Annotated in this window: 51 protein-coding genes and 1 tRNA gene (1 of these 52 running past the window's edge); 32 read left to right on the top strand and 20 right to left on the bottom strand. The window is 67.6% G+C overall.

The genetic code is table 11. From position 1 onward, the window contains the following. Both QO033_RS02895 and QO033_RS02890 read right to left on the bottom strand, forming a co-directional pair. A protein-coding gene (locus QO033_RS02895) for a bifunctional metallophosphatase/5'-nucleotidase (RefSeq protein ID WP_284479427.1) crosses the window boundary here: on the bottom strand, nt 1–811 show its 5' end (the start). Its footprint begins 1,187 nt before the window's first position; 811 of the gene's 1,998 nt are visible here — the first part of the coding sequence; its start codon is at nt 809–811; its stop codon lies off the left edge, out of view. A 121-nt stretch (nt 812–932) separates the two neighbouring features. Further along, complete coding sequence (locus QO033_RS02890; protein ID WP_284479426.1) at nt 933–1,700, bottom strand: DeoR/GlpR family DNA-binding transcription regulator; 768 nt, start codon at nt 1,698–1,700, stop codon at nt 933–935. Nucleotides 1,701–1,896: 196 nt separating this feature from the next. Between QO033_RS02890 and QO033_RS02885 the strand changes: the two genes are divergently transcribed. The 7 genes from QO033_RS02885 to QO033_RS02855 all read left to right on the top strand — a co-directional run bounded on the left by QO033_RS02885 (nt 1,897) and on the right by QO033_RS02855 (nt 8,294). Beyond that, the gene (locus QO033_RS02885; protein ID WP_284479425.1) at nt 1,897–2,865 is read left to right on the top strand and encodes an ABC transporter substrate-binding protein; all 969 of its coding nucleotides are present in this window, start codon (nt 1,897–1,899) and stop codon (nt 2,863–2,865) included. Continuing rightward, nucleotides 2,862–4,571 carry an ABC transporter permease gene (locus QO033_RS02880; protein WP_284479424.1) on the top strand — a complete coding sequence of 570 codons (1,710 nt, stop codon included), beginning with the start codon at nt 2,862–2,864 and terminating at the stop codon, nt 4,569–4,571. Before QO033_RS02885 ends, QO033_RS02880 begins: the two co-directional genes overlap by 4 nt. Further along, nucleotides 4,559–5,617 (top strand): ABC transporter ATP-binding protein, encoded by a 1,059-nt coding sequence (locus tag QO033_RS02875; RefSeq protein ID WP_284479423.1) that lies wholly within the window; start codon nt 4,559–4,561, stop codon nt 5,615–5,617. Before QO033_RS02880 ends, QO033_RS02875 begins: the two co-directional genes overlap by 13 nt. Continuing rightward, nucleotides 5,610–6,680, top strand: coding sequence for an MBL fold metallo-hydrolase (locus QO033_RS02870; RefSeq protein WP_284479422.1), 1,071 nt, complete (start codon nt 5,610–5,612; stop codon nt 6,678–6,680). The genes QO033_RS02875 and QO033_RS02870 overlap by 8 nt, the downstream gene beginning before the upstream one ends. Then, on the top strand, nt 6,677–7,249 hold the full coding sequence (locus tag QO033_RS02865; RefSeq protein WP_284479421.1) for a histidine phosphatase family protein: 573 nt from the start codon (nt 6,677–6,679) through the stop codon (nt 7,247–7,249). Before QO033_RS02870 ends, QO033_RS02865 begins: the two co-directional genes overlap by 4 nt. Nucleotides 7,250–7,263: 14 nt before the next feature. After that, nucleotides 7,264–7,710 (top strand): phosphatase domain-containing protein, encoded by a 447-nt coding sequence (locus QO033_RS02860; protein WP_284479420.1) that lies wholly within the window; start codon nt 7,264–7,266, stop codon nt 7,708–7,710. A gap of 110 nt (nt 7,711–7,820) precedes the next feature. After that, the gene (locus QO033_RS02855; protein ID WP_284479419.1) at nt 7,821–8,294 is read left to right on the top strand and encodes a DUF3237 domain-containing protein; all 474 of its coding nucleotides are present in this window, start codon (nt 7,821–7,823) and stop codon (nt 8,292–8,294) included. A 101-nt stretch (nt 8,295–8,395) separates the two neighbouring features. On the opposite strand, the gene QO033_RS02850 is transcribed toward QO033_RS02855, so the two are convergent. Together QO033_RS02850 and QO033_RS02845 are read right to left on the bottom strand one after the other, a co-directional pair. Continuing rightward, on the bottom strand, nt 8,396–9,814 hold the full coding sequence (locus QO033_RS02850; RefSeq protein ID WP_284479418.1) for an amidase: 1,419 nt from the start codon (nt 9,812–9,814) through the stop codon (nt 8,396–8,398). Between the two features lie 386 nt (nt 9,815–10,200). Further along, on the bottom strand, nt 10,201–11,586 hold the full coding sequence (locus QO033_RS02845; protein ID WP_284479417.1) for an aminotransferase family protein: 1,386 nt from the start codon (nt 11,584–11,586) through the stop codon (nt 10,201–10,203). 483 nt (nt 11,587–12,069) lie between these two features. Here QO033_RS02845 and QO033_RS02840 point away from each other — a divergent pair, with 483 nt between their 5' ends. From QO033_RS02840 to QO033_RS02815, 6 genes are all read left to right on the top strand, one after another. Then, nucleotides 12,070–13,068, top strand: coding sequence for a taurine ABC transporter substrate-binding protein (locus tag QO033_RS02840; protein ID WP_284479416.1), 999 nt, complete (start codon nt 12,070–12,072; stop codon nt 13,066–13,068). Between the two features lie 118 nt (nt 13,069–13,186). Next, a complete protein-coding gene (locus QO033_RS02835; RefSeq protein ID WP_284479415.1) occupies nt 13,187–13,993 on the top strand; it encodes an ABC transporter ATP-binding protein in 807 nt (268 codons plus the stop codon). Then, entirely contained in the window at nt 13,990–15,258 is a 1,269-nt protein-coding gene (locus QO033_RS02830; RefSeq protein WP_284479414.1) for an ABC transporter permease, read from the top strand. Before QO033_RS02835 ends, QO033_RS02830 begins: the two co-directional genes overlap by 4 nt. Before the next feature lie 91 nt (nt 15,259–15,349). Next, nucleotides 15,350–16,105 (top strand): 5-oxoprolinase subunit B family protein, encoded by a 756-nt coding sequence (locus QO033_RS02825; RefSeq protein ID WP_284479413.1) that lies wholly within the window; start codon nt 15,350–15,352, stop codon nt 16,103–16,105. Further along, entirely contained in the window at nt 16,102–17,130 is a 1,029-nt protein-coding gene (locus QO033_RS02820; RefSeq protein WP_284479412.1) for a 5-oxoprolinase subunit C family protein, read from the top strand. Before QO033_RS02825 ends, QO033_RS02820 begins: the two co-directional genes overlap by 4 nt. Next, on the top strand, nt 17,127–17,900 hold the full coding sequence (locus tag QO033_RS02815; protein WP_284479411.1) for a LamB/YcsF family protein: 774 nt from the start codon (nt 17,127–17,129) through the stop codon (nt 17,898–17,900). Before QO033_RS02820 ends, QO033_RS02815 begins: the two co-directional genes overlap by 4 nt. A gap of 113 nt (nt 17,901–18,013) precedes the next feature. Here QO033_RS02815 and yidD read toward each other — a convergent pair whose 3' ends face one another. The 3 genes from yidD to rpmH are packed head-to-tail and all read right to left on the bottom strand — an operon-like array spanning nt 18,014 to nt 18,854. After that, entirely contained in the window at nt 18,014–18,256 is a 243-nt protein-coding gene (gene yidD, locus QO033_RS02810; protein WP_284479410.1) for a membrane protein insertion efficiency factor YidD, read from the bottom strand. A gap of 10 nt (nt 18,257–18,266) precedes the next feature. Then, the gene (gene rnpA / locus QO033_RS02805; RefSeq protein ID WP_284479409.1) at nt 18,267–18,695 is read right to left on the bottom strand and encodes a ribonuclease P protein component; all 429 of its coding nucleotides are present in this window, start codon (nt 18,693–18,695) and stop codon (nt 18,267–18,269) included. 24 nt (nt 18,696–18,719) lie between these two features. Beyond that, entirely contained in the window at nt 18,720–18,854 is a 135-nt protein-coding gene (gene rpmH, locus QO033_RS02800; protein ID WP_117151705.1) for a 50S ribosomal protein L34, read from the bottom strand. 325 nt (nt 18,855–19,179) lie between these two features. On the opposite strand from rpmH, the gene QO033_RS02795 reads away from it, so the two are divergent. The 4 genes from QO033_RS02795 to QO033_RS02780 all read left to right on the top strand — a co-directional run bounded on the left by QO033_RS02795 (nt 19,180) and on the right by QO033_RS02780 (nt 22,966). Further along, complete coding sequence (locus QO033_RS02795) at nt 19,180–19,944, top strand: TVP38/TMEM64 family protein (RefSeq protein ID WP_284479408.1); 765 nt, start codon at nt 19,180–19,182, stop codon at nt 19,942–19,944. Nucleotides 19,945–19,960: 16 nt separating this feature from the next. After that, nucleotides 19,961–21,376 (top strand): dihydrolipoyl dehydrogenase family protein, encoded by a 1,416-nt coding sequence (locus QO033_RS02790; protein WP_284479738.1) that lies wholly within the window; start codon nt 19,961–19,963, stop codon nt 21,374–21,376. A gap of 15 nt (nt 21,377–21,391) precedes the next feature. Next, entirely contained in the window at nt 21,392–22,789 is a 1,398-nt protein-coding gene (locus QO033_RS02785) for a sensor histidine kinase (protein ID WP_284479407.1), read from the top strand. 100 nt (nt 22,790–22,889) lie between these two features. Continuing rightward, nucleotides 22,890–22,966: transfer RNA gene (locus QO033_RS02780), tRNA-Arg, on the top strand. Between the two features lie 313 nt (nt 22,967–23,279). Here QO033_RS02780 and QO033_RS02775 read toward each other — a convergent pair. Genes QO033_RS02775 through hutG form a run of 3 tightly spaced genes read right to left on the bottom strand, consistent with a single transcriptional unit; the run spans nt 23,280 to nt 26,293 of the window. Then, a complete protein-coding gene (locus QO033_RS02775; RefSeq protein ID WP_284479406.1) occupies nt 23,280–24,029 on the bottom strand; it encodes an IclR family transcriptional regulator in 750 nt (249 codons plus the stop codon). A 9-nt stretch (nt 24,030–24,038) separates the two neighbouring features. Next, nucleotides 24,039–25,466 carry a formimidoylglutamate deiminase gene (locus tag QO033_RS02770; protein WP_284479405.1) on the bottom strand — a complete coding sequence of 476 codons (1,428 nt, stop codon included), beginning with the start codon at nt 25,464–25,466 and terminating at the stop codon, nt 24,039–24,041. Continuing rightward, on the bottom strand, nt 25,463–26,293 hold the full coding sequence (hutG, locus tag QO033_RS02765) for an N-formylglutamate deformylase (protein ID WP_284479404.1): 831 nt from the start codon (nt 26,291–26,293) through the stop codon (nt 25,463–25,465). Before hutG ends, QO033_RS02770 begins: the two co-directional genes overlap by 4 nt. Nucleotides 26,294–26,433: 140 nt before the next feature. Here hutG and QO033_RS02760 point away from each other — a divergent pair, with 140 nt between their 5' ends. The 10 genes from QO033_RS02760 (at nt 26,434) to QO033_RS02715 (ending at nt 39,573) form a co-directional block, all read left to right on the top strand. Beyond that, nucleotides 26,434–27,408: a TAXI family TRAP transporter solute-binding subunit gene (locus QO033_RS02760; RefSeq protein ID WP_284479403.1), complete on the top strand. Its 975-nt coding sequence runs from the start codon at nt 26,434–26,436 to the stop codon at nt 27,406–27,408. Then, a complete protein-coding gene (locus QO033_RS02755; protein WP_284479402.1) occupies nt 27,408–27,911 on the top strand; it encodes a DUF1850 domain-containing protein in 504 nt (167 codons plus the stop codon). Before QO033_RS02760 ends, QO033_RS02755 begins: the two co-directional genes overlap by 1 nt. Next, complete coding sequence (locus QO033_RS02750) at nt 27,908–30,142, top strand: TRAP transporter permease (protein WP_284479401.1); 2,235 nt, start codon at nt 27,908–27,910, stop codon at nt 30,140–30,142. The genes QO033_RS02755 and QO033_RS02750 overlap by 4 nt, the downstream gene beginning before the upstream one ends. 190 nt (nt 30,143–30,332) lie before the next feature. Further along, complete coding sequence (locus tag QO033_RS02745) at nt 30,333–32,144, top strand: sigma-54-dependent Fis family transcriptional regulator (RefSeq protein WP_284479400.1); 1,812 nt, start codon at nt 30,333–30,335, stop codon at nt 32,142–32,144. A 136-nt stretch (nt 32,145–32,280) separates the two neighbouring features. Further along, nucleotides 32,281–33,318 (top strand): zinc-dependent alcohol dehydrogenase family protein, encoded by a 1,038-nt coding sequence (locus tag QO033_RS02740; RefSeq protein WP_284479399.1) that lies wholly within the window; start codon nt 32,281–32,283, stop codon nt 33,316–33,318. A gap of 362 nt (nt 33,319–33,680) precedes the next feature. Continuing rightward, complete coding sequence (gene minC / locus QO033_RS02735; RefSeq protein WP_284479398.1) at nt 33,681–34,430, top strand: septum site-determining protein MinC; 750 nt, start codon at nt 33,681–33,683, stop codon at nt 34,428–34,430. Next, entirely contained in the window at nt 34,427–35,275 is an 849-nt protein-coding gene (gene minD / locus QO033_RS02730) for a septum site-determining protein MinD (protein WP_284479397.1), read from the top strand. The genes minC and minD overlap by 4 nt, the downstream gene beginning before the upstream one ends. Further along, entirely contained in the window at nt 35,272–35,550 is a 279-nt protein-coding gene (minE, locus tag QO033_RS02725; protein ID WP_284479396.1) for a cell division topological specificity factor MinE, read from the top strand. The genes minD and minE overlap by 4 nt, the downstream gene beginning before the upstream one ends. A gap of 152 nt (nt 35,551–35,702) precedes the next feature. Then, on the top strand, nt 35,703–38,039 hold the full coding sequence (locus tag QO033_RS02720; protein ID WP_284479395.1) for a molybdopterin-dependent oxidoreductase: 2,337 nt from the start codon (nt 35,703–35,705) through the stop codon (nt 38,037–38,039). Nucleotides 38,040–38,199: 160 nt separating this feature from the next. Then, entirely contained in the window at nt 38,200–39,573 is a 1,374-nt protein-coding gene (locus QO033_RS02715) for a C69 family dipeptidase (RefSeq protein ID WP_284479394.1), read from the top strand. Between the two features lie 3 nt (nt 39,574–39,576). Here QO033_RS02715 and QO033_RS02710 read toward each other — a convergent pair whose 3' ends face one another. From QO033_RS02710 to QO033_RS02695, 4 genes are read right to left on the bottom strand one after another with little or no spacing between them, the layout of a single operon-like run. Then, the gene (locus QO033_RS02710; protein WP_284479393.1) at nt 39,577–40,140 is read right to left on the bottom strand and encodes a PqiC family protein; all 564 of its coding nucleotides are present in this window, start codon (nt 40,138–40,140) and stop codon (nt 39,577–39,579) included. A gap of 3 nt (nt 40,141–40,143) precedes the next feature. After that, on the bottom strand, nt 40,144–42,300 hold the full coding sequence (locus QO033_RS02705; protein ID WP_321170040.1) for an MlaD family protein: 2,157 nt from the start codon (nt 42,298–42,300) through the stop codon (nt 40,144–40,146). A 1-nt stretch (nt 42,301) separates the two neighbouring features. Further along, a complete protein-coding gene (locus QO033_RS02700) occupies nt 42,302–42,925 on the bottom strand; it encodes a paraquat-inducible protein A (RefSeq protein WP_284479392.1) in 624 nt (207 codons plus the stop codon). Then, on the bottom strand, nt 42,892–43,542 hold the full coding sequence (locus tag QO033_RS02695; RefSeq protein ID WP_284479391.1) for a paraquat-inducible protein A: 651 nt from the start codon (nt 43,540–43,542) through the stop codon (nt 42,892–42,894). Before QO033_RS02695 ends, QO033_RS02700 begins: the two co-directional genes overlap by 34 nt. 194 nt (nt 43,543–43,736) lie before the next feature. Here QO033_RS02695 and QO033_RS02690 point away from each other — a divergent pair, with 194 nt between their 5' ends. Beyond that, a complete protein-coding gene (locus QO033_RS02690; protein WP_284479390.1) occupies nt 43,737–46,046 on the top strand; it encodes a DEAD/DEAH box helicase in 2,310 nt (769 codons plus the stop codon). A 95-nt stretch (nt 46,047–46,141) separates the two neighbouring features. Here the strand turns inward: QO033_RS02690 and cynS are convergent, their stop codons facing one another. The 5 genes from cynS to QO033_RS02665 are packed head-to-tail and all read right to left on the bottom strand — an operon-like array spanning nt 46,142 to nt 50,267. Next, nucleotides 46,142–46,585, bottom strand: a complete 444-nt coding sequence (gene cynS, locus QO033_RS02685) for a cyanase (protein WP_284479389.1) — start codon at nt 46,583–46,585, stop codon at nt 46,142–46,144. 49 nt (nt 46,586–46,634) lie between these two features. Further along, nucleotides 46,635–47,111 (bottom strand): nuclear transport factor 2 family protein, encoded by a 477-nt coding sequence (locus tag QO033_RS02680; RefSeq protein ID WP_284479388.1) that lies wholly within the window; start codon nt 47,109–47,111, stop codon nt 46,635–46,637. Beyond that, nucleotides 47,108–48,025, bottom strand: a complete 918-nt coding sequence (locus QO033_RS02675) for an ABC transporter ATP-binding protein (protein ID WP_284479387.1) — start codon at nt 48,023–48,025, stop codon at nt 47,108–47,110. Before QO033_RS02675 ends, QO033_RS02680 begins: the two co-directional genes overlap by 4 nt. Before the next feature lie 10 nt (nt 48,026–48,035). Continuing rightward, nucleotides 48,036–48,869 (bottom strand): nitrate ABC transporter permease, encoded by an 834-nt coding sequence (gene ntrB / locus QO033_RS02670; RefSeq protein WP_284479386.1) that lies wholly within the window; start codon nt 48,867–48,869, stop codon nt 48,036–48,038. 3 nt (nt 48,870–48,872) lie between these two features. Then, nucleotides 48,873–50,267, bottom strand: a complete 1,395-nt coding sequence (locus QO033_RS02665; protein WP_284479385.1) for a CmpA/NrtA family ABC transporter substrate-binding protein — start codon at nt 50,265–50,267, stop codon at nt 48,873–48,875. A gap of 204 nt (nt 50,268–50,471) precedes the next feature. Between QO033_RS02665 and QO033_RS02660 the strand changes: the two genes are divergently transcribed. The 4 genes from QO033_RS02660 to phbB all read left to right on the top strand — a co-directional run bounded on the left by QO033_RS02660 (nt 50,472) and on the right by phbB (nt 55,676). Then, complete coding sequence (locus tag QO033_RS02660; RefSeq protein ID WP_284479384.1) at nt 50,472–52,328, top strand: sigma 54-interacting transcriptional regulator; 1,857 nt, start codon at nt 50,472–50,474, stop codon at nt 52,326–52,328. 345 nt (nt 52,329–52,673) lie between these two features. Continuing rightward, nucleotides 52,674–54,080, top strand: coding sequence for a bifunctional enoyl-CoA hydratase/phosphate acetyltransferase (locus QO033_RS02655; RefSeq protein WP_284479383.1), 1,407 nt, complete (start codon nt 52,674–52,676; stop codon nt 54,078–54,080). A gap of 66 nt (nt 54,081–54,146) precedes the next feature. After that, nucleotides 54,147–54,920, top strand: a complete 774-nt coding sequence (gene fabI / locus QO033_RS02650; RefSeq protein WP_284479382.1) for an enoyl-ACP reductase FabI — start codon at nt 54,147–54,149, stop codon at nt 54,918–54,920. A gap of 33 nt (nt 54,921–54,953) precedes the next feature. Beyond that, nucleotides 54,954–55,676, top strand: coding sequence for an acetoacetyl-CoA reductase (phbB, locus tag QO033_RS02645; protein WP_284479381.1), 723 nt, complete (start codon nt 54,954–54,956; stop codon nt 55,674–55,676). Nucleotides 55,677–55,777: 101 nt separating this feature from the next. On the opposite strand, the gene QO033_RS02640 is transcribed toward phbB, so the two are convergent. Next, nucleotides 55,778–56,809 carry an LLM class flavin-dependent oxidoreductase gene (locus QO033_RS02640; protein ID WP_284479380.1) on the bottom strand — a complete coding sequence of 344 codons (1,032 nt, stop codon included), beginning with the start codon at nt 56,807–56,809 and terminating at the stop codon, nt 55,778–55,780. Between the last annotated feature and the right edge of the window lie 40 nt (nt 56,810–56,849).

Raw genomic sequence — 56,849 nt, 5'->3', positions numbered from 1 at the left:
CCGCCTTGTAGAGGTTGGCGGCGCTTTCCACCGGGCTGGCGACGGCGAGGGTCGGATCGCTTTCCATGCCGGTGCGGGTGTCGATGGCGGTGGTCAGGCCGATGAAGCCGATCCGGAGCCCCTTCACCTCGGCCACGGCGGCGGGGGTGTAATCGACGTCCCGCGCGATATGGGCGGAGCTGTGCACATTCGCCGAGAGGACCGGGAAGGCGGCGTCGCGGTCGAGACCGATCTTAAGCTGGGCGGCGCCGCGGTCGAATTCATGGTTGCCCAGAACGGCGAGATCGACGCCGGCGGCGGAGGCGGCGCGATAACCGGCATCGGCGACGAACTCCTCCGGGCTCCAGCCCAGCAGCTCGTCGAAGACCGAGCCGGTGTGATCGTCGCCGCCGGACAGGAACAGCACGATTTCATCGTCGGCGGCAGCAGCCTTGGCGGCGTTGACCTGCTGCACCATCTGCGCCAGCCGGTGGGTATCACCACGCTTGGGGTGCAGGTCGGTCATATGGTTGTGCATATCGTTGTAGTGCATCAGCCGCAGCACCCGCCGGGTGCCGTCGGGCAGGGCACGGGCCGGTTCCGCCGCGCCGTCTTCGGCCAGGATGGTGGTGATCGGCCCGGCGAGCGGATCGCCCTTCAGCAGATAGAGCTTCTCGATGCTGCCCCGCGGGTTCGGGGCGACCGATACCATGGCCAGCTGGCCGGGGCCGGGGTTGGCCCGGGCGCGGGACACGATGACCGGAGAGACGGCGGCGGCCGCTGCCAGGGCGGAGCTGCGGGCGAGGAAGCCGCGGCGGGTGAGACGGGACATGGAAACCTCCTGAGACGCGTTCATGGCGGAGGCTCTGGGTCCCTCGGGTAACGGCGGGGTGACGCTTCGGTGACGGGATGGTGAAACCTTGGCCGCAGCGGGGAAGGCGGCGGACCGGAGGTCAGACCGGGATCAGCCGGCAATCGGCGGCGGTGCAGGCGGCGCGGGTGGTCTCGGGCAGGCTGCCGGCATGAACCACCACGTCGTAGTCCCACAGATGCCCGTGCTTGAGCGGCGCGGGGCGGCCGATCTTGGTGCTGTCGAGGATCAGGATGCTGCGGTCGGCGCAGCCGGCGATGGCGCGGCGGGCGCGAATTTCCTCCGGGGTGAAATCCATCACCTCGCCGATTTCGGACAGGGCGCCGCAGCTGAAGATCGCCACGTCCAGCCGGAACTGGCCGAAGAAATCCTGACTGTCGGCGCCGATGATGTCGAGATCGCGCATCCGCACCTTGCCGCCGGCGAGATGCAGGGTCAGCCCCGGGGCGGCGCGCAGCGCCAGGACCGCGTGGATGTTGTTGGTGGCCACCATCAGATTGTCACGCCGCGTCAGGGCGCGGGCGACTTCTTCGACGGTGGTGCCAGTGCCGAGCGCCAGCCGACTGCCATCCTCGATCAGCTCCGCCACCGCCTGGCCGATCCGGCCCTTTTCGTCGCGCGCGATCGCCAGCCGGGGCTGGTAGCCGATGTTCTCCGACCGCTGGCTGAGGCTGGCCTCGCCATGGCGGCGGCGAATCACGCCCTGTTCGTCCAGTTCGCGCAGATCGGTGCGGATGGTCTGCACCGACACCCCGAGCCGCCCGGCCAGATCGGCGGCCGACAACGGGCCGTGGATCGACAGCAGATTGACGATCCTGTCGCGGCGGCGGGCCAGTTCCGGGGCGGACATGTTGTTTTCCTTCGAAAATGGATGTGGGTCTTCATCATGCCTAGCCCGCCCTGCGAAAGCTGCAAAGAACTTTATTTTTGGGCATTCCTTCAGAGTGTCACGAAGCTGTCACGCAGTCTCTGTAGCCGGGGGGCATTCGCCGGAGGCCATCGAGAGGCTTTCGAACGAAAGGCAGATATGGACATAGGAGTTCCTGATGAAACTGCGCTTCGCCGCTCTCCTCGCCCTGGCCGTGCCCTTCGGTGCCCAGGCTGAAACCCTGACCCTCTACACCTCGCAGCCGAATGCGGATGCTCAGCAGACAGTTGATGCCTTCATGGCTGCCAACCCGGATATCGAGGTGGAATGGGTCCGCGACGGTACCACCAAGCTGATGGCCCGCCTGACCGCCGAGATCGAGGCCGGCGCGCCGCAGCCCGACGTGCTGCTGATCGCCGATTCCGTGACCATGGAAGGCATGGCGCAGAAGGGCCAGCTGATGGCTTATAAGTCGCCGGAAGCCACGGCCTATGACGACGCGCTCTACAGCGCCGAGGGCTATTACTATTCGACCAAGCTGATCGCCACCGGCATCGTCTATAACACCGGGGCGGCCAAGGCACCGGTGGCCTGGGCCGATCTGGCCGGCGACGGCATGGACGGCATGATCGCGATGCCCTCGCCGCTCTATTCCGGGGCCGCGCTGATCCATCTGGCCACGCTGACCGGCAACCCCGATCTGGGCTGGGATTTCTACGAAAAGCTGGCGGCGGAAAAGGCGCGGGCCGAGGGCGGCAATGGCGGCACCTTCAAGGCCGTCGCCTCGGGCGAGAAACCCTATGGCATGGTCGTCGACTTCCTGGCGATCCGCAACATGGCCAAGGGTTCGCCGGTGAAATTCGTCTTCCCGACCGAGGGCGTGTCCTATGTGACCGAGCCGGTGGCGATCATGTCCACCGCCAAGAACGTGCCGGCGGCGGAGAAATTCGTCGATTTCGTACTGAGCGAGGAAGGCCAGAAGCTGGTCGTCGACATGGGCTATATCCCGGCGCGTGACGGTCTGGACATGCCCGAGGGCTTTCCGGCGCGCGATCAGATCAAGCTGATGGACTTCGACCCGGCGGCCGCGCTGGCGAATGCCGAGGCCAACAAGACCCGCTTCGCCGAGATCTTCGGTGTGAAATGAGCCAGTCTCTGGCGCGCAACTGGGGGGGCAGCCGGTCGGACGACTGGCTGCTCTCCGCCTTGATGGGGTTGGCGATCCTGTTGACGTTGGCCCCCGTCGCGCGGCTGCTGATCGAGGGCGTCAGCGGCCCCGACGGGCTGACGCTGGCGCCGTTGGTCGAGGTGCTGGCGCGGCCGACGACGCAGGCTGCCCTGTGGCATTCGATCTTCACTGCCGGCGTCGGCACGGTGCTTTCGATGCTCCTCGGCGGGGCATTTGCCTTTCTGGTGGCACTGACCGATATCCGCGCCAAGGGGGCGCTGGTCTTTTGCCTGATGATCCCGATGATGATCCCGCCGCAGATCACCGCCCTGGCGTGGACACAGGTGATGGGGCCGTCGTCCGTGCTGCTGAAGACGATCGGGCTGGCGCCGCCTCTGGGATCGCCGCAGCCGCTGCATTCGCCGCTGGGCATCGCGGTTCTTCTGGGTATCCAGCATACATCCATCGTTTTTCTGACCCTGCGCGCCGGTTTGCGCGCCATCCCGCCCGAGGCGGTCGAGGCGGCGCGGATCGCCGGTGCGCGCGGGCTCAGGCTCTGGTGGCAGGTGGTGCTGCCCCTGAGCGTGCCGAGCCTGGCCGCCGGCACCGCCATGGCCTTTGTCACGGCATTGGGGAATTTCGGTATTCCGGCGATGCTGGGGATTCCGGCCGGCTATTCCACCCTGCCGACGCTGATCTATCAGCGGCTGGCGGGCATGGGCACGTCGGTGCTGACCGAGGTGGCGGTTCTGGCGCTGCTGATCGGCGTGGTGGCGCTGGCCGGCGTGGTGCTGAACCGGCTGTTCCTGCGCCGGCGTGCCTATGGGCTGATCGGTCTGGCCAACCGGCCGCTGGAGATCAGCCTGAAGCAGCTGCGGTTGCCGGTGGAGCTGGTGCTGTGGCTGGTGATCTTGGCCATTCTGGTGCTGCCGTTGCTGGCGCTGGCTGCGACCTCTCTGGTGCCGGCCTATGGCGTGCCGCTGTCGTGGCAGACCATGAGCTTCGGCGGTTGGTACGAGGCGCTGTTCCGCCAGCCGGTGACGGCGCGGGCATTTCGCAATTCCTTCCTGCTGGCGACCGGCGCGGCGGTGGTGCTGATGGCGATCTGCCTGCCGCTGGCCTGGATCATGCTGCGCCGTCCCAGCCGGCTGAGCCGTACCTTCGACCTGTTGGTGGATCTGCCCTATGCGCTGCCGGGCGTGGTGCTGGCGATCGCCTGCATCCTTCTGTTCATCAACCTGCCGCTCACCGATCTGACGCTCTACGGCACCATCTGGATCATCTTCATCGCCTATATCGCGCGGTTCTTCACCGTGATGCTGCGGCCGGTGCAATCGGCGCTGGCGCAGCTCGATCCGGCGATGGAGGAGGCCGCGCAATCGGCCGGCGCCAGCCTGGGCAAGCGGTTGCGGACGATCATTCTGCCCTTGACCGCGCCGGCGGCGGCGGCTGGCGCCATTCTGGTGTTTCTGACCGCCTTCAACGAATTGACCGTTTCCGCGCTGCTCTGGTCCTCGGGGACTGAGACGCTGGGGGTGGTGATCTTCAACCTCGAAGACAGTGGCGAAACGGTGATGGCCTCGGCTGTCTCCGTCGCGGTGGTGGGGGTGGTGATCGTGCTGATGGGCGCGATCCAGCTCGCCTCCCGCCGCCTGCCCAAGGGAGTTGTGCCATGGCAGAACTGACATTGACGGCGCTTGGCAAGCGTTTTGACAGCCATGTGGCGCTGGCCGATGTGTCCGCCACCTTTCACGACGGCGAATTCGTCGCGCTCCTCGGCCCCTCGGGCTGCGGCAAGACCACGCTGCTGCGCCTGCTGGCGGGCTTCGAGGCGCCGACCGAAGGCGAGATCGCGGTTGACGGTGCTCTCGTCGCCTCGGCTCGGACCGGGAAATTGTTGCCGCCGGAGGAGCGGAACATGGGCATCGTGTTCCAGTCCTATGCGCTCTGGCCGCATATGAGCGTGGCACGCAATGTCGCCTATCCTTTGGAAGTGCGCGGGTTTTCGCGGGCAGAGCGGCGCACGCGCGTCGCCGCCGCGCTGGAGATGACCGGGTTGACGGATTATGCCGACCGGATGCCGGCGGCGCTGTCGGGCGGGCAGCGGCAGCGGGTGGCCTTGGCGCGCAGTCTGGTCGCCGATCCCTCCGCCGTGTTGCTGGACGAACCGCTCGCCAACCTCGACCTGTCGCTGCGCGCGACGATGCAGGAGGCGTTCGCCGCCTTCCACGAACGGACCGGCGCCACCATGGTCTATGTCACCCATGACCAGACCGAGGCGATGGCGATGGCCGACCGGGTGGCGGTGATGGATGGCGGCCGGATCCGGCAATTCGCCACGCCCGAGGTGCTCTATAGCGAACCCGCCGACGCCTTTGTCGCGGGCTTCGTTGGCGATGGCGCGGTGGTGCCGGTGGAGCCCTGCGGCCCCGCTGGCGAGGGTGGCGCGCGGGTGCGGCTGCTGGGGCAGGAGGTTTCTGCCCGCGCCCGGGTGGCAGGGCCCGACCGGCTGTGCATCCGACCCGAGGATATCACGCTGGGCGAAGAGGGCGCACTGCGCGCCGAGGTGCGGCAATGCACCTATCTGGGCGGGCGGTTCCGGCTGCGGCTGGTGGCCGAAGGCGGGCTCGATCTGGTGGCCTTCAGCACCGCGCGGGTGCGGCAGGGGGTCTCTCTCGGGCTGACCATCGGCCAGCCCTGGGGCTTTGCGGCGGAGGCGGCACATGGCTGAGATCGAGGTGCTTTCGGGCGTCGGCGACAAGGGGCCGGCCTGTCTGCGGCTGACCCATCGGGGCCGCGTCTGGCTGCTGGATTGCGGCCATGGGCCGGAGGCGAGCTCTCCCTTCGATCCGGCCTGGCTGGAGGGGGCGGATGCGGTCTTCATCAGTCACGATCACGTCGATCACATCGGTGGTGCCGCCCATGCGATCGGCGCCGGCCTGCCGATCTATACCACCGCGATCACCGCGCGGTCGCTGCCGCCAGGGGCGAAGGTGCGCGAAATTCCCGGGCGCGGTCAGATCGAGATCGAAGGTGTGCGGTTGACGACGGGCCGCAACGGCCATGCCCTAGGCGGTGTCTGGTTCCATTTCGACCTGGGCGGCGGGCTGTTCTATTCCGGCGACTGGTCGGAGGAATCCCATTGGTTCGGCTTCGACGAACCGCCGGCGGCGGACACCGCGCTGATCGACGCCTCCTACCACCTCGACGATGTGACGCAGGCGCAGCGCAGGACCGATCTGGATGCGCTGCTGGCCGGGCTCGACGGGACGGTGCTGCTGCCGGTGCCGCCCTCGGGCCGGGCCGGAGAGCTGGCCTTGCATCTGATGGAGCAGGGCGACGTGCGGCTGGACGACACCTGCCGCGATGTCGTCGCCATGGCGCTTGCCGCCGGACCGGAGGCCGGCATCGCCGAGAGTGCCGGTGCCATACGCCCTCTGCTGGAGCGACCCTTCGATCCGAAGGCGCGCTTCCTGATCTGCGACACCCCCAACGCGGATGGCGGCATGGCCTGGACGCTGGTGAAGGCCGCGCGGGATGAGGGCCGTCTGGGCCGCGATTTCCACGTGGTCTTCACCGGTCATATGACGGCGCATGCCCGCGCCATCTGCGCCCATCCCGGAGGCCATTTCACCCGCTGGAACGTCCATCCGCCGCTGGGCGATCAGCTGGCGCTGGTGCGGCGGCTGGGGGCGAAACGCTATGCGCCGCTGTTCTGCACCCTGCCGGAGGACTACCTGGTGGTAGACCGCACCGGGGCGGAGGTGTTTTTCCACGAGAAGGTGACGCTGTGACCGTGCCGGGGATCCTGCTGCCGGACCGGGCCTTCGTCCTGATCCGCCATGGCGAGACCGATGCCAACCGCGCCGGTCTGATCGTCGGCCGGCTGGAGGCGCAGCTGACCGACAGGGGCCGGGCCGAGGCCGCGGCGCTGGCGGGGATCGACTGGCCCGAGACGCCGCTGTTGTTCGTCAGCCCGCAGGCGCGGGCGCGGGAAACCGCGGCGCTGGCCTTCCCCGGCCTGCCGCGCAGTGTCGTCGATGGGCTGCGCGAACGCGATTGGGGCCGGCTGGAGGGCCGGCCGTTGGCGGAGATGATCCCCCGTGAGGCGACGCCGGAGGCGGGCGAGGCCTGGGCCGACATGCTGGCCCGGGTCGCGGCGGCGCTGCGCTTTGCGCTGCAGGACCCGCGCGGCGGGCTGCCGGTGCTGGTGGCCCATTCCGGCACCATCCGCGCGGTGCGCCGGCTGACCGGGGGCAGCGAACACGGACCCCGGGCGGCCAACGCGGCGCCGATCCTGTTTACCCCCGGCCCGGGGCTCTGGGCCGAACGCCTCTGGCCGCGGCCTGGGACGGAAGACTGACGAAAGGACTGATGATGGATTGCGTGGTTTTCGATATCGACGGCACGTTGGCGGAATTCGATGCTGATCGGCTCGGGCATCTGGTGCATGGCGAGGACAAGCATTGGGATGCCTTCCACGATGCGATGCATGACACCGCGGTGATCGAACCGGTGGCGCGGTTGCTGACCCGGCTGCGGGCGTCGGGCGAGGGGATTGTCCTCTGCTCCGGCCGGCCGGCGGGCTGGCAGCACCGGACCGAGGACTGGCTGGCGCGCGCCGGTCTTGGCTATGACGGTATCTATCTGCGTCCCGAGGGGGCCGATGCCTGGTCGGATCCGGATGTGAAATCGCATCTGCTCGACCGGATGCGCGCCGACGGCTTCCGGCCCTGGCTGGTGGTGGACGACCGCAGCGCGGTGGTCGATTTCTGGCGTGATGCCGGGCTGGTCTGCCTGCAATGCGCGCCGGGCGCGTTCTGAGGCGCGGGGTGTTCCGGGGCCGGTCCGTCTCCTGACGTTCCGGCCTTGCATCCCGGGGGGAGGCTGGCTTTGCTGGCGCGGTGATCTTATCTGCCAGAGCGGAGCCGCCCATGCCCCCCGACTTTCCCGCCGATCAGCTGCGCCTGCTGCCCTGCTGGCAGGCCCATGTCGATATCGCCCCGACCCGGGTGCATGGGCCGGGCCCCTTCGGCGGGCGCAACGTGGTGCCGATCACCGGCGGGCGGTTCCAGGGGACACTGGCGCCGGAAAGCGATGATCCACGGCCTTTCGAGGGGGTGGTGCTGCCCGGCGGGTTCGATCTGCAGCGCGAACGCCCCGACGGGGTGAAGGAGCTGGAGGCGATCTATCACATGCAGGCCAGCGACGGCTCGGTGATCGAGATCCGCAACCTCGCGCTTCTGACCTACGATGCCGATGGCGGGCTGCAATACTCCCGGTCCCGCATCTTTGTCGAGGCGCCGGAAGGCCCCTGCGCCTGGCTGAATACGCGGGTGTTCGTCGGCTCGGTCGAGGTGGTGCGGCCGCAGGAACAGGTGCTGATCCGATCCTTCGTGCTGGTCTGAGCAACCGGGCGGCAGGCCAGAGCAGCGATTGCCCCGCCGGCACAGCAAACGCGCGCCCCGGAAGGTGGGCGCGCGCTGGGGCGAAAGCCCGTCTTGCCGGATCAGCCGCGCGGGTCGATCGGCAGGGTGGCGCCGATGGCGCGTTCCAGCACCGCGCCGGCCTCCAGCAGGCGGCGGTCGCCGTAGCGGTCGGAGATCAGCTGCACCCCCATCGGCACGCCCGGCACCGTACCCACCGGCACCGACAGGCCAGGCAGCCCCAGCGTCGGCGTGCCCATCATCGGGCCATGGGCGCGGAAGTACCAGTCGGAGTCGGTGCCGTCGATCACATCCAGATCGTCCAGATAGGGTTTGATCCAGGTCATCGCCGTCAGCACGATGGGATAGTCGGCGAAGAACATCTGCCACTGGCGCAGCAGGGTGGAGCGTTTGGCGAAGGCCTGCAGGAATTCCTCCCGCCCCTCGAGCACCGGCACGCCCTCCAGCATCAGGGCCATGGATTTCTTCAGCTTCTCGTCGCCGTTCTTCAACATCAGCTGATAGAGCCCGCCGCGCATCTCGTTGCCGAGGATCAGCCGCCAGAACTGCATCGCCTCGTGGAACGAGGGGGTCTGCACTTCTTCGACCTGATAGCCGGCCTCGGCCAGGATGGCGCCGGCCTGGCGGATCGCGGCGGTGACCTCCGGATCGACCTGGCTTTCATCGGTCTCGGCCAGCATGGCGACCTTGCAGGGGCGGTGTTCCAGCGGTGCATCGAACAGGGTGCTGAGCGGCACCTGCCAGATATCGCGTGGGTCGGGCTGGGCCAGCGCCTGCATCGCGATGCGGATATCCTCGACCGAGCGGGCCAGCGGCCCCTGCACCGACGACATCTGCGACACGATCGGCCGTTCGGCCAATTGGCTGGGGTTGTAGGCGGGGGTGATGCCGGCGGTGGGGCGCAGCCCGTAGATGCCGCAGCAATAGGCCGGGTAGCGCACCGATCCGCCGATATCGTTGCCATGGCCCATGGCGCCGATGCCCGCCGCCGTGGCCGAGCCTGCGCCGCCGGAGGACCCCCCTGGGGTCAGCGTCTTGTCATGCGGGTTATAGGTATGGCCGTGCAGGTCGTTGTTGGTGCAGCCGCGCATCGAGTAGCAGGGCGTATTTGTGCGCCCGATGATCACCGCGCCGGAGGCCTTGAGGTTTCTGACCACAGAGCCGTCTTCGGGCGCGATCAGGTCTTTGTAGGCGACCACCCCGTTGGTGGTGGCCCGGCCGCCGTAATCGACGTTGATCTTCACCGTGACCGGCACGCCGTGCAGCGGCCCGCTGGGACCGGAGGTCTTCAGGGCGGCATCGGCGGCGCGGGCGGCCTCCATCGCCTGTTCCGGCAGGGCGTCGACCACCGCGTTGATCGGGCCGTTGGCGGCCTCCATGCGCGCCAGCGCGCTCTCGGTGGCCTCGACGCTGCTGATCCGGCCGGCGCGAATGCCGGCGGCCAGATCTGCGGCGGTCCATGTCCAAAGCTCCGAACTCATGCGAGGTGTCCTTTCTCTTCCTGTTGCCGGCCGGGCGGACGGGCTGTCGGCCGGCCTGTTATGTGCGGCGGCCCCCAAGGGGGGCGGCCCATGCTGGCGTGCGTGCCCAGCGATCCGGGGCAGAAGGCGCCTGCGGCGCCCCGGGGTCCAGCGGCGGCGGGGTGGAAACCGCCATCGCCGGGGTCTTTGCCTGTTCAGAGGTCATCTGACCCGACGGCAGGGTCACGCGGCGGGCAGCTTCGGCGCCGGGATGACCATCGGCACCGCCCCCGGCACGATCTGCGCGATGACTCCCGGCATGAAAAAAGCCGGGCCTTGCGGGCCCGGCTCGGGGAGATCGACCTGCCGGCGCGGCGGGCGCAACCGCAATTCCGCCGCGCGCGGGCTCAGCCGAAGACCTTGGTCAGCGCCCGGTCGACGGTATCGGTGATCAGGTCGATATCGTCGGCGGTGGCGATCAGCGCCGGCGAGAAGCACAGCACGTTGTTCAGCCCGGGGATCGAGCGGTTGGTGGCCCCGATCAGCACGCCCTGGGCACCGCATTCGGCCACGACCTGACCGACCAGCTTTTCATCGACCGCTTCCTTGGTGCCACGGTCGGCGACCAGTTCGGCGCCCAGGAACAGCCCCTTGCCGCGGACATCGCCGACGACCTTGTGCTTTTCCATCAGCGCCTCAAGGTTGCCCATCATCCGCTCGCCCATGGCGGTGCAGTTGTCCAGCAGGTTCTCGTCCTCGATGATGCGCATGTTCTCCAGCGCCGCCGCCGGGCCGGCGGTGCAGCCGCCGAAGGTGGAGATGTCGCGGAAGTAGTTCATCGGATCGGTGGCATCGTCCTTGAACATGTCAAAGACTTCCTCGGTGGTCACCATGCAGGCGATCGCCGCATAGCCGGAGGCGACGCCCTTGGCCATGGTCACGAAGTCGGGCTTGATGCCGTATTGCTGATAGCCGAACCAGGTGCCGGTCCGGCCGATGCCGCAGACTACCTCGTCGATATGCAGCAGCACGTCGTATTTCTTGCAGATTTCCTGCACCCGTTCCCAATAGCCCGGGGGCGGGGTGATGACGCCGCCGCCGGCGGTCACTGGCTCAAGGCAGAGCGCGCCGACGGTATCGGGACCCTCGGCCAGGATGACCTCTTCGATGGCATCCGCCGCGCGCTGGCCATAGGCCTCGCCAGTCAGATCCCACTGGGCGCGGTACTCCATGCAATGCGGCACCTTGACGAAGCCCGGGGCGAGCGGGCCGTATTGTGCCACGCGCTCCTCCTGGCCGCCGGCCGACATCGTGGCGAGGGTGCCGCCGTGATAGTCGCGGTCGCGGAACAGGATCTTGTGCTTCTTGCCGCCGTATTTCTTGTGCGCGATCTGGCGCACCATCTTGAACGCCTTCTCGTTCGCTTCCGAGCCGGAGTTGGTGTAGTAGACCCGGCTCATCCCCGGCATCTTGGAGATCAGCTTTTCCGAGAACAGCGCCCCGGGGACCGAGCCGGCGGATTGCGCGAAATAGCACAGTTTCATCAGCTGGTCATAGACCGCCTTGGCGATGCTTTCGCGGCCGTAGCCGACGTTGACGGTCCAAACCCCGCCGGAGACGGCATCGAGGTATTCCTTGCCGTTCTGGTCCCAGACCCGCATGCCCTTGCCTTCCAGGATGATCCGCGGATCGCTGGTTTCAAAGGCCTTGTGCTGCATCAGGTGGTGCCAGACGTGCGCCTTGTCGGCGTCGACGATATGGCTGAGGTCGTTTTCGTTGAATGCGCCGTCCATGGCAGATCCTTTCGCGTAACGGAGAGCGTCAATGCGCCGGGCCCCGTCAGGGCGGGGCGGCGCAGCTGATACTCACAAACGCCAGAATCGAAGCGTTCCGTAGCGCCAGTTGGGGTCCTCAGATAGGGCCAGTTGTGCGGGGCGCCGCCGATGTTCATGAAATGCCTGCAGGATAGGCGCAGGAAAACCTGAGAGAAATCCAGATTTGAGAAACCCGAAAGCAGTTTTGGTTTTCTGCAAAGTCCGGAAAATCGTCCCAGAAATAATTTGATCGTGACCGGAAATTGGGCTGGGATCGCCCCTGTTGCCGCCCCGGTCCGAGCGGAGCCGCAACAGGGTGCCGGCCAGCGTCGCAGACGCTTCGCCGCACAGCAAAACCGCCCGGAGTGGCGGGAGAGTCGCTGGGCCGTTCCGTCGGATGGCCCTTGGCAGACCGCAGCCGGCCCGTTCGGGCAGGCCGCGCAACAGGGGAGACAGAGGAAGATGACTGCAAAACAGATGCTCAGGGGCGCGGTGGCCGGGCTGGCGCTGATGGCCGGTGCCGGAACCGTGGCGGCGGAGGAGATCACCGTCGGCTATTTCCTGGAATGGCCGATGCCTTTCGAATACGCCAAGGTCAAAGGGCTCTACGATGAAGAAATGGGCGTCACCGTCAATTGGGTGAGCTTCGATACCGGCACGGCAATGTCGGCCGCCATGGCCTCGGGCGATGTGCAGCTGTCGGTCAGCCAGGGGGTGCCGCCCTTCGTGGTGGCGGTCAGCGCCGGGCAGGATCTGCAGATCCTCGATGTGGCGGTGAGCTATTCCGACAATGACAACTGCGTGGTGCGCGCGGATCTGGAGATCGACAAGACCTCGGCCAAGGAGCTTGAGGGCAAGAAGGTCGCGGTGCCGCTGGGCACGGCCGCGCACTACGGTTTTCTCAAGCAGATGGCGCATTTCGGTGTCGACCTGGCGACGATGGACATCGTCGACATGGCGCCGCCCGACGGCGCCGCGGCCATTGCCCAGGGCGCGGTCGACATGGCCTGTGGCTGGGGCGGCTCGCTGCGCCGGATGAAGGAACACGGCAACGTGTTGCTGACCGGCTCGGAGAAGGAGGAGCTGGGCATCCTGGTCTTCGACGTGACCTCCGGCCCGGCGGCCTGGGTGGCGGAGAATTCCGATCTGGTCGCCAAGTTCCTGAAGGTGACGGGGGAGGCCAATGCGATGTGGAATTCCGGCGATCACAAGGCCGAGATGCTGCCGGTGATCGCCAAGGACGCCGGCATGGATGTCGAGGCCACGGATGAGACGATCTCGACCTTCGTCTTCCCCTCGGTGGCCGATCAGCTCAGCGCCAAATGGCTGGGCGGCGGCGCGCAGGAGTTCATGAAGGGCGTGGCCGATGTCTTCGTCGCCGCCGGCAGCATCGATGCGGCGCTCGACAGCTATGAAAACGCGGTGAACACCGGCCCGCTCAAGGCGGCCTCCGAAATGTGATGACCGGCCGGTCCCGGGCGCGCTGTAGCCCGGGGCCGCCGGCGTTCCGCGACCGGCAGGGCGGGCCCCGGCGCTGGCCCTGTTGACCCCTCGCGTCCTCCGATCCGAAGGGAGAGCCATGTCCGGACTGGCGATCGAAAACATATCCATGCGGTTCGACCTGCCCAACGGCACGTCGGTGCAGGCGCTGAAGAACGTCTCGCTCACTCTCAAGGCGGGTGAGCTGATGAGCGTTCTGGGCCCCTCCGGCTGCGGCAAGACCACGCTGCTGAACATCGTCGCCGGGTTTCTGGCGCCGACCGAAGGCCAGATCGTGATGAATGGCCATCGTGTCACCGGCCCCGCCGCCGAGCGCGGCATGGTGTTCCAGCAGGGCGCGCTGTTCGAATGGATGAGCGTGCGGGACAACGTCGGCTTCGGCCCGCGGATGAAGCGGATGCCCCGCGCCGAGACCGCTGGCATCGTCGATCACCTGCTGGAGGTGGTGGGACTGCAGGATTTCAAGGACAAGGCGGTCTATGAGCTGTCGGGCGGAATGCAGCAGCGGGTGGCGCTGGCGCGCTGCCTGGCCAACGACCCGGACGTGATCCTGATGGATGAACCCCTGGGCGCTCTCGATGCGCTGACCCGGGAGAAGATGCAATCGCTGGTGCTCAAGCTCTGGAAGGAGACCGGCAAGACCATCATCCTGATCACCCATTCGGTGGAGGAAGCGCTGCTCCTGGGCGAGCGGCTGCTGGTGATGGCGCCGCGACCGGGGCGGATTCACACCGAATACCGGCTGCCCTTCGCCGACATGGGGGTGAACGCCGATCTGCGCGAGGTCAAGAAACACCCCGATTACGCCCCCACGCGGGAGGAGATCCTCAACATGATCTGGAACATGGAAGAGGAGATCATGGGGCGGACGGAGGCGGGCGCATGATCCCGCTGCTGATCTACGTGGCGATCTTCGTCGGTTCCTATCTGCTGGTGAACCGGGTGTTCCGCCGCGCGGTGCGACGCGATTTCACCTCGCTCAAGACGGTGACCTTCGGCGATGAAAGCGCCGTGGTCTCCGACCGCTGGGCCAGCGTGATCTCGATTGCCAGCATCTTCCTGCTCTGGGGCATGTTCACCGGCTCCAGCCTGCTGCCGAAATTTCTGCACATGCCGGGCCCTTTCGAGGGCACGGCGGACTTCACCTACACCGCCGAGCTGCCGGATGGCAGGCGCGATGATGCCACGGTGACCGTGCTGGTCCATCCCATCGACCAGAAGGTCGAGCCGCCGGCGGTGGAGCCGGGCCCGGGCTGGGCGAAGAACGACAGCGCCACCGTCGGGGTCTGGCGCAGCGGGCTGATCCGGGTTGACCGCAACGACGAGAACGGCCGCGATCAGGGCGCCCGCGTGGTCGCGGTGGACGGCCAGCCCATTGCCCCGGGAGAAAGCGTCGCCACCCCGTTCGGCCGGGTCGGCATGTCGCCCAAGGGGACGCTGAATTTCGAGCCGTCCAAGGGTTGGCAGATGGAGCCGATCTGGCTGCCGGCGCCCGAGGCGGTGGTGGAACGGATGATCGAGATCGCCCGCGACGGCTTTCGCGGCTCCACTCTGTGGGAACATCTGGGCTATTCGCTGTTCCGGGTGATCGCCGGTTTTCTGCTGGGGGCGCTGGTGGGCATCCCGCTGGGCTATGCCATGGGGCTGAGCAACTGGTTCCGCGGCTGGTTCGATCCGATTGTCGAGTTCATGCGGCCAGTGCCGCCGCTGGCGCTGATCCCGCTGGTGATCATCTGGGCCGGTATCGGCGAGGCCGGCAAGATCATCCTGCTGTTTCTCGCTGCGCTCTGGATCATGGCGATCGCGGCGCGCTCCGGCGTCTCCGGCGTGCGGATCTCCAAGGTGCATGCGGCTTATTCGCTGGGGGCCTCCAGGGTGCAGATCATGCGCCATGTGATCGTGCCCAATTCGCTGCCGGAGATCTTCACCGGCGCCCGGGTGGCGATGGGGGTCTGCTGGGGCACTGTGGTCGCCGCCGAACTGGTGGCCGCCGAAAAGGGCGCTGGCATGATGATCATGGTCGCCTCCAAGTTCCAGAACACCGATATCGTGATCATGGGCATCATCCTGATCGGGGTGATCGGCTTCGGCATCGATATCCTGATGCGGTGGGCGGAGCGGGTGCTGGTGCCCTGGAAGGGCAAGGGCTGAGCGCGGCCTTGCGGGTGCGGGCAGGGGGACGGGAACTTGCGCCCGGTCCCGGCGATGGCCTACTCCTGACGGGCACGCAGGAGGATCGCGCATGACCGCCGCCCAGATGAGGACCGGGATCAGCTTTCCCGCCATTCGCCCGGTCGGGCTGACCGGGCTTCTGGTCAGCTTTTCCGACCGGCTGGAAGAGCCGGCCAATCGCGCCGCCCTGGCGTTTCGCGCGGCGGTGGAGGCTGCGGCCTGGCCGGGGGTCGAGGAAACCTCGACCTCGCTCGCCTCGAGCTATCTGCGGTTCGATCCCCTGATCCTGTCTCCCGAGGCGCTGACGGAGCGGCTGCGGGCGCTGCTGTCGACCCGCGACTGGCGGGCGGCGCCGCTGCCGCCGGGCCGGCGGCTGTTCCGGGTGCCGACGCTCTATGGCACCGATCTGGCGCCGCAGCTGGCGGAGGCGGCAGCCGAGGCCGGGCTGAGCCCGGAGGCCGCCATCGCCGATCTGGGCGCCACGAGGGTCCGGGTCCTGACCATCGGCTTTGCCCCCGGTCAGCCCTATCTGGGGGAACTGGGGACGGCTTGGGATCTGCCGCGCCAGAGCGCGCTGACCGCGCGGGTGCCTGCCGGCGCGCTGGTGCTGGCGGTGCGACAGCTCACCCTCTTCACTGCGCCGGCACCGACTGGCTGGCGCCATGTCGGCCAGACCCGGTTCCGCTGCTTCCGCCCCGAGGCGCCCGATCCCTTCCCGCTGTCGCCGGGCGACGAGATGATCTTCGCCCCGGTCTCCCGCGCCGATTACGACCGGCTGGGCGATGTGACGGATCACGGCCTGCGGATCGAGGAGATCGCCGGATGAGCCATCTGCACGTGCTCGGTGCCGGGCCGGCGGTGACGGTCCAGGATCGCGGCCGTCCGGGGTTTCTGGATCGTGGCCTGTCGCAGGGCGGCGCCGCCGATCCGCTGGCGCTGGCCGAGGGGGCGGCGCTGCTGGGGCAGTCGCCCGATTGCGCCGCGCTGGAACTTGCCGGTATGGGCGGCCGGTTTCGTGCCGACCGCGACCTCAGGATCGCGCTGACCGGGGCGCCGATGCCGGCGGAGATCGACGGCAAGCCGCTGGTCTGGTCCGCCAGCCATCTGCTGCGCGCGGGGGCGGTGCTGGCGATCGGCGCCGCGCGGACGGGCAGCTATGGCTATCTCCACCTCGGCGGCGGCATCGCCACGCCTCAGGTGCTGGGATCGCGTGCCGCCCATCTCGCCGCCGGCCTGGGGCAGGGGCTGCAACCGGGCGACCGGCTGCCGCTCGGCTCCGATGCCGGCGCGGATGCTGGCATGGGCACCGGGATGCGGCTGCTGGTGGAGGATCGCTTCTCCGGCGGTGACATCCGCATCCTGCCCGGCATGCAGACGCCGCTGTTCCCGGCGGAGGTGCGCGCGCGGTTCGAAACCACCGAGTTCCGACGCGGTGCCCGCGCCAACCGGATGGGCATGGCGCTGGAGAGCGCCGGTCCGGGCTTCGCCGCCGCCGGCCAGCGCAGCATCCTGTCGGAGGTGATCACCCCCGGCGATATCCAGATGACCGGCGATGGCCGCCCCTTCGTGCTGCTGCCCGAATGCCAGCCCACCGGCGGCTACCCCCGCATCGGCACGGTGATCCCGGCGGATATGGCGAAAGTGGCGCAGACCCCGGCCGGCGCCCGGCTGCGCTTCGCCTTCGTCACAAGGGCGGAGGCGATGGCCGCCCAGGCCCGCCATGCGGCGCATCTGGCGGCGCTGCCGACCCAGGTCGAGCCGCTTCTGCGCGACCCGCACATGATGCACGATCTGCTGTCCTATCAACTGATCGGCGGGGTGATCTCCGCCACCGAGGAGGATGTCCCATGACCCGCACCGTCGATCTCAACGCCGATATGGGGGAAAGCTTCGGCGCCTGGACGATGGGGGACGACAAGGCGCTGCTGCGTGTCGTCAGCTCGGCCAATGTCGCCTGCGGCTTTCACGCCGGCGACCCGGATGTGATGGCCGCCACCATGGCCGAGGCCGCCGGCAACGGTGTCGGCATCGGCGCCCACCCGGGGTTCCGCGATCTGCAGGGCTTCGGCCGCCACCGGATGCAGGTTCCGGCAGAAAGCCTCGCCAATGCGATCCGCTACCAGATCGGCGCCGCCCAGGCGATGGCCCGCGCTGCCGGGGCGGAGCTGCGCCATCTCAAGCTGCACGGTGCGCTCGCCAATATGGCCTCCGAGGACGAGGCGCTGGCGCGGCTTTGCTATGACGCGGCACTCTCGGTGGCCCCGGAGCTCATCGTGATGGTGCTGGCCGGCACCGCGCAGGAACGGGCCGCCCGCGGCCTCGGCTGTCTCTGGGCCGGAGAGATCTTCGCCGATCGCGCCTATAACGACGATGCCACCCTCGTCGACCGTCGCCTGCCGGGAGCGGTGCTGCACGATGCAGCAGAGGTCGGGCCGCGCATCCGCCAGATGCTGGAGGAGGAGGCCATCATCACCGCCAGCGGCAAACGCCTGCCGGCGGCGATCGATACGATCTGCCTGCATGGAGATACCCCGGCGGCGGTCGATCTGGCCCGTGCCCTGCGTCGTGAGCTTGAGGATGCGGGCATCGCTATCCGCCCGGTCACCGGCCGGCGGGATTGATCGCGGCACCCTCCCTTCGATCTGGGGGCAAATATCCTCGGGGGTGAATTGGCCGCAGGCCAAGAGGGGGCAGACAGCCCCCTGCCGACCGGCAGGCGACGCCGGGCGCGGTGTCAGGAGTTGCGCGAATCCTTGGGCTCCGGCACTGGATCATAGCCCGAGCGGCCGAGGGGGTGGCAACGGCCGATCCGGCGCAGCGCCAGCCAGCTGCCTTTCAGCGCGCCATGCTTTTCCAGCGCTTCCAGCGCATAGGCGCTGCAGGTGGGCTGATAGCGGCAGTTATGCCCAACCCAGGGCGAAAAGATCAGCCGATAGAGCCGGACAGGCAGGGCGGCGATATGGGCGAGCGGGGTCATCGGCGGCGGCTCAGCTGGGTTTGCGGCGATCGGCGTGCAGCTTCTTCATCGCATATCGCAGGTCGCCCAGCAGCGCGTCAAACGGCCGCGCGACAGTATCCTCGCGGCGGCCGATCAGAACGTAGTCCCAGCCCGGCTGTCCCAGTTCGGGCAGCAGCGCCTGCGCCACCGCGCGCAGCCGCCGTTTGGCGCGGTTGCGGGTGACGGCATTGCCGACCTTCTTGGAACAGGTGAAGCCGACCCGGATGCCGGTCGCCGGATGGCCGACCGGACGGCGCCGGGCCTGCACCACCATTCCGCCGGTCGCCTGCCGGCGGGCGCGGGCAGCGGCCAGGAAATCGGCACGTTTGCGCAGGACGCTCAGGGTCGGCGCCGGGCAAGACGAAACCGCCGGGGGCGTTGTCCCCGCAGTGCTGTCGGGGGCCTCCGGCGGTGTCATGCGTCGAACCGTGTGTCGGTGAGCTTATGCGCTCAGCGACTTGCGGCCGCGAACGCGGCGGGCGTTCAGGATCTTGCGGCCGGCCTTGGTGGCCATGCGGGCGCGGAAACCGTGGCGGCGCTTGCGAACCAGGTTCGAAGGTTGATAGGTGCGTTTCATCGCTCCGTCTCCATTCTAGATTCTAGCGGTCGGGAGCGGCGCGGATTCGCCCCCCGTGACATTCGAGGCCCGTCCTTTACGGTGGCTTTCCTCGTAAGTCAAACCCCGCGCGCGCCGATTTCAGGGGAAACTGCAATAATTTCCCTATATGATCACGCGGAAATCCGCGCCGGGGCGGCTTTTTGCCGGGGGGGCGGGTTTTGTACGGGCGTTTGCGGGGGCAAGGCGGCGGGCGCGTGCCGAATCCGTCACGAAAGCCGTCCCGCGCTTCACTGCCGCGTGATGCCCCTGTCGTTTTGCGCCGAGGTTGCGCATTCTGACATCTATGACCCAACGGCGCTCTTCCTCTTTTCCATCTCCTGCCGGCGATCCGTCTCCGGGCGGGCGCGGCCCTTGGCGATTGCTGGTGTTGCTGCTGGTGCTGGCGGCGGGCGGGGTCGGGGCGCTGACGCTGGGCGATACGCTCAGTTTCGACACCCTGCGCGACAACCGTGCCGCGTTGCTTGCCTTCCGAGAGGCGCATCTGCTCTGGCTGGTGGCGGGCTTCCTGGCGGTCTACATCGCCATCGTCACCCTGTCGCTGCCGGGGGCTGCGGTGGCCTCGGTCACCGGCGGGTTCCTGTTCGGCCTGCCGCTCGGCACCGTGCTGAACATCGTCGCGGCGACGGTGGGGGCGGCGGCGATCTTTCTGGTGGCGCGCTGGGGCGCCGGGGCGGCGCTGGCGGCGCGGATCGAGGCGTCGGAGGGGCGGTTGACCCGGCTGCGCGCCGGTCTCAGGGATCATGAGATCAGCGTGTTGCTGCTGTTGCGGCTGGTGCCGGCGGTGCCTTTCTTCGTCGCCAATCTGCTGCCGGCGCTGGTCGGGGTGGGGTTCGGCAATTTCCTGTGGACGACGGCGCTGGGAATCGTGCCGGGGGCGCTGGTCTTCACCTCTATCGGTGTCGGTGTCGGCGAGGTCTTCGACCGCGGCGGGACGCCGGATCTGTCGCTGATCTGGGAACCCTATGTGATCGGGCCGATTCTGGGGCTTTGCCTGCTGGCCGCGCTGCCCATCCTGATCCGGAGCCTGCGGCGCGGGCGGGAGGGCTGAGCGGATGGCGGAGACAATAAAGCGGCTGACCCCCGACCTGCTGGTCATCGGTGCCGGTTCCGGCGGTCTGTCGGTCGCGGCCGGTGCCGCGCAGATGGGGGCGGATGTGATTCTGCTGGAAGGGCATCGGATGGGCGGCGATTGCCTGAATTACGGTTGCGTCCCGTCCAAGGCCCTCCTGTCGGCGGCGCGTCGGGCGGCGGTGCTGCGGCAGGGCGCTGCGCCGGGCACCGGCGGCGACCCGGTTGCCGAGTATACCGCCGCCATGGCGCATGTCGCCGAGGTGATCGCCCGGATCGCCCCCCATGACAGTGTCGAACGCTTCGAATCGCTGGGGGTGCGGGTGATCCGGGCCTGGGGCCGATTCATTTCCCCGCGTGAGGTGGTGGCGGGCGATCACGTGATCCGCCCCCGGCGGGTGGTGATCGCCACCGGTGCCGCGCCGCTGGTACCGGATATTCCCGGCCTGGCGGAGGTGCCCTATCTGACCAACGAAACCCTGTTCGATCTGCGCCATCCGCCGGAGCATCTGCTGATCGCCGGCGGCGGTCCGGTCGGGCTTGAGATGGCGCAGGCGCATCTGCGGCTCGGCGTGCCGGTGACGGTGATCGAGGGCGACCGGCTGCTGGGGCGCGAGGACCCGGAGCTGGCGGCGCTGCTCAGCGACCGGCTGCGCGCCGAGGGGGCGGAGATCGTCGAGGCGGCGCGGATCGCCCGGGTGGCGGGGACGGCCGGGGATATCCACGTCGAGACCGAGGCCGGCGCGACCTATGGCGGCAGTCACCTGCTGCTGGCGTTGGGGCGACGGGCGCGGACCGACGGGCTGGGGCTGGAGGCGGCGGGGATCACGGCCAACGGGCGGGGCATCCGCACGGATGCCCGGCTGCGAACCGGCAACCGGCGAGTCTATGCCATCGGCGATGTGACCGGCGGTGCGCAATTCACCCATGTCGCGGGCTATCAGGCCGGGGTGGTCCTGCGCGCGGCGCTGTTCGCGCTGCCCTCGCGGGCGCGCAGCGATCACATCCCGCGCGTCACCTATACCGACCCGGAGATCGCCCAGGTCGGCATGACCGAGGCCGAGGCGCGCGCCGCCCACGGGGCGCGGCTGGAGGTTCACCGTGTCGATCTGGCGCAAAACGACCGTGCCGTCGCCGAAGGGCTCGGCCCCGGGATGATCAAGCTGATGGCGGTGCGGGGGCGCCCGGTGGGGGTCTCCATCGCCGGTCCGCAGGCCGGAGAGCTGATCGGGATCTGGGCCCTGGCCCTGGCCCGGGGGATGAAACTCAGCGCGATTGCCGGTCTGGTGCTGCCCTATCCGACATTGGGTGAACTTAACAAACGGGTGGCGGGGGCCTATTTCTCTGCCAGGCTGTTTGATAATGAGACAGTCAAACGTTTGGTCCGGGCGGTGCAGCACATGCTGCCGTGACCGGGATGGGGCTCTATGCTGAACTCGCTTTCGGGCAGATTCCTGATTTTGACGGCGGTCTTCGTGATGTTGGCCGAAGTCCTGATCTTTGTGCCCTCGATCGCGCGCTACCGGGTCGATTACCTGCATGACCGGCTGGAGCGGGCGCAGATCGCCTCGATGGCGCTTCTGGCCGACGATATGCTGGACAGCGATCTCGAGGCCGAGCTGCTGCGCAATGCCGAGGTCTTCAACGTGGTGCTGCGGCGCGACGAGATGCGCCAGCTGATGCTGTCCTCGCCGATTCCCGAACCGATCTCGGAAACCTACGACCTGCGCGCCCCGGGAGCGGCGGTGCTGATCCGCGATGCGGTGAAGCGGCTGATCACGCCGGAGAATCAGATCGTGCGGGTGATCGGTGCGCCGACCCGCGATGCCGGCCTGCTGATCGAGGTGACGATGGAGACCGCGCCGCTGCGCACGGCGATGCTGGATTACGGGCTGCGGATCCTGCTGCTGTCGGCGGTGATCTCGGTGGTGACGGCGCTCCTGCTCTTCGTGGCCGTGCGCATCGTGCTGGTGCGGCCGATCAAGGGCGTGGTGGGCTACATGAAACGCTATGCCGCGGCGCCGGAGGATGCGCGCGGCATCATCCAGCCGCATGCCGGCGTGACCGAGCTGCGCGAGGCGGAAGAGGCGTTGCTGCAGCTGCAAACCGAGCTGACCCAGCTTCTGCGGCAGCGTGAACGGATGGCCCAGCTGGGCGGTGCGGTGGCGAAGGTCAGCCACGATCTGCGCAATATCCTGACCAGCGCCCAGTTGATCACCGACCGGATCGAGACCAGCGAGGACCCGCGCGTCCGCCGGTTGGCGCCGAAACTGGTGAACTCGATCTCGCGGGCGGTGTCGCTGTGCGAAAGCACCCTGGCCTTCGGCCGGGCCGAGGAGCCGCCGCCGGCGCTGCGGATGATTCCGCTGGCGCCGATCACCGACGATGTGATCGACAGCGAACGGCTGGCGCTGACCGGCTGCGATGTGCGCCTGGAAAGCCGGGTGCCCCCCGGGCTGGAGCTGCGGGCCGATTCCGAACAGCTGTTCCGGGTGATTCTGAACCTGGTGCGCAATGCCCGCCAGGCGCTGGAAGTGGCGCACCGGTCCGGTACGGTGACGGTTTCGGCACGGGAGGATGACGACAACTGGTGGATCGAGGTCTCTGACACCGGGCCGGGGCTGCCGGCCAAGGCACTGGAGAATCTCTTCACCCCGTTCCGCGGTGGCGCCCGTGCCGGCGGTGCCGGGCTGGGGCTGACGATCTCGGCCGAGCTGGTGCGCGGCCATGGCGGCAGTCTGGAACTGGCCAGCACCGGACCCGAGGGTACGGTGTTTCAGATCCGTCTGCCCCGGTCGATGACCGCGCTGGAGCCGCTCGCCTGAGGGGCGGAGCGGGTGAAATCGCGCTCTGTGACAGAGAAGTGAAAAAACATCGGAATTGGGATTGCAAACCCCAGATGGGAACTATAAACGCTCCCCCAGTGGACCGATAGCTCAGCTGGATAGAGTACTTGACTACGAATCAAGGGGTCGGGGGTTCGAATCCTCCTCGGTCCGCCACTTGCATCTGAAAAGATGAAGTTGTGTGATGACGGGGCCAGCTCACCCGTCTCGACATCAGCCAAATCAGATTTGACACCGTGATGCCTGCAGTACCGGGGGGACCGGATTCGTGCTGGTCTTCGCGGTGAGGGCCGCAGTCCGAGACGGCGGGGGAAGGCCCTGGCCGGGCCGTGGCTGAGGGGCCAGTACGCTCTTACTCAGGGGCCGGCGCGGGTTGCCGATCTTGCGGTGGCTGCTGGCCAGAACGCGGCCGAGAGGGGGCGAAATCAGCCATCCGGACGTCCTGTTCCGGCGTGGCGGTGGTGCGGGCTCAGAGCATCTTGGAGATGTCGCGCGCCGTCTCCAGCACCCTGGCGATCAGCGTCTCGCCGGGGTCGATCTGCATCTCATGGCCAGAAAGATTCATCGCCGCCACATAGCGCCCGTGGTGCGATACCAGCGGTGCGGCGATCGAAAAGGTGCCGGTCGCCAGATGCGAGCTTTGGGCGACATAGCCACGTTCGCGGTCGGCCCTGAGCAGCGGTTTCAGCTCCTCCAGCGACGACGGTGCGGCGGGGCTCATGCGTTCGAAGGCGTAATCCTTGAACCGGGCGTCCAGCTCGGCCTCAGGCAGATCGCTCAGCAGCAGCCGGCCCATGGTGGTGGAGAAGGCGGGCAGGCGGGAGCCGACCGGAACGTTCGAGACCATCGAGCGATCCGACAGCGCCCGGTAGACATAGACGATCTCGGTCCCCTCAAGCACCGAGACATGTACGGTGAAGCCGGTTTCGTCGCGCAGCGCGTCGGCCGGCAGCCGGGCGATGTCGTAGACATCGAGCGAGGCGAGATAGCGATAGCCCAGATCCATCACCCGCGGCGCCAGGCGATAGCGGTTCTCCTGCCGGGTCAGATAGCCCTCGCGTTCCAGGGTGACGACGAAGCGATAGGCGGCGGAGCTGGTGACCGAGATCGCCTCGGCGATCTCGGACAGGGACATCTCGGGGCGGCGCGTGTCGAAGCATTCCAGGATGCTGAGGCCGCGCAGCAGTGAGTTCGAGCGATAATCGGGTTCCTTCGCCATCGCGTTCCCTCAGCCGCCCATGCGCCCGTCCGCGTCGCGCGTGGCGAGACGGGCGGAAACGCGGGCCATGGCGGCGGCATAGTCCGCGAGGATCCGGTCTTCCTGCGGGTGATGACCGGCGCTGATCGCCTTGCGACCGCGCACCACCACATCGCCGACGTGAAACCCGCGCCCGGCAAAGACGTGGAAATCCAGCGCCGCCTCGGCGGCGACGGGGGCCATGGCCGCGGGTTCGTCGCTGCTGAGTTCGACGAAGCTGGCCATGCCGCCGATGGCGATCCCCTGTTCGGGTCGGCCGGCGGCGCGGGCACCGCCCTGGGCGGCCCGGGTCCAGAGGTTGGCGGCGACATGCGGCTGGCCGGGGGCGGCCAGCACGTTGCGCTGCCGGTCGCGCAGCCGCTGGCTGTATTCCAGTTGCTGCAGTTCCTGTGCCGCGACAGTGGCGATATTGGAATCCGAACCAATGCCGAAGACACCGCCCTCCGCCAGAAAATCGGTGGCGCGGAAGATGCCGTCGCCGAGGTTCGCCTCGGTCATCGGGCACAGGCCCACGGTGGCGCCGGAGCGGGCGATCCGGCTGACTTCGGCATCGTTCAGGTGGGTGGCATGGATCAGGCACCAGCGGTGGTCGACCGGGGCCATGTCGAACAGCTGTTCCACCGGCCGGCGGCCGTTCCAGGCCAGCGCGTCCTCGACCTCTTTCACCTGCTCGGCGACGTGGATGTGCACCGGGCAGTCGGGCAGCAGATCGGCGCGCAGCTCCATCAGCTGGCCGAGTTCCCCGGCGGTGACGGCGCGCAGCGAATGCGGCGCAATGCCCAGGGTATGGCCGGCCGCGGCGGCCGGGGCCTTCAGCGCCTGGATCATCGCCGCATAGCCGTCGAGATCCTGGATGAAACGGCGCTGGCCCTCGGTGGGCGGCAGGCCGCCGAAGTTGGAATGGGCATAGAACACCGGCAGATGGGTCAGATCGATCCCGGTCGCCTGCGCCGCTTCGAAGATCGCCAGCGACAGCTCTTCCCGGCGGGCATAGGGGGTGCCGTCGAGATCGTTGTGCACATAGTGAAATTCGACGATGCCGGTATAGCCGCCCTTGAGCAGCGACAGATAGAGCCGCGCGGCGATCGCCTGCATGTCCTCGGGCGACAGGGTCAGGGCGAAGAAATACATGATGTCGCGCCACGACCAGAAGCTGTCCACCGGGTTGCGGCGCACTTCCGACAGGCCCGCCATGGCATATTGGAAGGCATGGCTGTGCAGGTCGGTGACGCCCGGCACCACCGGCCGGTCATAGACCGGCAGGCCCAGCGGGTTGTCGTCCTCGGCCAGGGCCGAGATCAGGCCGGCGTCGTCAAACCGGGCGGAGAGGTTCCGCTTCCAGCCGTCCGGGGTGAGAGCCAGGCGGAAATGGGCGCCTTCGAGACGGGGAGAGGTCATTGGCGGGGCTCCAGCTCGGGTTTGAAGGCGGTCATAACGGCGATCAGCGCGGACAGCGCGTCCTTCAGCCGGTCGGCACGCTCGGGCAGATAGGTCCAGGGATGCTCTTCGATCATATAGCAGTCCTGCGCGATCTCGATCTGCAGCGCATGCACGTTCTGCGCCGGGTTGCCGTAATGGCGGGTGATGAACCCGCCCTTGAAGCGCGCGTCGCGCACGGCGCTGAACCCGCTGTCCTGCAGCGCGGCAAAGGCGGCCTCGCCCAGAGCGGGGGCACAGGAGGCGCCGGAATTGGTGCCGAGGTTGAGATCGGGCAACCGGCCCTCGAACAGCCGCGGCACCCGGCTGCGGATCGAATGCACGTCGAGCAACAGGCAATAGCCATGCGCGGCGCGGATGCGGTCGATCTCGGCAGCGAGGGCGGCGTGATAGGGCTCCCAATAGGTGGCGATGCGCGCCGCCCGCTCGGTGGCGGTCGGTTCGGCGCCGGGGCGATAAAGCGGCGTGCCGTCGAAATCGATGGTCGAGATCAGCCCGGTGGTGGCGCCGGTGTAAAGCGGCGTGTCGTCCTTGGAGCGGTTGAGGTCGACGGCATAGCGGGTGACCCTGGCCGCCAGCAGCGATCCGCCCTCGGGCAGGACGTCGCGGGCGATCCGGTCCATGTGCCAGTCGGTGTCGCGCAATCCGGCGGCCTCCGGCGTCAGCGCGGCACGCAGGGAATCGGGCAAAATCTCCCCGGCATGCGGGACACTTAGTAGCACTGGCCCTTCGCCCGAGAGCCTGTTAAAGACCGTGTTTTCAAAGCTTTGACCGGAGTTCTGTGCCATTTTCGCCTCTTTCACATTTGAAAACGGTTATTGACATGCAAAAACTCTGCGTCAAGAAACATCTCACCCAACCCCGCGACGGGCAGGCCTTCGGGCGTGCCGAGAATGGGGGGTTCACAACAGCCCATGGAGGACATCCCATGACTCTTTCCCGGCGCCAGTTCCTTGGCACCTCCACCGCGGCGCTGGCCGCGCTGTCGACCCCGGCCTTTGCCGCTGGCCGTACCTTCTTCGGTATCGCCACCGGTGGCACTGGCGGCACCTACTACCCGCTGGGCGGCATGCTGGCGCAGCTGATCTCCAACACCGCCGAGCTGCCCGACACCAAGCTGTCGGCCACCGCCGAGACCGGCAACGCCTCGGTTGCCAACGCGCAGCTTCTGGGCCGTGGTGAGATCGAATCCGCCTTCGCCGCCGCCGATATCCTCGACGCCGCCTACAAGGGTGTGAACCAGTTCGACGGCAATGCGCTGACCAACCTGCGGGCCATTGGCGCGCTCTATCCCGAGACTGTGCAGCTGGTGGTGCGGGCCGACAGCGGCATCGAGTCCTTCGAAGATCTCAAGGGCAAGTCGATCTCCTCGGGCTCGCCGGGCTCCGGCCAGTGGCAGCTGCTGGGCGACCTGCTCGCAGCTCACGGCATGAGCCGCGAGGACGTGTCCGAGGATTATTCCTCGTTCGCGCAGTCGGTCGACAAGATCAAGGACGGCAACCTCGACGCCTCGCTGATCACCGCCGGCCTGCCGACCTCTTCGGTGACCGACCTGGCCAACGGCCATGACATCCGCATCGTGCCGCTGAACGGTCCGGCGATCGCCAAGCTGCAGGAAGCCCAGCCCTATTATGCCAACGCGGTGATTGCCGCGGGCAGCTACAAGGGTGTGGACACCGACGTGGAAACCCTGGCCGTGCGCGCCATCTGGGCAACCCATGCCGAAGTGCCGGACGACATCATCTATGCGGTGACCAAGGCGCTTTACGAAAACACCGAGACGCTGGGCAAGGTGCACCCGATGGGCAAGCGGATCTCGCTCGACACCGCGCTGGAGTCGGTGTCGATCCCCGTGCACCCCGGTGCCGAGAAATACTACGCCGAAAAGGGCGTCTCCAAGTAATGGCGCTGCGCAGTTTTCTGCGCGGCATGGGGAGGGCGGCTGCGGCCGCCCTCCTGTTGCCATGCCTTCCCGCCATGGCCTCGGCCGGGGCGGGGGCGGGCTGGCTCTGCCTGACCGAGACCCGTGGCGAGGGGCGCGAGATCGCGCGGCTGCCGCTGGGGCCGGACGGCACCTTCGACCTGAGTTTCATCCATTCCGTATCACGCACGCCGGTGACCGATTCCTATCGTGTCGAAGAGGGCCGGATCGTGCAGACGCGCGAGACCTTCATGGCGCATGGCGCCGGGCTGCCGTCGATTGCCAACGATATGGATGCCACCGGCTGGCGGCACGAGAACGGTCATTTCATTCTCGACATGCACCGGCTGACCGGTCCGATCCCGCTGCGCATCCAGGCGCAGTTCAAGAACACCCTACATATTGCCGGGACCCATCTGCCGCTGGCGGAGCTGGGCCAGTCGGCGCTCACCCTTGCACCCTGTGACGAGGAGACACCGCTTTGACCCAAGGGATGCCCCCGAAGGACAACCATGGCCATACCGCGGCCGATGGAGATCATGAATTCACCGCCGACGAAGTCGAGGCGCTGGTCCGCGAATACGACTCGGAATCGAATTTCCGCAACCTCGTGGGGCCGACCGCGATCCTGGTGACCGTGGCCTCGGTCATTCTGTCGCTGTTCCACGTCTATACCGCCGGTTTCGGCCTGCTGAACGAGGTGATGCACCGGACCATCCACCTCAGCTTCGTGATGGGGCTGATCTTTCTGGTGTTCCCGCGCAAGCGGGCGACGCCGACGCGCGGCATGTGGGTGGAATCGCTGCTGTTCGCGGCCTTCTACCTCTATCTGCTCTATGGCATCGCCACGACGCTTCCGGACAGCATGCTGAAGACCGTCTTCGTCGCGGTGATGCTGGTGCTGATCGCGTTGACGCTGCCGTTCAACCGCCGTGGCGCGGATCCGGAGAAAGTGGCGCTGCGCGACTGGGTGTTTGCCGCCTTCGGCGCCGGCTTCTCCGCCTATCTGTCGATCTTCTTCAAGCACATCTTCATCGACAACGTCGGCAACCCGCCTGAGCCGGTCTACATGATGGGGCTGATCGCCATCGTCATGACGCTGGAGGCGACGCGCCGCACGATGGGGCCGACGCTGGCCTGGATCGGGGTGGGCTGTCTGCTCTACGCGCTGGCCGGGCCCTACCTGCCGGGCATTCTGGCGCACCGGGGCTATTCGATTACCCGGATCATCAACCACCTCTTCGTCGGCACCGAGGGCATCTACGGCGTCGCCGTCGGCGTGGTGGCAACCTATGTGTTCCACTTCGTGCTGTTCGGCATCCTGGCGCAGATGAGCGGTCTGGGGCAGCTCTTCATCGATCTCGCCACGATCATCGCCGGCCGCGCGGCGGGCGGGTCGGCCAAGGTCTCGGTGGTGTCCTCCGGGTTCTTCGGCATGATCTCGGGCTCGCCGATCGCCAACACGGTGACCACGGGCGCCTTCACCATTCCGCTGATGAAGAAATCCGGTTTCTCGGGGCGCTTCGCCGGCGCGGTCGAGGCCTCGGCCTCCTGCGGCGGCCAGATCACCCCGCCGATCATGGGGGCCTCTGCCTTCGTGATGACCGAGATGCTGGGCATCCCCTATAACGAGCTGATCCTGATCGCCATCGTGCCGGCCTGCTTCCACTATATCGCGATCCTGCTGATGGTGCATCTGGAGGCGAAGAAGCTGGGGCTGCAAGGCCTGTCGCGGGACAAGATCCCGCAGTTCGGTGCAGTTCTGGCCCGGTCGTGGCACCTGTTCGTCCCGCTGGGGGTGATGGTGGCGATGCTGCTGATGCAGTACACCCCGTTCCTGGCCGCCTTCTGGGGCATCATCCTGACCATCGTCTTCAGCTATGTGCCGCTGGTGATGCGGGCGCTCGGCAATACCACCATGGACACCTCCACCGTGCTGACGCCGCCGCGGCTGGTGCGCGGGTTCGAGGATGGCGCCAAATTCGCGCTGGCCATCGGGGCCGCCTGTGCCTGCGTCGGCTTCCTGCTGGGGATGACGACGCTGACCGGGCTCGGGTTCAAGTTCTCGGCCGCCGTGGTGCAGCTGGCGCATGATGTCGCGACCTTCGTCGTCGGCATGGATTTCACCGGGCTCTTGTCGGAAAACGGTCTGGCGCTGTTCTTCGGCCTGATCTTCGTGGCGATCGCCTGCATCATCATGGGCGCCGGTATCCCGACCACGCCGACCTATATCATCCTCGCCTCGATCGCGGCGCCGGCACTGATGGAATTCGGCGTGCCGCTGATCGCGACCCATTTCTTCGTGTTCTACTTCGGCGTGCTGGCGGATGTGACGCCGCCGGTGGCGCTGGCCGCCTATGCGGCGGCGGGTCTGGCGCGGGCCGAGCCGATGACCACGGGCACGACGGCTTTCCGGCTGTCGATGGGCAAGGCGCTGGTGCCGTTCATGTTCATCTATGCCCCGAGCCTGCTGTTCGTGGATTTCACCTGGCTGGAGTTCATCACCGCGCTGCTCTCGGGTCTGATGGGCGTGCTGGCGCTGTCGGCGGCCTATATCGGCTGGTTCCGTCGTGACCTGGCGCTCTGGGAAAAGGTGCTGCTGACGGTGGCGGGGCTGCTGCTGATCTCCACCTTCTGGGCGGCGATCGCGGTCGGCGCGCTGATCGTGCTGGGCATCCTGATGCGGCCGCCGGGCACGCGCCTCGGCGCCGCCTGACCTGGCCCGGGACCGGGCCGTGACATCTGCGCCCGCCGGAGCGATCCGGCGGGCGTCTTGCGTTTCGGGGGCTAGGCCGTGGCGCCATCGCGTCTCCCACGCCCGGCCCTGTAGGAGTCCGTGCGACCGCTGTGCCGCTTGACAGCGACAGGGCGGCGCCGGAAGTTTACGTAACGACCGGAGGGGGGAGATGAGAGGCGTTTTCGGACCGCGGGAAGGGGGCAAGCGCGAACTGGTGCTCTGTTCGTGGCTGCGGTCGCAAGTGGCCACCGGGCTGGATGCCCGGACGCATGCGCCCAGTGTGGCGGGCGCCGATTTCGACCGGATCCTCGATGGCAGCGGCCGGCTGCGTGCCGCCGCCGGCGATCTGCTGCTCCGCGCCGGGGCGATGCTGGAGGACAGTGACGCGATGCTGCTGCTCTGCGATGCCGAAGGCGTGGTGATGGAGGCCAGCGGCGGCTTCCGGGCGCGGCGGCAGGGGGAGCGGAACAACCTGCAGCCGGGTGGCCGCTGGAGTGAGGGGGCGATGGGCACCAACGCGATCGGTACTGCGTTGCATCTGCGCCGGCCGGTGACGATCAGCGATACCGAACATTACTGCGCGGCGATCCGGCACTGGGCCTGCGCGGCGGTGCCGGTCCGTGATCCGGCGGACGGGACGCTGCTGGGGGTGATCGATATCTCCGGCGCGCCGGGGGTGGGGTTCGCCAATGCCGGGGCGCTGGCCACCGCGCTGGCGGGGCAGATCGAGGCGGCGCTGCGCGATGCCGATCTGACCCGGCATCGGCGCCTGATCGACCTGCTGTTGGCCGGTCGCCCACGCGCGGAGGGGGAGGCGGTGATGCTGCTCGATCAGTTCGGGCGGCAGGTCTGGGCCAATCCCGCCTTCGAACGCCTTGTGGTGGACGCCGATCTGCCCGCCGGTGAGACCCTGCGCCAGCTGGCGGCGCAGAAGGAAGGCGATGCCGAACAGGCCGCGGCGCGGCTGCGCGCGGCCCTGCCCGGGGCCGATGTCGACCTGTTGGGAGCGGCGGGCGGCGCAGCGCTGGGGCTGGTGGTGACGCTGCCCGAGCCGGCGGTGCGGCGGCGGCCGACGCAGGACGTGGCAGCGCCGGAGAGGCTGTCGCTGTCCCGGATCGCCGCGACCAGCCCGACGTTGGCGCCGCTCTGCGCCTCGGCACAGAAGTTCCACGATCGCGCCATCGCCCTCGTGCTCGAAGGTGCGGCCGGGGTCGGCAAGACCACGTTGGCCCGGGCCCTGCATGTCGCCGCGACCGGGACGTCCGAGACCTTCGAGATGTTCGATTGCGCGACGCTCGACGCAGAGGCGCTGCGCCAGACCCTGCGCACCGGCGATGGACTGCTGCGGCCGCGCCTGGGCACGCTCTGCCTGGTCGAACCTGCGCGCACCCCGGCAGAAGCGCAGCCGCTCCTCGCTCAGGTCCTGCAGCGGCTGACGCGCCGGGGTGGCGCGCCGCTGCGGCTGATCTCGCTGAGCTCGGAGCCGCTCGGCGATGCGGTAACGGCGGGGCGTCTGTTGCGCGATCTGCAATTGCGCTGTTCCGGTGCGGTGATCCGGTTACCGGGTCTGGCCGCCCGGCGTGACGAGATCGCCGCGCTGCTGCAGCACTTCGCCCGCGCGGCGGCCCCGCCGCAGCTGCGGCCGCTGCGGTTCACCGCCGCGGCGCTGGCGGCGCTGCGCGGCTACGACTGGCCCGGCAACCTGTGGGAAATGCGCGATCTGCTCAGCGCGTTGGAGACCGGGCGGCCCGGGGCGGAGGCGCGGATCGTCGATCTGGCCGATCTGCCCGGGGCGATCCGCAACCTCCTGCGTGCCGACAACCGGCGGCTGCAGGACAGCGAGCGGGAGACGATCCTGAATGCGGTGGCCGAGGCGGAAGGCAACCTCAGCCGGGCGGCGCGCCGGCTCGGGATCGCGCGCTCGACGCTCTATCTCAAGCTCGACCAATATGGTGTGCGCCGGCGGCGGTCGCGGCGCTGAGCGCTCACGCGCAGGTGATCCGGACTGTCCGAAAATCGGACATTTCCCCCCACCCTGCGGCTCTTCCGGGGGAATTGGGCGCCGCCTATCCTCGGGTATGCAACAGCATGCAATGCGTGAGAGAGGAGGCACCAGGATGAAAGCTCTGGTCTATCAAGGTCCCGGTCAGAAGGATTGGGTCGAAAAGGAAAAACCGGCGATCGAGAAGCCGACCGACGTGATCGTGAAGATCACCAAAACGACGATCTGCGGCACCGATCTGCATATCCTCAAGGGCGATGTGCCGGCGGTGACGCCGGGGCGGACGCTGGGGCACGAGGGGGTCGGTGTCGTCGAGGCGGTCGGCGACGCGGTGGCGAATTTCAAACCCGGCGACGCCGTTCTGATCTCCTGCGTCACCTCCTGCGGCAAGTGTGCCAACTGCAAGCGCAGCCTCTATGCCCATTGCGAGGACGGCGGCTGGATCCTCGGCCATCTGATCGACGGCACCCAGGCCGAATACGTGCGGATCCCGCATGGCGACAACTCGCTCTATCCGATCCCGGAGGGCGCGGATGAAGAGGCGCTGGTGATGCTGTCGGACATCATGCCGACCGGGTTCGAGATCGGCGTGCAATACGGTCATGTCAAACCGGGTGACACCATTGCCATCGTCGGCGCCGGTCCGGTGGGCATGTCGGTGCTGCTGACCTCGCAATTCTATTCGCCGGGGCGGATCGTGATGATCGACATGGATCCGGCGCGGCTGGCGCTGGCGCGGCAGTTCGGCGCCACCGACACCATCCAGGTCGGGACCGAGGATGCGGTGGCCAAGATCATGGAGATGACCGACGGCAGGGGCGTCGACGTGGCGATCGAGGCGGTCGGCGTGCCGGCGACCTTCGACACCTGCCAGAAGATCGTCTCAGCCGGCGGCAATATCGCCAACGTCGGCGTGCATGGCACCCCGGTCGAGCTGCATATCGAAGAGCTCTGGATCAAGAACATCAACATCTCGATGGGTCTGGTGAATACCAACACCACCCCGATGCTGCTGAAGACGCTGGGCTCCGGCAAGGTCGATCCTTCCAAGCTGGTGACCCACCGCTTCAAGCTGGACGAGATGATGGATGCCTATGAGGTCTTCGGAAACGCAGCGCGCGAAAAGGCGATGAAGGTGATCCTGAGCGCCTGATCCTCGGCGCGATGACAGCATCCCGGCCGCAGGGGGACCCGTGGCCGGGATCGTGGCGGGCCATGGCAGCTGCGGCGCCTGCCTCTTGCGGTTGCGCCGACAGCGACGGCGGCAATCCGTACGCCTTCCGGGCGGCGCAGTTTCGCATCCCTGGATCACCCCGGGTCAAGCCTCCGGCGTGTCGGGGTGGCGGGGTGAGCGGAATGTCTCCACGCCGGCTGCGGATTTCTTGCAGGAAATCGCCCAATCTCGCCAAAGATGCACTTTGGCGATGCAGAGCCCTGCCGAACACGTCTATGTGACCGGAAAAACACGGGTGCCGCCGAATCACACCCGATGACGAGAGCAGGAGCACAGTCCAGGTGCGGACAGAGACAGCAAACGGCCGGAGCGGGCGCGCTACGGTCACCGCCCAGCCCTTTCAGATACGCGGACGGTTCATCACCGCGATTGCCCTTCGGCTGGAGAGCGCCAAGCTCGACGCCGCGTTTTACGAGGCGCTCGACGAACACCTGCACCGGGCGCCGCAGCTGCTGCTGAACGCGCCGCTGCTGCTGGATCTGGGGCTGGTCCCCGGGCTGACCGACAAGGAGGTGCTGCGCGCCCTGGTGGCCGAGCTGCGCAAGCGCAATCTGCAGGTCTTCGGGGTGCAGAACGTCTCCTCCGACCCGCAGCGCGAGGCGACCGAGGCGCTGGGGCTGATCCCTGTCGCCATCGGCCGTGAAACCTCGGTCGAGAAGGCGGGCAAGAGCGGGCGCAGCAAGATCGACCGCCTGCTGCCGCCCGACAACAAGCTGATCACCAAGCCGGTGCGCTCGGGTCAGGTGATTTTCGCCGAGCGCGGCGATCTCACCGTGATCGGCTCGGTCTCTTCCGGCGCCGAACTGGTTGCGTCCGGCAATATTCATGTTTACGGCACGCTGCGCGGTCGGGCCTTCGCCGGTGTTCACGGCAATGAATCCGCCCGCATCTTCTGCCTGAGACAGGAAGCGGAACTGTTGGCCATCGCCGGAATCTATCGCACCAGCGAAAGCATCGGCGACACGCTGCGGAACCACAGTCTGCAGGTGTTTCTAAAGGACGAAGGCTTGTATTTGGAGGCGCTCACATGACGACGCAAATGAAGGAGAAGCCGCCTCTGGGGCAGATCATCGTGATCACCTCCGGCAAGGGCGGCGTGGGCAAGACCACCTCGGCGGCGGCGATCTCCGCCGGGCTGGCCAAGCTGGGGCACAAGACGGTGGTGATCGACTTCGACGTCGGTCTGCGCAACCTGGACATGATCATGGGCTGCGAACGTCGGGTGGTGTACGATTTCATCAACGTGATCCAGGGCGATGCGCGGCTGAAACAGGCGCTGATCAAGGACAAGCGGCTCGACACCCTGTTCATCCTGCCCACCTCGCAGACGCGGGACAAGGATGCGCTGACCAAGGATGGGGTCGAGGCGGTCCTGAACGAGCTGAAGGAAGAGTTCGACTACATCATCTGCGACAGCCCCGCGGGGATCGAGCGTGGCGCGCAGCTGGCGATGTATTTCGCCGATGAGGCGGTGGTGGTGACCAACCCCGAGGTGTCCTCGGTCCGCGATAGCGACCGGGTGCTGGGGCTGCTGGCCAGCAAGACCAAACGGGCCGAAAGCCCGGAGGGAGAGCCGGTGAAGGCGCGCGTCCTGCTCACCCGTCATGATCAGACCCGGATCGACAAGGGCGAGATGATGACGGTGGACGATGTGCTGGAAATCCTCGCCGTGCCGCTGATCGGGATCATTCCCGAAAGCCAGGCGGTGCTGCGGGCCTCCAACGTCGGCACGCCGGTGATCCTGGACGAGCCGTCCACCGCCAGCATGGCCTATGAGGACACAGTGGCGCGGCTGACCGGGGAAGAGGTCGAGATGCGGATCGGAGAAGAGCGCCGCCCGGGTCTGTTCCAACGTCTGTTCGGGCGCACGTCATGAGCCTGTTCGGTTTCTCTCTCAAACCGCGGCGCGCCAAGACCGCGCAAACCGCCAAGGACCGGCTGCAGCTGCTGCTGGCGCATGAACGCGCCGGCGGCTCCGGCGCCGCCGATTTCCTGCCGCAGCTGCAGAACGATATCCTCGAGGTGATCCGCAAATACGTCACCGTCGCGGATGAGGATGTGGAAATCCGGCTGCAGCGCGATAACGCAGTGTCCAGCCTTGAGATCAATATCGAGATGCCGGCGGATTCCGGAAAGAAGCCGCGCTCCTGAGCGGGAGGCTGCCGGCCCCCTGCCTGCGCCGGGGGAGCGGGCCGGCTTGGGGAACCGGGGCAGCGCGGTGAAGCCTGTTGTCAGCCGGCCGCCGTCTGTTTACCCCTGAGCCGGAGCTGCCGCGCGCGATGCGGCGACCGACGGGAAGACCGATGGACGACACCCCCTTCCGTTACCACAGCAGCCACTGGGGCGCTTTCCGGGCGCGGCGCCAGGGCGCGCGGCTGGAGATCACGCCGCTGGAGCAGGACCCCGACCCGTCGCCGATCCTGCAGAATTTCGCCACCGTTCTCGATCACCCGGCGCGGCTGCGGCAGCCGCTGGTCCGGCAGGGTTGGCTGCAGGACGGGCCGGGTCCCGATCCGCGCCGTGGCAGCGACCGCTATGTGCCGATCGACTGGGACCGGGCGCTGGACCTTGCCGCCGCCGAGCTGGCACGCCAGGGCGCCGGGCCGGAACTGCCGGCCCGGGGACCGCTGCCGGGGGCGCATGTCTTCGGCGGGTCCTATGGCTGGTCCTCCGCCGGGCGGTTTCATCACGCGCAGAGCCAGGTGCACCGTTTCCTGAACACGGTCTTCGGCGGCTATGTCTCCTCGGTCGATACCTATTCCTCCGCCGCCGGCGAGGTGATCATGGAGCTGGTTCTGGGCAATGCGGTCCGGATGTCGCGCGATCACGATTGCTGGGCCGGGATCGAGCAGCACGCCGATCTGGTGCTGGCCTTCGGCGGGCTGCCGCTGCGGCCGATGCAGATCGCCTCGGGGGGCAACAGCTTTCACACCGCGCGGGGGCATATGGAACGGGCGGCGGCGCGCGGCTGCCGTTTCGTGTCGATCAGCCCGCTCGACGACGATCTGCCCGATCTGCCGGGGGCCGAGCGGATCCGGCCGCGGCCGGCCACCGATGTGGCGCTGATGCTGGGCATGGCGTGGCAGCTGCAGGCCGAGGGGCTGGTGAACCGGGACTATCTGGCGCGCTACACCTCGGGGTACGAGCGGTTCTTGCCCTATCTGACCGGTGCCGAAGACGGCACGCCGAAGACGCCCGACTGGGCCGAGGCGATCACCGGGGTGCCGGCGGCGACGATCCGCGATCTGGCCCGCCGGGCGGCGGCGGGGCGCACCCATGTCACCGCGACCTATTCGCTGCAGCGGGCCGAGAATGGGGAACAACCGATCTGGATGGCGCTGGTCCTGGCGGCGATGCTGGGGCAGTGGACCGCGCCCGGGGGCGGCTTCAGCTATTCGCTGGGCTCGATGGGATCGACCGGCAAGCCGCCGCTGGCGCTGCCGCTGCCGACGCTGCCGCAGGGCCGCAACCGGGTGCCGGACTTCATCCCGGTGGCCCGGATCGCGGATTTGCTGCTGCATCCGGGGCAGGCCTATACCTACAAGGGTGAAACCCGGAGCTATGCCGATATCCGGCTGGTCTATTGGGCGGGCGGCAACCCGTTTCATCACCATCAGGACCTGCAACGGCTCAGCCGTGCCTTCGCGCGGCCCGACACCATCATCGTGCACGACAGCGTCGGCACCGCCACCGCCGCCCATGCCGATCTGGTGTTTCCCAGCACCCTGACGCTGGAACGGTCCGACATCGGCGCGGCCAGCCACGATCCGCTGCTGATCCCGATGCAGCAGCTGGCGGAGCCGCTGGCCGGCACACGGGACGATTTCGCGATCTTTTCGGCGCTGGCGGCGCGGCTGGGGTGTGAGACACCCTATACCGAGGGGCTGGATGCGGCGGGCTGGCAGGCGCGGCTCTATCGGCGCACGCAGGAGGCGCTGGCGCGGATGGATCTGCCGGCGCCGGAATTCGCCGCCTTCATGGCGGGTGACCCGATTGCCCTGCCGGTGCAGGAGGGCGGTGCGCGCATGGCGCGGTTTCATGCCGATCCGGAGGCGGCGGGGCTGGCGACAGAGACCGGCCGGATCGAAATCTGGTCCGATCGGGTGGCGCGGGCCGGTCTGCCGGGGCATCCCTGCTGGCTGCCGCCCCGGGAATGGCTGGGATCGGATCTGGCGCGGCGGTTCCCGTTCCAGCTGGTCGCCAACCAGCCGCGCGGCAAGCTGCACAGCCAGCTCGATTTCGGTCCGACCAGCATGGCGGGCAAACGGGACGGGCGTGATTGTGCGCGGATGAACGCCGCCGATGCGGCGCGTCTGGGGCTGGCGGCGGGCGATACGGTGCTGCTGCGCAACGATCGCGGCGGCGCGCTGGTGGCGCTGCAGCCGTCCGAGGCGGTGATGCCGGGGGTGATCCAGCTGTCGACCGGGGCCTGGTATGCGCCGCGCCGCCTGACCCCGCCGGGCGAGGATGCGGAGATCACCGTCTGCGTCAACGGCAACCCCAATATCCTGACGGCCGATATCGCCGCCTCCGGGCTCAGCCAGGGGTGCATAGGTCAGCTGTCGCTGGTGGCGGTGACCCGCTGGACCGGGCCGGTACCGCCGGTGGTGCCGCATGCGGAGATCCTGCCGCGCGGCTAGCGCGTCTGCCGGGTTTTGCCGCGCTTTGCCCGCTCCCGGCCGATCCGCGGGGCGCCCCGCCGTTTCGGCGTTTTCCATCCCGGAGGTGCCGCGCTAGGGTCGCGCGATCCATTGACGGGCGGACGCGCCCCGGGCGCAGGGCGGCAGAAGGAAAGCGGATATGTGTGACACGATGATCGCCTTGGGCTCGATCACCGCCTCGGGGCGGGTGCTCCTGGCGAAGAATTCCGACCGCGAGCCGAACGAGGCGCAATATCTGACCCGGACTGCGGCGGCGGATCACCCGCCGGGCAGCCGCGTGCGGATGACCTATGTCGATATACCGCAGGTGCCCCATACCTATGCCCATGTCGGCTCTCGCCCCTGGTGGATGTGGGGGTTCGAACATGGCGTCAACGAACATGGGCTTGCCATCGGCAACGAGGCCGAATGGTCGCGCTTGCCGGCCGGGCAGGCGCCCGGGCTTCTGGGCATGGATCTGCTGCGGTTGACGCTGGAGCGGGCCCGGGACGCCGATGAGGGGCTGGAGGTTCTGACCGGGCTGATCGAGACCTACGGCCAGTCGGGTCGCGCCTCGACCCACCGTGACATGTTCTATCAGAACGCCTTCATACTCGCCGATCCGACCCGGGCCTGGGTGCTGGAGACCGCCGGGCCGCACTGGGTGGCGAAACGGGTGCGCGACTGGGCCTCGATCTCCAACGTCTATTCCATCGGGACGGAGTTCGACCGGATTTCCGCCGATGCCATCGCCTTTGCCGAGGCGCAGGGCTGGCACCGTCCGGGCACCGCCTTTGACTGGGCCGCCGCCTATACCGATCCCGATCTGCCGTTTCTGCCCAGTTGCCGGGCGCGGCTGGCGATGTCGCAGGCGGGCATGGGCGCATTGGCGCAGGGGCCGGTGAGCTTGGACCAGATGGTGGCGCAGCTGCGCGATCACGGCGATGTCGCGGCGGACTGGCGGCCGGGGCTGGATGGCTCCGGCATGGTCTGCATGCATGCGACGGCGGCGGACCGGAGCTCGGAAACCGTGGCGAGCATGGTGGCGGAGCTGGGCGCCGATCGCGGGCCGGTGATCTGGTCCAGCCTCTGTTCGCCCTGCCTGTCGTCCTTCGTGCCGGTCTGGATCGACGCGGCGCTGCCGCCGGGTTGGAGCCAGCCGGCGGAAGACGCGCCCGACGCCTGGTGGCGGATGCAGCGGCTGCAGCGGCTGGTGGAGCGTGACTATGCCGGCACGGCCCGCTATTTGCGCGCGGCGCTGGACCGGATCGAAGCCGACGCGTTCAGCGCCGCCCGTGCGCTGCCGGCGACGGCCGATGCCGCCTGCCGTGCGGCGCTGACGGAGCGGCTGGCGGCGGAACAGGCGGGTGCCATCGCGGCGCTGGAAGCGATCGTGCCGGCATTGCAGGCGGGGCTGCTGCCACCCCGGGGCGACGATCCGCGTGGCGCCTATCTGCAGCAGGTCGCGGCCAGCGCGCCGGACACCCGTGCCCCCGCCACAACCCCTGCCACACCCCCTGCTGCCGCCGGTTGAACCTCAGCGGCGCAGTGTGGCGATGACCTGCTCTGCCAGCTGCTCCAGCGCGCGGCCGGTCGCCCGGGCGATCTCTGCCGGGGTGTCGCCGGCAAGCGGCACGGCGATGGCGAAGGGGGCGATGCGTTCGCGTACGATCTGATCGGGGGAGGAGATCGCGAATTGCCCGGTCAGATGCATCTGGCCGTCGAGCCGCGCCGCCAGTTCGGAGACCCGGACATCGACCAGCGCCTGCGCCGGGGTGGAGAGCGGCCAGGGCTCGGCGGCGACCTGCGCCCGGCTGCGCGCGGCGATGCGGTCGGCCAAGAGCTGGGTCATCGCCCGCGGCGGCGTGTCGGCCCAGAGCGCGCCCTGCACCGGTTTCAGCGCGCCGGTCTCGTCCTCGCGCAGGATCTCATCCTCGGCGGCATAGGCCGGCAGAGAGACCTGCCGCACTTCGAGCGTGGCGACCCGCAGCGCGACCTGACCCGCCGTGCCGGTCTCAGCCGGGGCGGAGATCAGATAGCGCGGATCGTTGTCGCCGCAGGCGACGAGAGCGAGCAGGAGAAAGGGGGCGAAACGTGTCATGAATCAGCGTCCGAACAGAATGGAATTGGGATTGCGTTCAAGCTTGCGGGCCAGGCTGGTCAACGCCTGCGCGGTGGTGCGCAGCTCCCGCAGGGTGTCGAGGGTGTCGCGGTTGAAGCGGGAGTTCTGGCCATAGCCCGCCAGAAGTCTCTGGGCCTCGGCGATCAGCGCGTCGATCCGCGCGGTCAGATCCGGCAGCCCGGAGACGGCGGTCTCGACCGCGCCGGCGGCCTCGCGGGCGGAGCCCAGCGTGGCGTTGAGGTTGTCGACCGCGCCGCCGGCGCGCAGATCGTCCAGCGCGGCGCGGGCCTCGTCCAGCGCGGCGGTCAGGCTGGCGGGCAGGGCGCGGGTGCTGTCCTGGTCGACCAGCGCCCCGGCCTTGTCGAGAAATCCGGTGGCGGCAGCCAGGAACTGTTCCACATCCAGCGAATTGGCCTTGGCGGTCAGCTGGTCCAGCCCGGTGATCAGCCCCGGCACCCCCGTGATGGTCTGGTCGAAGTACTCGGCGGTGCTGGTGACGGTGTCGGCCGCCTCCGATGCGGCGTCGAGCGCGGTGACCAGCCGGTTCACCGCCTGTGCGGTGTTCAGGTCGGAAGCGACCTTGCGCAGATCGGCCAGCGCCGCGCGCAGCTCTGCGGGCAGGGCCTGGGCATCGGCACCACCGACCAGATCGCGGGCGTCGTTCATCAGCCCGACGAAGGCATCCGGCGCCGCGCGCAGATTCTCGTCGCCCGCCAGGCTCTCGACCGAGGCCAGCGTGGCAATGGCCTGCTGCATCAGCTCCTCGACCGGGAGGGCATCGATCCGGTTCAGCACCCCCTGCGCGGTGGCGGCGGCATCCGGCAGGTCGGAGGTGACCGAGGGGATTCGGGGGGCGCCGGTGCCGTTGGTGGTCAGCTGCGCCGGCGGCGCGTCGGGCAGTTCTGCCAGCTCGACCGACAGGGTGCGCGAGAAGATGCTTTTCGACACCAGCCGGGCCCTCAGCCCGTTGTCGATCTCCTCGGCGAAAAAGGCGATGGTCTGGGCTTCCGACGTCCCGGGATCGAGCCCGAGCCGGCCCGGATCGATCGACAGCGTCGCCCGCAGGATCACGTCCTGACCGCTTTCGTTGCGTTCGACGAAGGCGCCGAGCGTGGTGACCTTGCCGATGGTCAGCCCCTTGTAGATCACCTCTGACCCGACAGCGAGCCCGGCGACCGACTGCTGGAATTCCACCGCCAGTTCGATCGGGTTTTCCACCGCCTTGTTGAAGGCGGACGACCGGGCGTCCTCTTCGCTCTCATAGAGGTCGAAGACATGGCCGGCCTCGATCGGGGCGCCGCCGGAATAGACCGTGTCGAAGGACAGCCCGCCGCGCAGGATGCCGGCGACCGACCCGACCGAGAGGTTGAGCCCCTGCGGCCCGAAGTTCACCGAGAATCCGGAGGTCTGCCAGAACCGGGTGGCGGTGGTCAGGCGCCGGTCGTGCGGCGCGGCGATAAAGGCGCGGGCGGTGACCGCATTGCCATCCTCGGCCAGTTGCGGTGCCTCGATCTTGCCGACCTCGATGCCCTGGAAATAGATCGGCGCGCCGGCGGTCAGCTTGCTGCCGTCCTCGGTGCGCAGGGTGACGCGGGTGCCCTTCATGCCGGGCATCACCAGCGGGGTTTCCTTTAGCCCCTTGAAGCTGGTGGCGGCGCGGCCGGTGGCCGGCTCGAAAGCGGCCTGGATATAGACACCCGACAGAACCGTGGAGAGCCCGGAGATACCGCTGGCCGAGACCTCGGGGCGGACCACCCAGAATTCGGCATTTTCCGGCAGCTTGGCGGCGACCGCCCGGTCGATGCGGGCGTGGACGATGACCTCGGTCAGATCCTCGGCGAAGGCGACATCCTCAACCACGCCGATATTCACGTCGCGATAGCGGATCAGGGTCTCGTCGGCGGTGACGCCGGCGGCATTCTCGAAATGAATCTCGATGCGGGTGCCGCGCTCGGCCCAGCTTTGCCAGGCGATGAACAGGGTCACCGCCAGCGCCACCACCGGCACCAGCCAGACCAGCGACAGGTTGCGCCAGAACGAGGTCTGCCGCGCCTCGACGATCGGTTCGGCGGCGGTGGGGGTGTCCATCTTGCGGCTCTCCATGGCGGCGCTGTCCTGGTCTTGGGTCGGGTCGGTCATGTCAGTCTGCATCCTCCCAGATCAGGCGGGGATCGAAACTCAGCGCGGCCAGCATTGTAAAGGCGACGGAGAGCGCAAAGCTGACCGCGGCGATGCCGGGTCGGATCGTCGCCGCGAAATCGAGCTGCACCAGTGACGACAGGATCGCCACCACGAAGACGTCGATCATCGACCAGCGGCCGATGAATTCCACCACCTCGAACAGCAGGTGACGGCGGTGTGCCGACAGCCGCACCCGCCGCGAGATGCTGAGCGCGAGATAGGCGATGGCGATGAATTTCGACACCGGAATGACGAGAGAGGCGCCGAAGACGATCAGCGCCACGCCGATATCGCCGTGATGCATCAGCTCGATCACCCCGCCGAAGATGGTGTTGTCGTATTCGCGGCCCAGCTGGGTGGTGCGCAGCATCGGATAGAGGTTGGCCGGCACATAGACCACCAGCCCGGCGATCAGCCAGGCCCAGACCCGTTGCAGGCTGGCGGTGTCGCGCGGGACCAGCGGCGCGCCGCAGCGGTCGCATCGGCCGGGGCCGGGCCGGTGGACCCGGCCGCATTGGGTGCAGCCGATCAGCCCGGCCTGATGCGCGGTCACGATCTGCGGCGGGCGTCCAGGGTTTTCCAAACCGTCACTCTGCTCATGAAATTGTCCTTCAGCACGGTCACGATGACCAGCGCCACAAAGGCCCAGAACGCCGGGCCGAGCGAGATATGCGCCAGTCCCGCCACTTTGACCAGCGCCACCGCGACGCCGACGACGAAGACCTCGGCCATGGCCCAGGGCCGCAGCATCTCGACCAGGCGGAACACCGGGGCGGCATGGCGGGCGGGATGCCAGCCGAAGGCCATCGGCCCCAGCACATAGAGAAGCCCGAGAAAGCGGATCGTCGGCAGCACCACGATCAGCGCCGCCATGGCGATGGTCAGCGGTTCCGTGAGCCCGCCGGAGAAGGCCATCACCGTGTCCAGGAGCGAGGAGCGGCGGATCATCCCGGCGGCCTCGAGCTCCAGAAAGGGAAAGAAGATCGCCGCCACCATCAGGATCAGCGCCGACAGCGCCAGCATGATGATCCGGGTCATCGCCTGGGTCCGCGGCGCCTCGATCACCGTGTTGCAGCGCGGGCAGCGCGCGGTTTCGCCCACCGCGACGGCGGGGGCTTTCAGCAACGCGTCGCAGGTCGGGCAGGCGAGCAGATCGTCCGCATCTGGGGCAACGGCAGGGGAGGGGGACGCGGCGACCATGGTGCCAAGCTACTGCACCGCCGCCGGGGTGAAAAGCCATCGCGGGGGGCTGCCGTGGCGGCGTCGGCGGAAGCTGGCGGATTCGCGTTTGCCCATGTACTTCTGCGCCGAGTTCCGATAGGAGCGGTGATCTTCCGTCGTTCCGACGTTCACTTACGGCGCCTGCCGCGCGCTGTCGCATGGATTTTCTGAATATGATCACCCCCCTGTCCGAGGCGCTGGCCGAGCGCGGATTCGATAAGCTGACACCGGTGCAGGAGGCGGTGATCGCGCCGGATGTCGAAGCCTCCGATCTGCTGGTTTCGGCGCAGACCGGTTCGGGCAAGACCGTGGCCTTCGGGCTGGCGATCGCGCCGACGCTTCTGGGGGCGGAGCCGCAGTTCGGCCCGGCGGCGACGCCGATGGCGCTGGTGGTGGCACCGACCCGCGAGCTGGCGTTCCAGGTCAAGCGCGAGCTGTCCTGGCTTTATGAAAAGACCGGCGCGGTGGTGGCCTCCTGCGTCGGCGGCATGGACATGCGGCAGGAACGCCGGGCGCTGGACCGCGGTGCCCATATCGTCGTCGGCACCCCGGGCCGGCTGCGCGACCATATCGAACGCGAATCCCTGGACCTGAGCGGGCTGCGTGCCATCGTGCTGGACGAGGCCGACGAGATGCTGGACCTCGGCTTTCGCGAGGATCTGGAATTCATGCTGGGCGAGGCCCCGGAGGACCGGCGCACGCTGCTGTTCTCGGCTACGGTGCCGCCGATGATCGCCAAGCTGGCGGAGCAATATCAGCGCGACGCCCGCCGGATCAGCACCATCGACACCAGCCGGCAGCATGCCGATATCGCCTATCAGGCGATCCGGGTCGCGGCCTCTGACAGCGATCACGCCATCTTCAACCTGCTGCGGTTCCACGAGGACCAGAGCGCCATCGTCTTCGCCAATACCCGGGCGACGGTGAACCATCTGGCGGCGCGGCTCAGCAACCGGGGGCTTGCCACCGTCATCCTGTCGGGAGAGCTGAGCCAGACCGAACGCTCGCACGCGTTGCAGGCGATGCGGGACGGTCGGGCGCGGGTTTGTGTCGCCACGGATGTGGCGGCGCGCGGCATCGACCTGCCGAACCTGACGCTGGTGATCCATGCCGATCTGCCGACCAATACCGAAACGCTGCTGCACCGCTCCGGCCGGACCGGGCGGGCCGGGCGCAAGGGGATCTCGGCGCTGATCGTGCCGCCGAAATCGGTCAAGCGGGCGGAGCGGCTGCTGAAATGGGCGAAGCTTTCGGCGGAATGGACCGTGGCGCCCTCGGCCGAGGATATCCTGCAGAAGGACGAGGAGCGGCTGCTGACCGATCCCGCCTGGGCCGAACCGCTGAGCGAGGAACAGTCCGCCTTTGCCGAAAAGCTGCTGGCGCAATACAGCCCGGAGGTGATCGCGGCGGCCTATCTGCGGCTTTATCAGGGCCGCCGGGCCGCGCCGGAAGAGCTGCGTGCCCCCGATGCCGCCCCGGCCGCGCGGGAGCACAAGGACTTCGGCCCGAGCCGCTGGGTGGCGCTGTCGGTCGGCCATGACAAGACGGCGAGCGCCCGATGGCTGCTGCCGCTGCTGTGCCGGGCCGGACAGCTGGACAAATCCGCCATCGGCGCCATCCGGGTGCAGGACACCGAAAGCTTCGTCGAGATCGCCGAGCCCAGCATCGAGGGTTTCATGGCGGTGCTGGGCGAGGATGGCGTTCTGGAGGACGGCATCGCGGTGCGGCTGCTGGACGAGGCGCCGGCACTGCAGCGCGACAGCGGCCCCAGACCGCAGCCGCGCCGGCGCGAAGGCGACCGGCCGCGCGGGCGCGATGACCGGCCCGCGCCGCAAAAGCCCCCCTACAAGCCCCGGCGGCACGAACGCGCGGAGGAGCGGTCCGAGGCCGCGCCCGAGCGCAGGCCGCGCCCTTCGGCGGCGGCGCAGGACAGGGGCAGCTGGGACAAGGGGCCCCGCGACAAGGAGAGCCGCGACAAGGGGAGCCGTGACAGCAGGGGCTGGGACAAGGCCCCCCGTGACAATGGACCTCGTGACAATGGCCCTCGTGACAGGTCCCCTTATGAGAAAAGCCCCCGAGACCGGGGGCCGCGTGACCATGGCGCCTCCGACGCTGCGCGGGCGCCGGCCAAATACGGGCGCAAGCCGGGGGACAAGCCAGCCGGGAAGCCCGGCGCGAAGCCTGCTGGCAAGCCGGGTGGGTTTTCCGCGGCCAAGCCCTTCGGCAAGCCCGGTGGCAAACCGGCCGGGAAACCGGCTGGCAAACCGTCGGGGACATTTGCCGGCAAGGGCCCGGGCAAGCCCTCTGGCAAACCCGGCGGCAAACCCTCTGGCAAGCCGGCGGGCAAACCGAAGGCCGGCTTCGCCGATGCGCGCGACAGCTCGAAACGCTTCACCCCGCCGGGCAAGACCCCCAGCGCACCGCGCAAGCCCGCCGGGCCGCGCGTCGGCGGCAGCGAGCCGCCCCGCCGCAAGAAGCCCTGAGGCCGCTATCGGGCCCTGAGGCAGAGCGCCGCCCCTGATCAATGGCGGCGCTCTCCGAGGTGTCCTGGTGGGGCGGATCGCGACGTCCGCCGCGGTTACCAGCTGTTGTACGAGAGATACTTGCCGGACATCTCGACCTTGACCCGGTCGCCCTTGGGATGCGGCACCCGGGTCACCTGCATGTCGAAATCGATCGCCGACATGATGCCGTCGCCGAACTTCTCGTGGATCAGCGCCTTGAGCGTCGGACCATAGACGCCGACCACCTCGTAGAAGCGATAGATGCAGGGATCGGTCGGCACCGTCTGCGACCAGATCTTGGTCGGGCTTTCCTGCAGCACCTCCGCCGCCTCCTGCGGCAGCGACAGCACCGCGGTCAGAAGCGTGGCTTTCTCGGCGGGAAAGGCGTTCATGCCCATGCAGGCCGAATGGGTCCAGACCGGGGACATGTCGATCTTTTCCGCGATCTCCTCCCAGGTCAGGCCGACCTGTTTCTTGGCCGACAGGATCATCGCCGTCACGTCCTCTTTGGTCATCATCTTGGGAACCTCCAGTATGTCTTTGCTTGGTGGGGATTTCGAAGGGGGATCACAGGCCCAGATCGCTCAGGCCCGGGTGATCGTCGGGGCGGCGCGGACCGTCCCAGTGAAACTTGCGGTCGGTGTCCGCAATCGGCAGATCGTTGATCGAGGCATGGCGCACCGCCATCAGCCCGTTTTCGTCGAACTCCCAGTTCTCGTTGCCGTAGGAGCGGGTCCAGCGGCCCCGAGCGTCGTGCCATTCGTAGGCGAATCGCACCGCGATGCGGTTGCCGGCATGGGCCCAGACCTCCTTGATCAGCCTATAATCCAGCTCTCGCTGCCATTTGCGGGTCAGGAAGGCCTCGACCTCGGCCCGTCCGGCGATGAACTCCGACCGGTTGCGCCAGCGGGTGTCCGGCGTATAGGCCAGCGCCACCCGGGCGGGATCGCGGCTGTTCCAGGCGTCTTCCGCCATCCGGGCCTTGGTCACGGCCTCGGCGGCGGAGAAGGGCGGCAACGATGGCCGTTGGGGCTGCGTGGTCATGGGGTCACTGCCCGCAGATGCGGGGCCGCAGGGCCATCCGCCGGCGCATCGGGCGTGCCGGTTTCGGTCAGATCGATGCGCACGGTTTCCGGCCGCTGATCCGCCCCGTCCGAGGCCCGCCCGGCCAGTTCCCGCGATCGCTGGCCGAGGAAATGCACCAGGTGATTGCGGATCGCGTAGTAATTCGGATGTTCCACGATCTCGGTTCGCTTGCGCGGCCGGGGAATGGTGATCTCGACCGATTCCGCGACGCGGGCAAAGGGGCCGTTGGTCATCAGCAGGATGCGGTCGGCCAGCAGGATCGCCTCGTCGATGTCATGGGTGATCATGAACACCGTCTGTTCGGTGCCGCCCCAGATCTTCAGCAGCTCGTCCTGAATGGTGCCCCGGGTCAGCGCATCGAGCGCACCGAAGGGTTCGTCCAGCAGCAGCAGTTTCGGGTGATTGGCAAAGGCTCGCGCGATGGAGACCCGCTGGCGCATGCCGCCCGACAACTGGCTGGGCTTGCGGTGCACCACGTCGCCCTCCAGCCCGACCATCGCCAGATACTTCAGCGACTGCGCCTCGATCTCTGCCCGGGAGCGATTGGGATAGCGCGCCCGCACCCCGAAGATCACGTTCTTCAGGGCCGACAGCCAGGGCAGCAACGAATAGTTCTGGAACACCACGCCGCGGTCCAGGCTGGGGCCCGAGACCTCGTAGCCGTCCATCTTGACGACGCCGCTGCTGGGCTCTGCCAGGCCGGCGAGAATGTTCATGATGGTCGACTTGCCGCAACCGGAATGACCGAGGATGCAGACGAATTCGCCCTTTTCGATGCCGAAGCTGGCGTTTTCGAACACGGTCATGGTGCCGCCCTTGCCGTCTGGAAAGGTCTGGGTCAGCCGTTCGACGCTGAGGGATGGTTTTGTCATGGGACCCTCCTTATTCCGCATAGGCGACGGCGCGCTGCAGCCAGGCGAAGGCCGAATCCAGCAGCATGCCGACGACGCCGATCATGAGGATCGAGAAGATGACCGAGGTCAGGTCGAGGTTGTTCCACTCGTTCCAGACGTAATAGCCGATGCCGGTGCCGCCCACGAGCATCTCGGCCGCGACGATCACCAGCCAGGCGATGCCGATGGAGATCCGCATGCCGGTGATGATGGTCGGCGCGGCGGCGGGCAGGATCACCGTGAAGGCGGTGCGCAGCGGCCCCAGTTCATGGGTGCGGGCGACGTTGACCCAATCCTGCCGGACACCGGCGACGCCGAAGGCGGTGTTGATCAGCATCGGCCAGATCGAGCAGATGAAGATGACGAAGATCGCGCTGGCCTCGCTGTCCTGGATGATGAACAGCGCCAGCGGCATCCAGGCCAGCGGAGAAATCGGCCGCAGCACCTGGATGAACGGGTTCAGCGCCCGGTAGGCCACCGGCGACATGCCGATCAGGAAGCCCAGCGGGATCGCCACCAGCGCCGCCAGCAGATAGCCCGAGAGCACCCGGTAGATCGAATAGCCGATCTGGATGCCGATGCCCTTGTCGTTGGGGCCGGCATCGTAGAACGGGTTCGACAGCTGTTCCCAGGCTTTGACCAGAACCTGGCTGGGCGGCGGCACACCGGCCTTCGGCGCGCCGCCCCCTGTCAGCCTTTCGTATTCGGTCAGCTCTGCGGCGGCTTTCTGGGCCGGTATGGCGGCCTCCCAGATCAGCAGGCCGACCGCCAGCAGGACCAGCGACAGCAGCGCCGCCCGCTGGTTGAGCGTGAGCTTGCCCATGCCTCAGCCCTTCCCGATCGCGAAGCTCTTCACATAGGCCTCCGGTTCGGCCGGATCGAAGGTTTTGCCCATGATGGTGTGGGACTTGTAGGTGATCTCCGGCGCCTCGTAGCCGAGATCGTTCATCACCTTCCTGCAGTCGGCGGCCAGATAGACGTTTTCCGCCACCTTGCGATAGTCGACATCGCCCTCGATATAGCCCCAGCGCTTCATCTGGGTCAGGATCCAGACCCCCATCGAATGCCAGGGGAAGGGATCGAAATCGATGCGGTCGGGCACTTTCTGCACCTCGCCCAGGCCGTCGGCATAGGTGCCGGTCAGCACCTGTTCGATCACCGGCACCGGCTGGTTGAGATAGTTGGTCGGGGCGATGGCGGCGGAGATTTCCTTGCGGTTCTCGGGGTTCGAGGCGTATTGCGTCGCGTCCACGATGGATTTCAGCAGCGCGCCATAGGTGTTGGGCAGTTCCGTCGCGAAGCTGAGCGGCGCGGCGAAGGCGCAGCAGGGGTGACCCTCCCAGATGGTCTTGGTCAGCGTGTGGATGAAGCCGATGCCCTCCCAGACGGCGCGCTGGTTGAACGGGTCGGGCGAGAGATAGCCGTCGAGGTTGCCGGCGCGCAGGTTGGCGACCATCTCGGGCGGCGGCACCACGCGGATCTGGATATCGACATCCGGGTCCAGCCCGTATTCCGCCACATAGTAGCGCAGCAGGAAGTTGTGCATCGAATATTCGAAGGGCACTCCGAAGGTGAAGCCCTTCCATTGTTTCGGGTCGCGTTTGTCCAGATGTTCGTTCGACAGCACAATGGCCTGGCCGTTGATGTTCTCCACCGCCGGCATGATGTAGGGCGTCGCCACCGATCCGGCGCCCAGCGTCATCGCCAGAGGCATCGGTGTCAGCATGTGGCTGGCGTCATATTCGCCCGACAGGGATTTGTCGCGCGCCACCGCCCAGCCGGCGGTCTTGATGACCTTGGCGTTCAGCCCGTAGCGTTCGTAAAATCCCATCGGTTGGGCCATGATGATCGGTGTGGCGCAGGTGATCGGCACGAAACCGATGCTGAGATCGGTCTTTTCCGGGGTGCCGAGCGTGTCGAGGATCGCCGCCTTGGCCTTGTCCATCGGAAACGCCGAGGCCAGCGCCGCCGCCACGGTGCCGCCGCCGAGCATGCCCATGAAGGACCGCCGGCCGATATCGCTGTGGCCGAAGACGGAGCGCACCACGGCGCTTTCGATGGCGCGGTCCAGCATGTCGTCCGAAGACATCGGCGAAGACATCGGCGCGCGATCCGACTCCCCGGTCGCTTCGGCTCCGGCGCAACTGGCACAGCCGCAGTCCGCCCCATGCCGCAAATCGGTCTCTGCCGAGTAGGGATTTCCCAGGCTCTTGATCGTCATATGCGTACCCTTTCCTGTGTCGTTGCTGCCATGATGAAAGGGCGACGGGGCTGGTCACAAGCGGGCGACCGAAATATGGGCGATCCAATTAAGTTTATATAAATCAAATTCTTGCGTGGAACGTTCCGCGAGCTCATTTCACGAGTAATCGTAAATTACGAATTTTCGTTTTTTCATGCGGCGGCGCAGCGATAGCCTGCGGCCATGCTCGACCACCCGGCAATTTTCGATTCTCTTCTGCATGCGCTGCCGGAAGCGGCGCTGGTGCTGGATCTGTCGTCGGACCGGATCGCCTGCCTCAATCAGAGGGCAGCAGACTGGCTGGCGGTGACGCCCTCCGATCCGCCGGCCTTTTCACAGCTGCTGGGCGCGGCGCTGGCGGACTTCATCGTCTTCGTCGACGAGGTCGATCACCGTGGCGAGGGCTGGACCCGCAGCGTGGCGATCCGAGACAGCCAGGGGCAGGCGCTGAACTGCGAATTGCGCGGCCGGCTGATCCATGGTGCGCCGGGGCATATGCTGCTGATGCTGCTCGATCTGGGAGAGCTGCACCGCCGCACCCAGATCACTGAGGAGGAAGAGCTGCATCGCGCCGGGGTGACCGAATGGAAGCGTGCCGAACGGTTCTTTGCCGATCTGGAGCGGCAGAACCAGCTGATCCTGAATGCCGCCGGCGAAGGGATCTACGGGCTGAATGCCGAGGGCAAGATGACCTTCGTCAATCGCGCCGCCCAGGAAATGCTGGGCTGGACAGCGGAGGATCTGCTGGGCTGCGACATGCACGCGATGATCCATCATCATCATCTGGATGGCTGTATCTACCGGTCGCAGGATTGTCCGATCTACCGCTCGTTCCGGTTCGAACAGGTGCACCGGATCGAGGATGAGGTGTTCTGGCGCAAGGATGGCAAGCCGATCCGGGTGGAATATGTCTCGACCCCGATCTACGACCAGCAGGTGCTGGCCGGGGCGGTGGTGATCTTCCGCGATATCACCGAGCGGAAGGAGAACGAACGCCGCCTGCATGACGCGCTGGAGGAGGTGGCGGCGCTGCGCGACCGGCTGGAACAGGAAAACGCCTATCTGCAGGAGGCGATCAGCTCGGAACGGGCGCATCACGATATCATCGGCGTGTCGCCGGCCATTCACCGGATCCAGACCCAGATCGACCTGGTGGCCCGCACCGAGGCGACGGTGCTGATCACCGGAGAGACCGGATCGGGCAAGGCGCTGGTGGCCTCGGCGATCCACAAGGCCAGCAGCCGGTCGCGCCGGCCGCTGATCCATTTCAAGTGCAACTCGGTCGCGCCGGAGGCGGTGGAGGCCGAGCTGTTTGGTCAGATCCGCGGTGCCTATCCCGGTGCGGTGCGCGACAAGCCGGGCAAGCTGGAACTGGCCCATGGCGGCACCCTGTTTCTGGAGGATGTGGTGGAACTGCCCATCGACATCCAGGGCCGGCTGCTGCACGCGTTGCAGGCGGCAGAGGTCACCCGGCTGGGCGATACCCGCGCCAAACGGCTGGATATCCGGGTTATCGCCTCGATGGCACCGCCGCCGGACAAGGCGCTGAAGAGCGGCCGGCTGCGCGAGGATCTGCTGCTGTTTCTCAATCTGTTTCCGATCGCCTGCCCTCCGCTGCGCGACCGGGTGGAGGACGTGCCGCTGCTGGCGGCGCATCTGCTGAAAATCGCCTGCGCCCGGCTGAACCGGCCGGTGCCGGTGATCACCGAGGGCACCATCCGCCGGATGAAGGATTACGACTGGCCCGGCAACGTGCGCGAGCTGCACAATGTGATCGAACGCGCCGCTATCGTGTCGAAGGGCCGCAAGCTGATTCTGGAGAGCGCCAATGCCAAGCCCGGGGCGGCGCCGCAAAGTCAGGCGGTGCGCACCGATGCGGAGATGAAGCGGATGATCCGCGACAACATCATTGCCAGCATGCGCGAAACCGGCGGTCGGGTCGCCGGTGCCAACGGCGCGGCGGCGCTGCTGGGGGTGCGGCCGACAACGCTTTATTCCCGGCTGAGCGCGCTGGCGATCGAAGAACACGAATGGCGGTAAAGGCGCCTGCCTGGGCGCCGCTCTTGGCGTCTCAGCCGGTCTCGCAGCCCTGGCCGCGGTGCTGATCCGGGCAGAACTGCCCGCGAATCGGGCGGCGGGGCCGCCGGGCAAAGCTCAGAAAATCCTTCGTTCTTTCGTGGTTGCTTCGGATGCGGCGGCGCTGAAAGGATGACTCAACTGCGGGCTGAATGGCTGCCGGCGCATGGAAAAGGAGGGGCCATGCCGTTGCGCGGCGATGTTCAACTGGTTGTCACAGGCGCTCTCTAAGCAGGGGGCAATGCCGCTGAGAGGTGCCGCGCCGGGGAGGGGCGTGAGGGACCCGGCCAAATGGGAAAGAGGTTCTTGATGACGCATCCCTCCACGGTTCTGTCGAATCGCACTTACGATCAGCTCCGCTCCGGCGACAGCGCCAGCCTGACCCGCTCGGTCGGCGAAGACGATATCAAACTGTTTGCCGCGGTCTCAGGCGATGCCAATCCGGCGCATCTGGATCCGGCTTTTGCCGAACAGGGGATTTTCGGTCATGTCATTATGCATGGGATGTGGACCGCGGCTCTGGTCTCGGCGGTGCTGGGCACCCGGTTGCCGGGGCCGGGCACCATCTATCTGGGGCAGGAAATCCGGTTTCTGCGGCCGGTGAACCCGGGTGACACGGTGACCGCGACGGTGCGGGTGCTGGAGAAGCACGATCACAATCAGCGCGTCACGCTGGAGACCATCTGCACCAATCAGGACGGCAAGGAGGTGCTGAGCGGCATCGCCACCGTCAAGGCACCGGATCAGCCGGTGAACTGGCCGATGTCGCCGCTGCCCGAGGTGTCGGTGCGCCGGCCCGGCCGCTATGCCGCCTATGTCGAGGAGGCCTGCGCGCTGCCGCCGGTGCCTGCCGGTATCGTGCATCCCTGTTCCGGCGTCGCGCTGAAAACCGCGCTGGAGGTGCGGGACAAGGGCCTGGTCGAGCCGCTGTTGATCGGCCCGGAAGACAAGATCCGTGCCGTCGCCGAGGCCGAGGGGCTGTCGCTCGACGGGCTGGAGATCGAACCGGTGGCGCATAGCCACGCCGCCGCCGCCCGCGCGGTGGAACTGGCGGCCAGCGGCCGGGTGTCGATGCTGGTCAATGGCTTCGGCCACAGCGAGGAACTGCTGAACGCGGTGGCCGCGCCGGGATCGGGGCTGCGGACGGAGCGGCAGATCAGCCATGTCTATGTGATGGACGTGCCGACCTACGACAAGCTGGTGGTGGTCACCGATGCGGCGGTGAACATTCAGCCGTCGCTGGAGGACAAGCGCGATATCGCCCAGAACGCCATCGACATGCTGCGGATGCTGGGGGTCGAGGACCCCAAAGTGGCGGTGCTGGCAGCCGTGGAAACCGTCAATCCGCGGATGCCGGCGACGCTGGATGCAGCGGCGCTGACCGCAATGGCGGCGCGTGGCCAAATCACCGGCGCCCGGGTCGACGGGCCGCTGGCCTTCGACAATGCGATCAATGCGGCGGCGGCGGCGACCAAGGGTATCGTCTCGCCGGTGGCGGGACATGCCGACATCCTGCTGGTGCCCGATCTGGAGGCCGGCAACATGCTGGCGAAACAGCTGATCTACTTCGGGAACGCGGCGGCGGCGGGGCTGGTGCTGGGGGCGCGGGTGCCGATCGTGCTGACCAGCCGCGCCGATTCCCTGAGCGTGCAGATCGCCTCGGCGGCGCTGGCCCGGCTGGGCGTCGCCCGCAAGCCGCTGATGCCCGGGCTCTGAGCCGGTCCGGGCGATGCCGAACCCAAGTCAAACCAAGTCAAACCCTCGAAACGGGAGGACATCGGAATGCAGAAACTGGTCGATCTGACGGGCAAGCGCGGGCTTGTGGTCGGGGTGGCGAATGAACACAGCATCGCCGCCGGCTGTGCGCGGGCGTTCCGCGCCGCCGGCGCCGAAGTGGCGCTGACCTACCTCAACGATATTGCCAAACCCTATGTCCAGCCGGTGGCGGATGAGATCGGCGCGCCGATGCTGATGCCGCTGGATCTGCGCGAGGAGGGCGCGCTCGAAGCCGTGTTCGAGCAGGTTTCCGCCCAATGGGGGAAATTCGATTTCCTGCTGCATTCCGTCGCATTCGCGCCCCGAGAGGACTTGCATACCAGTGTAGTGAATTGCTCTTCCAAGGGTTTTTCGGTAGCCATGGATATCTCGTGCCATTCGTTTTTGCGAATGGCGCGTCTGTCCCGGCCGCTGATGACCGAGGGGGGCGCGCTGATGACGGTCAGCTATTACGGGGCGGATCGCGTGGTCGAGGATTATAACCTGATGGGGCCGGTCAAGGCGGCGCTGGAGGCCAGCGTGCGCTATGCCGCCGCCGATCTCGCCGCCGAGGATATCCGCGTCTTTGCGTTGTCCGCCGGGCCGATCAAGACCCGGGCTGCCTCCGGGATCGCGCATTTCGACGAGCTGATCGACCGGGTGCGGGAGCGCACGCCGTCGCATCATCTGGTGTCGATCGAAGAGGTGGGCCGGATCGCCGCCTTTCTCGCCAGCGAGGCGGCCGGCCCGATGAGCGGTTCGGTGATCTACGCCGACAACAGTTTTCACGTGATGGCCTGACGGTCGGGCCTCATCTACTAGCAGGAGAAGAGAATGACCAAAGTTGCAATCGTCACCGGCGGTACACGGGGCATCGGGCGCGCGACCAGTATCGCGCTGAAGGATGCCGGGTACAGCGTGGCAGCGAATTACGCTGGCAACGACGCGGCAGCGGCGGCCTTTACCGAAGAAACCGGCATTCCGGCCTTCAAATGGTCGGTCGCGGATTACGACGCCTGCGCCAAGGGTGTGGCCGAAGTCGAAGCGGCGCTGGGGCCGGTGTCGGTGCTGGTGAACAACGCCGGCATCACCCGCGACGCCTTCTTTCACAAGATGACGCCGCAACAGTGGCGCGAGGTGATCGACACCAACCTCTCCGGCGCCTTCAACATGACCCACAACGTCTGGACCGGCATGCGGGAACGCAAGTTCGGCCGCGTGGTCTGCATCTCGTCGATCAACGGGCAGAAGGGTCAGGCGGGGCAGGCAAACTATTCCGCCGCCAAGGCCGGCGACATCGGCTTCGTCAAGGCGCTGGCGCAGGAAGGCGCGCGCGCCGGCATCACCATCAACGCCATCTGCCCGGGCTATATCGCCACCGATATGGTCATGGCGGTGGATCAGAAGATCCGCGATGCAATCACCGCGCAGATCCCGGTGGGCCATCTGGGCGCGCCCGAGGATATCGCGCGTTGCGTGGTCTTCCTCGCCTCTGACGACGCGGGCTTCATCACCGGTTCGACCGTGACCGCCAACGGCGGCCAGTATCTGGCCTGACGCCGGCGCCCGGACGAACCGGGCGGGATAACCAACAAGGGCCCCGGCCGCAGCTGCGGTCGGGGCCCTTGCCGTCGGCCGGTCCGAGCAGGCTTGCCGCCTTAGCGGATGCCCGCTTCTGCCAGGATCGGAAGCACGTTGTCGCGGAAATAGGGGAACTCGTCGACATAGTTGACGAAGGACAGCGTGGTGCCGGCAAAGCCGGTTTCATGCAGCTTGATGATGCCCTCTGCCACCTGCTGCGGCGTACCCACCAGCGGAAAACCACCATGGCCCTGCGCCATCAGGTAGCGGATTTGCGCCAGCAGGTCGTGCGGGAAGCTGTGGGCATGGGCGAACTGCAGGTTCACCAGATTGTCCACGGCTTCCCAGTCGGCGTTGTCGTCGGTGATGTATTTCTGGAAGGCGCGGGCCTCTGCTTCGGTTTCGCGGCAGATGACGTGGCTGAAGGTCAGCACGCCGACATCGCGGCCCTTGCCGGCGGCCTGTTCCTTGAGCTCCTGGATCTCGTCCTTGGAGCGGCTGAGATCGATCGCCGGGGTGAACAGGAAATCGGCGTTGTCGGTGGCGAACTCGCGCCCCTGCGGCGAGCCCGCGGCATTCAGGATCGGCACGCTGCCGTTGATCGGCTTGGGATCGCCCATCACGTGCTTCAGCTTGAAATAGGTGCCTTCCCAGTCGAAATACTCGTCCGCCGTCCACAGTTTGCGGATCACGTCGAACCATTCCTGAGCATAGCCATAGCGGGTTTCATGATCGTCGGGCAGGGTCAGTCCCAGCGCCTCGTATTCCGGCTTGTTCCAGCCCGCCACGATGTTCAGACCGGCGCGGCCGCGGCTGATCTGGTCGATGGTGGCGATCTGCTTGGCGATCACCACCGGGTTGTTGGCGGCGGTGTGGATGGTGGCGAAGACGCTGATGTCCTTGGTCGAGGCCAGCAGGCCGGCGGCCCAGGTCATCGTCTCCAGAACGCCGCCGTGAAAATCGGTTTCGCCGCCATAGCCGATCCAGCGGGCGATCGGCAGCATGAAGTCGATGCCGGCCTCGTCCAGGGTAGTGCCCCGTGGGGTGGTGTAAGAGGCCGCGCGCGAAGCCCTTGGCGTAGCGCAGCGCGCGGCCGGGCTGGCGGCCATCGCGCTTCTTCGTAGTCTGAGGTTGTTCGAAGACCGACGA

Source organism: Pseudodonghicola flavimaris (assembly GCF_030164425.1).
Taxonomy (GTDB): domain Bacteria; phylum Pseudomonadota; class Alphaproteobacteria; order Rhodobacterales; family Rhodobacteraceae; genus Pseudodonghicola; species Pseudodonghicola flavimaris.
This window is presented reverse-complemented; position numbering and strand designations above follow the sequence as displayed.

Coding starts and splice junctions, on each gene's coding strand:
- phbB (WP_284479381.1), top strand. CDS start 54,954: ATGACCAAAGTTGCAATCGTCACCGGCGGTACACGGGGCATCGGGCGC.
- QO033_RS02740 (WP_284479399.1), top strand. CDS start 32,281: ATGAAAGCTCTGGTCTATCAAGGTCCCGGTCAGAAGGATTGGGTCGAA.
- QO033_RS02835 (WP_284479415.1), top strand. CDS start 13,187: ATGTCCGGACTGGCGATCGAAAACATATCCATGCGGTTCGACCTGCCC.
- QO033_RS02870 (WP_284479422.1), top strand. CDS start 5,610: ATGGCTGAGATCGAGGTGCTTTCGGGCGTCGGCGACAAGGGGCCGGCC.
- QO033_RS02770 (WP_284479405.1), bottom strand. CDS start 25,466: ATGACCTCTCCCCGTCTCGAAGGCGCCCATTTCCGCCTGGCTCTCACC.
- minE (WP_284479396.1), top strand. CDS start 35,272: ATGAGCCTGTTCGGTTTCTCTCTCAAACCGCGGCGCGCCAAGACCGCG.
- ntrB (WP_284479386.1), bottom strand. CDS start 48,869: ATGGGCAAGCTCACGCTCAACCAGCGGGCGGCGCTGCTGTCGCTGGTC.
- QO033_RS02720 (WP_284479395.1), top strand. CDS start 35,703: ATGGACGACACCCCCTTCCGTTACCACAGCAGCCACTGGGGCGCTTTC.
- QO033_RS02695 (WP_284479391.1), bottom strand. CDS start 43,542: ATGGTCGCCGCGTCCCCCTCCCCTGCCGTTGCCCCAGATGCGGACGAT.
- QO033_RS02850 (WP_284479418.1), bottom strand. CDS start 9,814: ATGAGTTCGGAGCTTTGGACATGGACCGCCGCAGATCTGGCCGCCGGC.
- QO033_RS02680 (WP_284479388.1), bottom strand. CDS start 47,111: ATGACCACGCAGCCCCAACGGCCATCGTTGCCGCCCTTCTCCGCCGCC.
- minD (WP_284479397.1), top strand. CDS start 34,427: ATGACGACGCAAATGAAGGAGAAGCCGCCTCTGGGGCAGATCATCGTG.
- QO033_RS02875 (WP_284479423.1), top strand. CDS start 4,559: ATGGCAGAACTGACATTGACGGCGCTTGGCAAGCGTTTTGACAGCCAT.
- QO033_RS02785 (WP_284479407.1), top strand. CDS start 21,392: ATGCTGAACTCGCTTTCGGGCAGATTCCTGATTTTGACGGCGGTCTTC.
- rnpA (WP_284479409.1), bottom strand. CDS start 18,695: ATGACACCGCCGGAGGCCCCCGACAGCACTGCGGGGACAACGCCCCCG.
- QO033_RS02660 (WP_284479384.1), top strand. CDS start 50,472: ATGCTCGACCACCCGGCAATTTTCGATTCTCTTCTGCATGCGCTGCCG.
- cynS (WP_284479389.1), bottom strand. CDS start 46,585: ATGATGACCAAAGAGGACGTGACGGCGATGATCCTGTCGGCCAAGAAA.
- QO033_RS02640 (WP_284479380.1), bottom strand. CDS start 56,809: ATGGCCGCCAGCCCGGCCGCGCGCTGCGCTACGCCAAGGGCTTCGCGC.
- rpmH (WP_117151705.1), bottom strand. CDS start 18,854: ATGAAACGCACCTATCAACCTTCGAACCTGGTTCGCAAGCGCCGCCAC.
- QO033_RS02890 (WP_284479426.1), bottom strand. CDS start 1,700: ATGTCCGCCCCGGAACTGGCCCGCCGCCGCGACAGGATCGTCAATCTG.
- QO033_RS02755 (WP_284479402.1), top strand. CDS start 27,408: ATGGCGCTGCGCAGTTTTCTGCGCGGCATGGGGAGGGCGGCTGCGGCC.
- QO033_RS02840 (WP_284479416.1), top strand. CDS start 12,070: ATGACTGCAAAACAGATGCTCAGGGGCGCGGTGGCCGGGCTGGCGCTG.
- QO033_RS02675 (WP_284479387.1), bottom strand. CDS start 48,025: ATGACAAAACCATCCCTCAGCGTCGAACGGCTGACCCAGACCTTTCCA.
- QO033_RS02655 (WP_284479383.1), top strand. CDS start 52,674: ATGACGCATCCCTCCACGGTTCTGTCGAATCGCACTTACGATCAGCTC.
- QO033_RS02845 (WP_284479417.1), bottom strand. CDS start 11,586: ATGGACGGCGCATTCAACGAAAACGACCTCAGCCATATCGTCGACGCC.
- QO033_RS02855 (WP_284479419.1), top strand. CDS start 7,821: ATGCCCCCCGACTTTCCCGCCGATCAGCTGCGCCTGCTGCCCTGCTGG.
- QO033_RS02775 (WP_284479406.1), bottom strand. CDS start 24,029: ATGGCGAAGGAACCCGATTATCGCTCGAACTCACTGCTGCGCGGCCTC.
- hutG (WP_284479404.1), bottom strand. CDS start 26,293: ATGGCACAGAACTCCGGTCAAAGCTTTGAAAACACGGTCTTTAACAGG.
- QO033_RS02815 (WP_284479411.1), top strand. CDS start 17,127: ATGACCCGCACCGTCGATCTCAACGCCGATATGGGGGAAAGCTTCGGC.
- QO033_RS02705 (WP_321170040.1), bottom strand. CDS start 42,300: ATGACCGACCCGACCCAAGACCAGGACAGCGCCGCCATGGAGAGCCGC.
- QO033_RS02880 (WP_284479424.1), top strand. CDS start 2,862: ATGAGCCAGTCTCTGGCGCGCAACTGGGGGGGCAGCCGGTCGGACGAC.
- QO033_RS02820 (WP_284479412.1), top strand. CDS start 16,102: ATGAGCCATCTGCACGTGCTCGGTGCCGGGCCGGCGGTGACGGTCCAG.
- QO033_RS02710 (WP_284479393.1), bottom strand. CDS start 40,140: ATGACACGTTTCGCCCCCTTTCTCCTGCTCGCTCTCGTCGCCTGCGGC.
- QO033_RS02885 (WP_284479425.1), top strand. CDS start 1,897: ATGAAACTGCGCTTCGCCGCTCTCCTCGCCCTGGCCGTGCCCTTCGGT.
- QO033_RS02760 (WP_284479403.1), top strand. CDS start 26,434: ATGACTCTTTCCCGGCGCCAGTTCCTTGGCACCTCCACCGCGGCGCTG.
- fabI (WP_284479382.1), top strand. CDS start 54,147: ATGCAGAAACTGGTCGATCTGACGGGCAAGCGCGGGCTTGTGGTCGGG.
- QO033_RS02715 (WP_284479394.1), top strand. CDS start 38,200: ATGTGTGACACGATGATCGCCTTGGGCTCGATCACCGCCTCGGGGCGG.
- QO033_RS02745 (WP_284479400.1), top strand. CDS start 30,333: ATGAGAGGCGTTTTCGGACCGCGGGAAGGGGGCAAGCGCGAACTGGTG.
- QO033_RS02795 (WP_284479408.1), top strand. CDS start 19,180: ATGACCCAACGGCGCTCTTCCTCTTTTCCATCTCCTGCCGGCGATCCG.
- yidD (WP_284479410.1), bottom strand. CDS start 18,256: ATGACCCCGCTCGCCCATATCGCCGCCCTGCCTGTCCGGCTCTATCGG.
- QO033_RS02690 (WP_284479390.1), top strand. CDS start 43,737: ATGATCACCCCCCTGTCCGAGGCGCTGGCCGAGCGCGGATTCGATAAG.
- QO033_RS02825 (WP_284479413.1), top strand. CDS start 15,350: ATGACCGCCGCCCAGATGAGGACCGGGATCAGCTTTCCCGCCATTCGC.
- QO033_RS02860 (WP_284479420.1), top strand. CDS start 7,264: ATGGATTGCGTGGTTTTCGATATCGACGGCACGTTGGCGGAATTCGAT.
- QO033_RS02665 (WP_284479385.1), bottom strand. CDS start 50,267: ATGACGATCAAGAGCCTGGGAAATCCCTACTCGGCAGAGACCGATTTG.
- QO033_RS02830 (WP_284479414.1), top strand. CDS start 13,990: ATGATCCCGCTGCTGATCTACGTGGCGATCTTCGTCGGTTCCTATCTG.